This is a genomic window from Bradyrhizobium sp. USDA 4451, from assembly GCF_054822585.1.
On the sequence record NZ_JBTRCH010000001.1, the window covers coordinates 5279719 to 5336053 of the forward strand.

The 56335-nt window shown below is 65.3% G+C and carries 51 protein-coding genes and 4 pseudogenes (1 of these 55 cut by a window edge); 25 read left to right on the plus strand and 30 right to left on the minus strand.

All coding sequences use genetic code 11. The features are described from left to right. From ACVMB0_RS24205 to ACVMB0_RS24220, 4 genes are all read right to left on the minus strand, one after another. Window positions 1–209: the start of an exodeoxyribonuclease III gene (locus tag ACVMB0_RS24205; protein WP_461347922.1), read on the minus strand. It extends 562 nt beyond the left edge of the window; only the first 209 of its 771 coding nucleotides appear in the window; the start codon lies at window positions 207–209; its stop codon lies beyond the left edge, outside the window. Window positions 210–238: 29 nt separating this feature from the next. Then, complete coding sequence (gene alr / locus ACVMB0_RS24210; RefSeq protein ID WP_461347923.1) at window positions 239–1543, minus strand: alanine racemase; 1305 nt, start codon at window positions 1541–1543, stop codon at window positions 239–241. Between the two features lie 48 nt (window positions 1544–1591). After that, window positions 1592–3094: a replicative DNA helicase gene (locus ACVMB0_RS24215; RefSeq protein WP_456755202.1), complete on the minus strand. Its 1503-nt coding sequence runs from the start codon at window positions 3092–3094 to the stop codon at window positions 1592–1594. A gap of 292 nt (window positions 3095–3386) precedes the next feature. Further along, window positions 3387–3509 (minus strand): hypothetical protein, encoded by a 123-nt coding sequence (locus tag ACVMB0_RS24220; protein ID WP_283812622.1) that lies wholly within the window; start codon window positions 3507–3509, stop codon window positions 3387–3389. Window positions 3510–3694: 185 nt separating this feature from the next. Between ACVMB0_RS24220 and ACVMB0_RS24225 the strand changes: the two genes are divergently transcribed. Continuing rightward, window positions 3695–3865 carry a hypothetical protein gene (locus tag ACVMB0_RS24225; RefSeq protein ID WP_456755201.1) on the plus strand — a complete coding sequence of 57 codons (171 nt, stop codon included), beginning with the start codon at window positions 3695–3697 and terminating at the stop codon, window positions 3863–3865. A 20-nt stretch (window positions 3866–3885) separates the two neighbouring features. Here ACVMB0_RS24225 and ACVMB0_RS24230 read toward each other — a convergent pair whose 3' ends face one another. Further along, window positions 3886–5139 (minus strand): class I SAM-dependent methyltransferase, encoded by a 1254-nt coding sequence (locus tag ACVMB0_RS24230; protein WP_456755200.1) that lies wholly within the window; start codon window positions 5137–5139, stop codon window positions 3886–3888. A 258-nt stretch (window positions 5140–5397) separates the two neighbouring features. Here ACVMB0_RS24230 and ACVMB0_RS24235 point away from each other — a divergent pair, with 258 nt between their 5' ends. The 3 genes and pseudogenes from ACVMB0_RS24235 (at window position 5398) to ACVMB0_RS24245 (ending at window position 7480) form a co-directional block, all read left to right on the plus strand. Continuing rightward, complete coding sequence (locus ACVMB0_RS24235) at window positions 5398–6327, plus strand: hypothetical protein (protein ID WP_461347924.1); 930 nt, start codon at window positions 5398–5400, stop codon at window positions 6325–6327. Between the two features lie 90 nt (window positions 6328–6417). Next, a complete protein-coding gene (locus ACVMB0_RS24240) occupies window positions 6418–7023 on the plus strand; it encodes a TetR/AcrR family transcriptional regulator (RefSeq protein ID WP_461347925.1) in 606 nt (201 codons plus the stop codon). Beyond that, window positions 7020–7480: pseudogene (locus ACVMB0_RS24245) on the plus strand (PaaI family thioesterase). Before ACVMB0_RS24240 ends, ACVMB0_RS24245 begins: the two are co-directional and overlap by 4 nt. Window positions 7481–7520: 40 nt before the next feature. On the opposite strand, the gene rplI reads toward ACVMB0_RS24245, so the two are convergent. From rplI to rpsF, 4 genes are all read right to left on the minus strand, one after another. Continuing rightward, the gene (rplI, locus tag ACVMB0_RS24250; protein ID WP_456755196.1) at window positions 7521–8123 is read right to left on the minus strand and encodes a 50S ribosomal protein L9; all 603 of its coding nucleotides are present in this window, start codon (window positions 8121–8123) and stop codon (window positions 7521–7523) included. Between the two features lie 52 nt (window positions 8124–8175). Beyond that, on the minus strand, window positions 8176–9150 hold the full coding sequence (locus ACVMB0_RS24255; RefSeq protein ID WP_461347926.1) for a DUF2232 domain-containing protein: 975 nt from the start codon (window positions 9148–9150) through the stop codon (window positions 8176–8178). Between the two features lie 126 nt (window positions 9151–9276). Next, window positions 9277–9516, minus strand: coding sequence for a 30S ribosomal protein S18 (gene rpsR, locus ACVMB0_RS24260; protein WP_016844287.1), 240 nt, complete (start codon window positions 9514–9516; stop codon window positions 9277–9279). A 6-nt stretch (window positions 9517–9522) separates the two neighbouring features. Next, window positions 9523–9990 (minus strand): 30S ribosomal protein S6, encoded by a 468-nt coding sequence (gene rpsF / locus ACVMB0_RS24265; protein ID WP_461349704.1) that lies wholly within the window; start codon window positions 9988–9990, stop codon window positions 9523–9525. Between the two features lie 363 nt (window positions 9991–10353). Here rpsF and ACVMB0_RS24270 point away from each other — a divergent pair, with 363 nt between their 5' ends. From ACVMB0_RS24270 to gmk, 9 genes are all read left to right on the plus strand, one after another. Beyond that, the gene (locus tag ACVMB0_RS24270) at window positions 10354–11058 is read left to right on the plus strand and encodes a TetR/AcrR family transcriptional regulator C-terminal domain-containing protein (RefSeq protein ID WP_456755194.1); all 705 of its coding nucleotides are present in this window, start codon (window positions 10354–10356) and stop codon (window positions 11056–11058) included. Then, window positions 11055–12080 carry a fatty acid desaturase family protein gene (locus ACVMB0_RS24275; protein ID WP_456755193.1) on the plus strand — a complete coding sequence of 342 codons (1026 nt, stop codon included), beginning with the start codon at window positions 11055–11057 and terminating at the stop codon, window positions 12078–12080. Before ACVMB0_RS24270 ends, ACVMB0_RS24275 begins: the two co-directional genes overlap by 4 nt. 221 nt (window positions 12081–12301) lie before the next feature. Then, window positions 12302–13255 carry an ACP S-malonyltransferase gene (fabD, locus tag ACVMB0_RS24280; protein ID WP_456755192.1) on the plus strand — a complete coding sequence of 318 codons (954 nt, stop codon included), beginning with the start codon at window positions 12302–12304 and terminating at the stop codon, window positions 13253–13255. 20 nt (window positions 13256–13275) lie between these two features. Next, window positions 13276–14013, plus strand: coding sequence for a 3-oxoacyl-[acyl-carrier-protein] reductase (gene fabG / locus ACVMB0_RS24285; protein WP_018271293.1), 738 nt, complete (start codon window positions 13276–13278; stop codon window positions 14011–14013). A 289-nt stretch (window positions 14014–14302) separates the two neighbouring features. Then, entirely contained in the window at window positions 14303–14542 is a 240-nt protein-coding gene (locus ACVMB0_RS24290; RefSeq protein WP_002716125.1) for an acyl carrier protein, read from the plus strand. Window positions 14543–14638: 96 nt separating this feature from the next. Next, entirely contained in the window at window positions 14639–15904 is a 1266-nt protein-coding gene (gene fabF, locus ACVMB0_RS24295) for a beta-ketoacyl-ACP synthase II (RefSeq protein ID WP_456755191.1), read from the plus strand. Between the two features lie 127 nt (window positions 15905–16031). After that, entirely contained in the window at window positions 16032–17291 is a 1260-nt protein-coding gene (gene mltG, locus ACVMB0_RS24300; RefSeq protein ID WP_456755190.1) for an endolytic transglycosylase MltG, read from the plus strand. A 127-nt stretch (window positions 17292–17418) separates the two neighbouring features. Continuing rightward, window positions 17419–18306, plus strand: coding sequence for a YicC/YloC family endoribonuclease (locus ACVMB0_RS24305; RefSeq protein WP_456755189.1), 888 nt, complete (start codon window positions 17419–17421; stop codon window positions 18304–18306). Window positions 18307–18309: 3 nt separating this feature from the next. After that, on the plus strand, window positions 18310–18963 hold the full coding sequence (gene gmk / locus ACVMB0_RS24310; protein ID WP_456755188.1) for a guanylate kinase: 654 nt from the start codon (window positions 18310–18312) through the stop codon (window positions 18961–18963). 73 nt (window positions 18964–19036) lie between these two features. Here the strand turns inward: gmk and ACVMB0_RS24315 are convergent, their stop codons facing one another. From ACVMB0_RS24315 to lptF, 9 genes are all read right to left on the minus strand, one after another. Then, the gene (locus ACVMB0_RS24315; RefSeq protein ID WP_461347927.1) at window positions 19037–20089 is read right to left on the minus strand and encodes a hypothetical protein; all 1053 of its coding nucleotides are present in this window, start codon (window positions 20087–20089) and stop codon (window positions 19037–19039) included. A 164-nt stretch (window positions 20090–20253) separates the two neighbouring features. Then, window positions 20254–21462, minus strand: coding sequence for an ABC transporter substrate-binding protein (locus ACVMB0_RS24320; RefSeq protein ID WP_461347928.1), 1209 nt, complete (start codon window positions 21460–21462; stop codon window positions 20254–20256). Between the two features lie 149 nt (window positions 21463–21611). Continuing rightward, window positions 21612–22670 carry an alcohol dehydrogenase gene (locus ACVMB0_RS24325; protein WP_461347929.1) on the minus strand — a complete coding sequence of 353 codons (1059 nt, stop codon included), beginning with the start codon at window positions 22668–22670 and terminating at the stop codon, window positions 21612–21614. A 19-nt stretch (window positions 22671–22689) separates the two neighbouring features. Continuing rightward, window positions 22690–23544, minus strand: a complete 855-nt coding sequence (gene rsmA, locus ACVMB0_RS24330; RefSeq protein WP_461347930.1) for a 16S rRNA (adenine(1518)-N(6)/adenine(1519)-N(6))-dimethyltransferase RsmA — start codon at window positions 23542–23544, stop codon at window positions 22690–22692. Continuing rightward, the gene (gene pdxA, locus ACVMB0_RS24335) at window positions 23545–24546 is read right to left on the minus strand and encodes a 4-hydroxythreonine-4-phosphate dehydrogenase PdxA (RefSeq protein WP_461347931.1); all 1002 of its coding nucleotides are present in this window, start codon (window positions 24544–24546) and stop codon (window positions 23545–23547) included. It lies immediately after the preceding gene. Between the two features lie 17 nt (window positions 24547–24563). Beyond that, entirely contained in the window at window positions 24564–25520 is a 957-nt protein-coding gene (locus ACVMB0_RS24340) for a SurA N-terminal domain-containing protein (RefSeq protein ID WP_456755182.1), read from the minus strand. A 64-nt stretch (window positions 25521–25584) separates the two neighbouring features. Continuing rightward, window positions 25585–28002: an LPS-assembly protein LptD gene (locus ACVMB0_RS24345; RefSeq protein WP_461347932.1), complete on the minus strand. Its 2418-nt coding sequence runs from the start codon at window positions 28000–28002 to the stop codon at window positions 25585–25587. A 77-nt stretch (window positions 28003–28079) separates the two neighbouring features. Further along, window positions 28080–29177, minus strand: coding sequence for an LPS export ABC transporter permease LptG (lptG, locus tag ACVMB0_RS24350; protein WP_456755180.1), 1098 nt, complete (start codon window positions 29175–29177; stop codon window positions 28080–28082). Next, window positions 29174–30340, minus strand: a complete 1167-nt coding sequence (lptF, locus tag ACVMB0_RS24355) for an LPS export ABC transporter permease LptF (RefSeq protein WP_456755179.1) — start codon at window positions 30338–30340, stop codon at window positions 29174–29176. Before lptF ends, lptG begins: the two co-directional genes overlap by 4 nt. A gap of 370 nt (window positions 30341–30710) precedes the next feature. On the opposite strand from lptF, the gene ACVMB0_RS24360 reads away from it, so the two are divergent. The 3 genes from ACVMB0_RS24360 to ACVMB0_RS24370 all read left to right on the plus strand — a co-directional run bounded on the left by ACVMB0_RS24360 (window position 30711) and on the right by ACVMB0_RS24370 (window position 33339). Then, on the plus strand, window positions 30711–32213 hold the full coding sequence (locus ACVMB0_RS24360; protein ID WP_461347933.1) for a leucyl aminopeptidase: 1503 nt from the start codon (window positions 30711–30713) through the stop codon (window positions 32211–32213). An 18-nt stretch (window positions 32214–32231) separates the two neighbouring features. Further along, the gene (locus ACVMB0_RS24365) at window positions 32232–32684 is read left to right on the plus strand and encodes a DNA polymerase III subunit chi (protein ID WP_461347934.1); all 453 of its coding nucleotides are present in this window, start codon (window positions 32232–32234) and stop codon (window positions 32682–32684) included. Window positions 32685–32787: 103 nt separating this feature from the next. Continuing rightward, on the plus strand, window positions 32788–33339 hold the full coding sequence (locus ACVMB0_RS24370) for a hypothetical protein (RefSeq protein ID WP_456755176.1): 552 nt from the start codon (window positions 32788–32790) through the stop codon (window positions 33337–33339). A 237-nt stretch (window positions 33340–33576) separates the two neighbouring features. Here the strand turns inward: ACVMB0_RS24370 and ACVMB0_RS24375 are convergent, their stop codons facing one another. From ACVMB0_RS24375 to ACVMB0_RS24385, 3 genes are all read right to left on the minus strand, one after another. After that, entirely contained in the window at window positions 33577–35442 is a 1866-nt protein-coding gene (locus ACVMB0_RS24375; RefSeq protein ID WP_461347935.1) for an ABC-F family ATP-binding cassette domain-containing protein, read from the minus strand. Between the two features lie 108 nt (window positions 35443–35550). Then, on the minus strand, window positions 35551–35721 hold the full coding sequence (locus tag ACVMB0_RS24380) for a hypothetical protein (protein WP_456798194.1): 171 nt from the start codon (window positions 35719–35721) through the stop codon (window positions 35551–35553). Window positions 35722–35965: 244 nt separating this feature from the next. After that, a complete protein-coding gene (locus tag ACVMB0_RS24385) occupies window positions 35966–36232 on the minus strand; it encodes a hypothetical protein (protein WP_021079868.1) in 267 nt (88 codons plus the stop codon). Between the two features lie 347 nt (window positions 36233–36579). Between ACVMB0_RS24385 and ndk the strand changes: the two are divergent. Both ndk and ACVMB0_RS24395 read left to right on the plus strand, forming a co-directional pair. After that, window positions 36580–37003, plus strand: a pseudogene (gene ndk, locus ACVMB0_RS24390) (nucleoside-diphosphate kinase). 113 nt (window positions 37004–37116) lie between these two features. After that, entirely contained in the window at window positions 37117–37953 is an 837-nt protein-coding gene (locus ACVMB0_RS24395; protein ID WP_461347936.1) for a TerC family protein, read from the plus strand. 25 nt (window positions 37954–37978) lie between these two features. On the opposite strand, the gene ppx is transcribed toward ACVMB0_RS24395, so the two are convergent. The 4 genes and pseudogenes from ppx to ACVMB0_RS24415 form a co-directional block, all read right to left on the minus strand. Next, window positions 37979–39481, minus strand: a complete 1503-nt coding sequence (gene ppx, locus ACVMB0_RS24400) for an exopolyphosphatase (RefSeq protein ID WP_456755170.1) — start codon at window positions 39479–39481, stop codon at window positions 37979–37981. Between the two features lie 12 nt (window positions 39482–39493). Next, window positions 39494–41698 (minus strand): RNA degradosome polyphosphate kinase, encoded by a 2205-nt coding sequence (locus tag ACVMB0_RS24405; RefSeq protein WP_461347937.1) that lies wholly within the window; start codon window positions 41696–41698, stop codon window positions 39494–39496. Between the two features lie 131 nt (window positions 41699–41829). Then, a pseudogene (locus ACVMB0_RS24410) lies at window positions 41830–42508 on the minus strand (P-loop NTPase family protein). Between the two features lie 84 nt (window positions 42509–42592). Next, complete coding sequence (locus ACVMB0_RS24415; RefSeq protein ID WP_456755167.1) at window positions 42593–43135, minus strand: CDP-alcohol phosphatidyltransferase family protein; 543 nt, start codon at window positions 43133–43135, stop codon at window positions 42593–42595. Between the two features lie 160 nt (window positions 43136–43295). Here ACVMB0_RS24415 and purM point away from each other — a divergent pair, with 160 nt between their 5' ends. Continuing rightward, window positions 43296–44369, plus strand: a complete 1074-nt coding sequence (gene purM / locus ACVMB0_RS24420) for a phosphoribosylformylglycinamidine cyclo-ligase (protein WP_461347938.1) — start codon at window positions 43296–43298, stop codon at window positions 44367–44369. After that, complete coding sequence (gene purN / locus ACVMB0_RS24425; protein ID WP_461347939.1) at window positions 44366–45016, plus strand: phosphoribosylglycinamide formyltransferase; 651 nt, start codon at window positions 44366–44368, stop codon at window positions 45014–45016. Before purM ends, purN begins: the two co-directional genes overlap by 4 nt. An 89-nt stretch (window positions 45017–45105) precedes the next feature. On the opposite strand, the gene ACVMB0_RS24430 is transcribed toward purN, so the two are convergent. Both ACVMB0_RS24430 and rnd read right to left on the minus strand, forming a co-directional pair. After that, a complete protein-coding gene (locus ACVMB0_RS24430; RefSeq protein WP_021079877.1) occupies window positions 45106–45309 on the minus strand; it encodes a cold-shock protein in 204 nt (67 codons plus the stop codon). 355 nt (window positions 45310–45664) lie between these two features. Next, on the minus strand, window positions 45665–46813 hold the full coding sequence (gene rnd, locus ACVMB0_RS24435; protein WP_456755164.1) for a ribonuclease D: 1149 nt from the start codon (window positions 46811–46813) through the stop codon (window positions 45665–45667). 993 nt (window positions 46814–47806) lie between these two features. On the opposite strand from rnd, the gene ACVMB0_RS24440 reads away from it, so the two are divergent. After that, window positions 47807–49270 (plus strand): tetratricopeptide repeat protein, encoded by a 1464-nt coding sequence (locus ACVMB0_RS24440; protein ID WP_456798189.1) that lies wholly within the window; start codon window positions 47807–47809, stop codon window positions 49268–49270. Between the two features lie 91 nt (window positions 49271–49361). Here ACVMB0_RS24440 and ACVMB0_RS24445 read toward each other — a convergent pair whose 3' ends face one another. Then, window positions 49362–50114 (minus strand): helix-turn-helix domain-containing protein, encoded by a 753-nt coding sequence (locus ACVMB0_RS24445; protein ID WP_461347940.1) that lies wholly within the window; start codon window positions 50112–50114, stop codon window positions 49362–49364. Between the two features lie 91 nt (window positions 50115–50205). Between ACVMB0_RS24445 and mhpA the strand changes: the two genes are divergently transcribed. The 4 genes and pseudogenes from mhpA (at window position 50206) to ACVMB0_RS24465 (ending at window position 54816) form a co-directional block, all read left to right on the plus strand. Next, entirely contained in the window at window positions 50206–51723 is a 1518-nt protein-coding gene (mhpA, locus tag ACVMB0_RS24450; protein ID WP_461347941.1) for a bifunctional 3-(3-hydroxy-phenyl)propionate/3-hydroxycinnamic acid hydroxylase MhpA, read from the plus strand. Further along, entirely contained in the window at window positions 51695–52549 is an 855-nt protein-coding gene (locus tag ACVMB0_RS24455; RefSeq protein WP_456798187.1) for a fumarylacetoacetate hydrolase family protein, read from the plus strand. Before mhpA ends, ACVMB0_RS24455 begins: the two co-directional genes overlap by 29 nt. A gap of 18 nt (window positions 52550–52567) precedes the next feature. Beyond that, window positions 52568–53567: pseudogene (locus tag ACVMB0_RS24460) on the plus strand (VOC family protein). 16 nt (window positions 53568–53583) lie between these two features. Next, a complete protein-coding gene (locus ACVMB0_RS24465) occupies window positions 53584–54816 on the plus strand; it encodes an ABC transporter substrate-binding protein (protein WP_461347942.1) in 1233 nt (410 codons plus the stop codon). Between the two features lie 35 nt (window positions 54817–54851). Here ACVMB0_RS24465 and ACVMB0_RS24470 read toward each other — a convergent pair whose 3' ends face one another. Beyond that, the gene (locus tag ACVMB0_RS24470) at window positions 54852–55061 is read right to left on the minus strand and encodes a hypothetical protein (protein WP_456755157.1); all 210 of its coding nucleotides are present in this window, start codon (window positions 55059–55061) and stop codon (window positions 54852–54854) included. Window positions 55062–55164: 103 nt separating this feature from the next. Continuing rightward, window positions 55165–56280: an acyltransferase family protein gene (locus ACVMB0_RS24475; RefSeq protein WP_461347943.1), complete on the minus strand. Its 1116-nt coding sequence runs from the start codon at window positions 56278–56280 to the stop codon at window positions 55165–55167. Window positions 56281–56335 lie beyond the last annotated feature (55 nt).

Sequence of the window (56335 nt, forward strand, 5' to 3'; positions counted from 1 at the left end):
CGCGCGAGGATGGCGACGCCGTTCCAGGTCTTTTGTCCCTGCCACACCGCGCCGTAGCCGGCCTTCGCGAGCGCGGCCGCCGGAAACTCGGCGTCGCTGGCCTTCAACTCCTGCAAGCTGACGACGTCCGGTTTGGCCGCCTTCAGCCAGCGCAGCAAATTGGGCAGCCGGCGGTTGACGTTGTTGATGTTGAAGGTCGCGATCTTCATGCGGTCAGACGATCGCGACGATTCAGCCGTCAGGCGGAGGGCAGTGGCGGCGGTGCAGCGGGCGCTGCCTTCGGCAAGACTGGCGGCGCCGTCTGCGTGGCGGCCGGCTCGCTCGTCTCGGCGACCGCCTCGACTTTCTCGGCACTCGCGTCGCTTGTCGCCGCAACCGCATCGCCGCCCTTGTAGATGCGCACGAAGCGGCGGCCGAGGCTGGTCAGCACCTCATAGCCGATGGTGCCGAAATGATGCGCGACCTCGTCGACGGTGATGCCGTCGCCGATCAAGGTTACCATGTGGCCGCGGCGCACCACGTTCTTGTCGAGGTCGGTGACGTCGACCGCGATCAAATCCATCGAGACGCGGCCGGCGATCGGGCAGCGCTTGCCGGCGACCACGACCTCGGCGCCGCGGGTGCCGTCATTGGCGCTGGCGGCGCGGAAATAGCCGTCGGCATAGCCGGCGGCGATGATCGCGAGCCGGGTCGGCCGCCGCGCGGTCCAGGTGCCGCCATAGCCGACGGTCTCGCCGCGATCGATGTTGCGGATCTGCACGATGCGCGCCTTGAGGTCGACCACGGGCTGCATCGGGTTGTCGGCCTCCGGGGTCGGATTGACGCCGTAGAGCGCGCAGCCCGGCCGCACCATGTCGAACTGGAATTGGGCGCCGAGGAACACGCCGGAGGAGTTCGCCAGCGAGGCCGGCACGCCGGTGAACAGGCTTGCGATCTCGCGGAAGCTCGAAAGCTGCCTGGCGTTGACCGGACTGTTGAGCAACTCGGCGGAGACGAGGTGGCTCATGACCAGCGTGATGCCGTGATCGCCGGCATTGATCCGCGGGATGATGCCCTGCGCTTCGCTGACCGTCAGCCCGAGCCGGTTCATGCCGGTGTCGATATGGATGGCGGCGCCGCCGGACCAGCCGGAGCGGCGGCAGAACACATCCCATTCGGCGAGTTCGTTGAGATCGCCGATCACAGGCTTGCAGTCGATCCTGGCGTAGGCATCGCCGGTCTGCTGGAAGAAGCCGCCGAGCGAATACACGGTCGCCTGCGGAGCGGCGGCGCGCACCGCGGCGGCTTCCTCGACATTGGCGACGAAGAACGTCTTGCAGCCGGCCTTGGCGAGCGCCCGCGACACCTGCTCGGCGCCGCAGCCATAGGCATTGGCCTTGACCACGGCGGCGCATTCGGCGGGGACTGCGGTCTTCTCGAGCTTGCGCCAATTGGCGATGATGGCGTCGAGGTCGATGGTCAGGATACCGGTGGCGGCCGGGTGGGCCGCCAGCAGATTGGCTTCGGGCGTCAGCTGCGATTTCGCGTCGGTCACGATGTTCATGGCGCAGTTGTACGCGGCGGGCTTGCGCCGTTCAACCGCGCAGCGGAATCAGTGGGAGTGATCCGGAACCTGGCCGTCGGCCGCGAGATCGCCGAACCGGGTGACGCTGGCCTCGAAGTGCAGTTCGACGGTGCCGGTCGGGCCGTGACGCTGCTTGCCGATGATGACTTCGGCCTTGCCGTGGGCGAGGCCCATTTCCATCTGCCACTTCTCGTGCTCTGGGGTGCCGGGGCGCGGCTCCTTGTTCGCGAGGTAGTATTCCTCGCGGTAGACGAACATCACGACGTCGGCGTCCTGCTCGATCGACCCGGATTCACGCAGGTCGGACAATTGCGGCCGCTTGTCGTCGCGGTTTTCGACCTGACGCGACAGCTGCGACAGCGCGATCACCGGGACGTTCAGTTCCTTCGCCAGCGCCTTCAGGTTGGTGGTGATCTCGGTGATTTCCTGCACGCGGTTGTCGGTGCCCTTCTTGCCGGAGCCCTGCAGCAGCTGGATGTAGTCGATCACGATCAGGTCGAGACCCTTCTGCCGCTTGAGCCGGCGGGCGCGGGCCGTGAGCTGCGAGATCGAGAGGCCGCCGGTTTCGTCGACATAGAACGGCAGCGACTGCAACTCGATCGAGCAGTCGCGGATCTTCTCGAAATCGAGCTCGGAGATGCCGCCGCGACGGATGTGGCTCGACGGGATTCCGGTGCGTTCGGCGAGAATACGGGTGGCGAGCTGCTCGCCGCTCATTTCGCAGGAGAAGAAGCCGACGGAGCCGCCGTTGGCGGCTTTGACCGTGCCGTCGGCCTGGACCTCGGGCACATAGGCCTTGGCGATGTTGTAGGCGATGTTGGTGGCGAGCGAGGTCTTGCCCATACCGGGCCGGCCGGCAAGCACGATGAGGTCGGAGGGCTGCAAGCCGCCCATGCGGGCGTCGAGATCGCGCAGGCCCGTCGAGATGCCCGACAGCTTGCCGTCGCGCTGGAATGCCTTTGCCGCCATGTCGACGGCGACCGTGAGCGCATCGGCAAAGCGCTGGAAGCCGCCGTCATAGCGCCCGGTCTCGGCGAGTGCGTAAAGCTGCCGCTCGGCGTCCTCGATCTGCGCACGCGGCGCGAAATCGACCGGCGCGTCGTAGGCGACGTTGACGATCTCCTCACCGATCTGGATCAGGTTGCGGCGCAGGCTGAGGTCGTAAACGGTGCGCCCGTAATCCTGGGCGTTGATGATGGTGGTCGCCTCGGCCGCGAGGCGAGCGAGATATTGGCTGACGGTCATGCCGCCGAGATCGAGCTCGGCCGGCAGGAAGGTTTTCAAGGTGACGGGCGTTGCAACCTTGCCCATCCGGATCAGGCTACCGGCCGTCTCGTAGATCTGCTGATGGATGATTTCGAAGAAATGCTTCGGCTCGAGAAAGTCGGAGACGCGATAGAACGCGTCATTGTTGACCAGGATGGCGCCCAGCAGACCCTGTTCCGCTTCGATGTTGTGCGGCGCATTCCGATAGGTCGGCGATGCGGCGTCGGGCGCGAGCTTGTGGACGTTCGAATCAATCAAGGCCATGGACGAGCTTATTCTTCTGATTGCGTCGTTGCTGCGATTTTCGGATGTGGGGCGGCGATCAAGCGCCAGCCCGGCACGAAGCGAAAGGACGGATATTTTCTTATGCACGATTCACACATCGCGATGTGTGAATCGTGACGGCCGGATGCATTCCGCTTGACGGGGTTTCGCCCGGGATCGGGCGGAGGGCGGCCGATCAGGAATGTCGTTGGCGAAAACCGGACGCAGCCTGAACCTTTTTGGGCGCGAGCCGACCCATGCAGAGGCGAGACGGCGGCTGGCCCCGGTTCCTTCAGATCAGGATGAGGAAAGCCAGCGCAACCAAGGCGGCCACCACGCCGGTGGCGATCAGGGCGTAGTCGGTCGCGATATCGCGCTGCGGGTCCAACATCGTCTGGTGCGTTTCTCGGGTCATTCCGGACCACTACGACAGCCCGGGACAGACCTTTGTGAAGCAGATCACACCTGCTGCACTTTCTTTGCAGCAAGGATCGCGGGAACGACCCGGCGGATTTCGGGTTGTATCCGCTCAGGGAAGATACGGCGGCGATGGCTCAAGAGTTTCAGACAGCGCGATCGAGGGTTGGCCGGGCAGGCGGTGTGGACCGCCGCTGGCTGGCCGCGCTTGTCGATGCCATGGAGCAGGCGGCGCGTCCGGAGGTCCGGAAAGCTCCTTGCGACGCCAAGCTGATCTCGGCCGCCGCGGCCCATCTGGCGCGTCCGGCCTCGACCTTCGCCCATTGCGGGTCGGCCTACAGCCTCCGCAACTGACAGCACCCATCCTGTCGGGTTTACTCGCCGGCGAGTTGCAGCCGGGGCTTGGCGGCGTCGGCCTCCTTCAGCCGCAGCCGGGCTTCCTCGCGCCCGATATAGTCGCGGGTCATCGGGACGATGCCCTGGCGCTTGGTGAGCTGGAGCTGGAAGTTCATCATGTTCTGCACCCGGAACGACATCTCCGCGGCGGCGAGATAGAACTCCCACATCCGGGCGAAGGCTTCGTCGTAAAGCCGCACGGCCTCCTCGCGCCGCGCCATGAAGCGCTCGCGCCACGCCTTCAGCGTCTCGGCATAGTGCAGCCGCAGGATCTCCATGTCGCAGATCAGCAAGCCGGCCTTCTCGATCGCCGGCATCACCTCGGACAGGGCCGGGATGTAGCCGCCGGGGAAGATGTATTTGCGGATCCAGGGGCTGGTGACATCGGGGCCGGTCGAGCGGCCAATCGAATGCAGCAGCATCACACCATCGTCGCTCAGCAACTCGGCGCAGCGCTTGAAGAAGGTCTCGTAATAGGCGACCCCGACATGTTCGAACATGCCGACCGAGACGATGCGGTCGAAGGGCCCGGGGATGTCGCGGTAATCCTGCATCAGGAAACGAGCCGATTGCGACAGGTTCCGCTCCGCGGACCGGGCGTTGGAGATCTGCAGCTGCTCGGTCGACAGCGTGACGCCGGTGACATCAGCACCGCTCATCTCTGCAAGATAGAGCCCGAGCCCGCCCCAGCCGGAACCGATATCGAGCAGACGGTGGCCGGGCTTGATCAGCAGTTTTGCCGCAAGGTGGCGCTTCTTGGCGAGCTGGGCGTCGTCCAGCGTCGCCTCCGGGGTTTCGAAATAGGCGCAGCTATATTGCTTGTCGGCGTCGAGGAAGAGCGAATAGAGGCGGCCGTCGAGGTCGTAATGGCGGGCGACATTGCTTCTGGAGCGGCCGCGCACGTTGATCTGCTGGGCGCGCCGCCCGAGGAAGCGCAGCCAGGCCTGCAGCCTGGCAAAGTTCGGCAACATGGCCGCCTGGCCCATCAGGACGGCCAGCACATCGGCGATGCTGCCTTGTTCCACCACGAACGTGCCGTCCATGAAGGCTTCGCCGAGATAAAGTTCGGGATCGACCAGCACGCGGGCTTGGGCCGCCCTGGTCGTGAAGCGTGCGGCCGCCGGAATGCCGGTGCCGTCGCCGCATGTGAATTGAGCGCCGCTCGCGGTCGTGAACGTGATCGAACCGCGGCGGATAAAGCGCCCCAAGAAGTATCGCAACAATCGGTCCATCGAGACACCAACGGAACGGCAAGCTGCACACCGACACCACCGGAGCTGATCACTCCAATGTGTCCCCAAACTAAACATAGGCAGGGAATTGGATCGCGCTATTGCGTTGTGCTCAAAGCCGATATTCCAAAATGTGACAATTGCGTGGATGCGTCACGCGCGTGCTTCCATTCGCGCGATAATCGTCTAAAAGGTGACCGCCGCAGCCGATCCATCAGGTGCAGGCGGCGATTTTTCCGGAATCTGGAGACTTAAGGAATGTTGAGCCGAGCCCTCAGTCTGGCGACGGTGACGCTTCTGATTGGCCTGTCGGCCGGGTCGGTGCGCGCACAAAACCTCGAGGCCGGCAAAAGCCCCTCCCAGATCTTCGCGAACACCTGCACGGCCTGCCACAAGAGCCCGCGCGGCCTGCTGAAGACCGTTCCGGCCGGCTCGCTGCCGGGCTTCCTGCGCCAGCACTACACCACATCGAGCGACATGGCCGGTGTGCTGTCGTCCTATCTGATTTCGAACGGTGCCAACGACCCACGTTACCAGGCCAAGGATCAGCCCAAGGGAGCCAAGGGCAGGGAAGGCAGGCAGGAGGCAATCCAGTCTCCCGAGCAGGCCTCCGAACGTCCGTCGCGCCGGCAGCATCAGGGCGCGGCACAGGAAGGTGCAAAGCCGGACGCCGATGGTCTGACCCAGGCGCCGGGCGAGGGCCGTCAGGGCCACCGCGGCCGGCGCATGGCCCGCCCGACCGAAACGCCGGAGGGCGCCAAGCCGGAGGACGGCCAGCCGCCGCAGGCCGCAAGCGAGGGCAAGCCGTTGCGTCAGAAGCACGGCCGTCGCGGCAAGCCGCTCGACGAGCCGAAGTCGGAGGAGGCGCCGAAGGGCGAGACCTCCAGCGACGAGCCAAAGGCCCAGACGGCCGTGAAGCACGAAGACAAGGGCGAGGCCGAGAAGCCGGCGAGACCTGCCAGCCAGCCCGACGCGGCCAAGCTTGATGCGCCGAAGAGCAGCAGCGAGCCTTCTGCCCTGCGCTCCGACCCGGTTCCGCAGGTCACGCCGGCGCCGGCCGCCCCCGAGCCCGCCGCTGCCGCGTCTCCGGCACCCGCCGCGCCGCCGGTGACCGCGACCGCGCCGCCGCCACCGCCGCCCCCGACGACGCCAGGCTCCGGTCCGCCGGAGGCGCCAAGCTCGAAGTAATCGCCGACGCCGGACCCATGAGGCCCGGCGTTTTCCTTTGACCGCCGCTAGAGCAAAGCTCTAGAGTATTGATCTAGGTGGAGAGGCGAAGTGAGCACGGCACGCGAGGATCTGCTGGCGGCGGGATTGGCGGTGTTCGATCGCGATGGCTTCGAGGGCGCCACGGTCGCCGAGATCCGTTCCCGCGCCCGTGCCTCCAACGGCAGCTTCTTCCACTTCTTCACCTCGAAGAAGCAGCTCGCCGGAACCCTGTTCCTGGAAATCCTGCAGGCCTATCACGCCGCGATCATCACCTCCCTCAACGATACGCACGGCGCCAGCGAAGGCGTCGCGCGGCTGATCCACGCCCATCTCGACTGGGTCGTGACGTCCAGGCGCGAGGCGCGCTTCCTGTTCGAGATTTCGCGCAGCGAGTGGGGCGAGGAAGTGCGCGGCGCGCAGCGCAGCGAGAATTCGCGGCTCGCCGAGGCCATCGAGCGCTGGCGCGCGCCGCTGCTGGCGCGCGGCGAATTGCTGCCGATGACACCAATGCTGTTCTTCAGTCAGATCATCGGGCCGGCGCAGATCTTCTGCCGCGCCTATCTGTCGGGCCGCCACACCAGCGATCCGCGCGAGCAGGTCGAGACGCTGATCGCGTGTTCGATCCGCGCGGTGGTGGCGCCGGGTGCGCCGGGGCGAGCAGGAGGGACATCATGAGCGGGATCGATCCGGACTTCGCGCCGATCGCGACGCGGATTCGCGACAATGTCGGCCGTCAGGGTTTCATGGGTCTGGTCGGTGCTGAAGTGGCCGAACTGTCGCGCGGGTCATGCACGCTCGCGGTCGACCGCCGGCCGGAGCTGTTGCAGCAGCACGGCCTGTTCCACGGCGGCGTGACGGCGTTCCTGGTCGACAACGCACCACGATCGCGGCGGCGACGTCGCGCGGCCAGCCGGCGCTGACGGCGGAGTACAAATTGAACCTGCTGTCGCCGGCGTCGGGCGATCGGCTGATCTGCCGGGCGCGCGTGATCAAGCCGGGACGCCAGGTCGCGGTCGTCGCGGCCGACGTGTTCTGCATCATCGACGGCAAGGAGAAGCACACCGCGACCGCCCTGGCCTCGATCGCAATGCTCGACGATCAGGCGGCGGCACGAATCCAAAGCCCGGCCTGATGAGGGCCGGGCTTCAGTCTGTTGAGCGATGGAGAGAAGCTTACTTCTCTTCGGCAGCCGGAGCCGGTGCGGCTTCGTCGTCGTGCTGGGCTTCCGGATCGAAGAACTCGCCGGCGGCGGCAAGCGCCTCGGCGGCGGCGTCCTGGTCTTCCTGGCGGGTCGAGATATCCTCGCCGCGCTTGATGCGCTCGGCCTCGTCGGCGGAGCGGGCGACCGTCACGGTGACGCTGGCCTCGACCTCGGGGTGAACTGCGATCGTCACCTTCTGCTGGCCGATCACCTTGATCGGCGAGTCGAGCCAGACCTGCGGCCGGGACACCGTCACGCCATCGGTCGCCAGCGCGGCGACGATGTCGCGCACGGTGACCGAGCCGAACAGCTGGCCGGATTCGGACGCCTGGCGGATGATGACGATGTCGCGGCCGTCGATCTTCTCGGCGACCTTGGCGGCTTCGCCCTTGGCCTTGATGTTGTTGGCCTCGAGCTCGGCCTTCATGCCGTCATACTTGGCGCGGTTCGCCTCGGTGGCGCGCAGCGCCTTGCCGCGCTTCAGCAGGAAATTGCGGGCGAACCCGTCCTTGACGCGCACGACTTCGCCCATCTGGCCAAGCTTGGCCACGCGTTCGAGCAGAATGACTTCCATTTTCGTTCTCCTTTGAGATGCTAAGTATCGGTTTAAGTGGTTGGATCGAATCTCACTCCGCCGGCAAAGGCGGCGGTCTGGTTTGCAGATAGCGCTGGCGCAATCCGAGCACAGCGTCGGCGATGCCAACGGCGGCCATTACGAGGACCGGTATGCCTGACAGGACTGCACTGAGCGCGACCGTGACGACGTAGGCGCAGGTCAGCCTGAACGTGCGATTGCTGGCCGACAAGGTCAGAACGTGCAGGACGGCAAAGCCGACGACGGCGTAGGCGAATAGCAACGCACCTACGACGGTGCCTGCGAGCATCGCGAACCAGCCGCCGAAAAAGCAGAAAGCGATGGCGACCGCCAGGATTGCAAGCGTCACCGGCGGCAGCATGATGCTTCGCACATCGGGCCATGGGCGATGCAGACGCCCGGATGTCAGCGCGACTTTGGCGGCAAGCCAGAGGTTGAGTACCCACATCAACGCTGCGTTCGCCGAGAATACCAGCGGGCTGAGATAGCCAAACAACCTGGCGCGCGATGCGATTTGCTCCGGCGTCCAATCGACTTCAGCCTGCCGCGCGATCTCGCTGAGCAACTGCCGCATCGGCTCGGCAATCGTTTCGACGTCGACGCTGTAGATCCACAGGATGGCCACCGCCGTGAGAGTAGCTATGATCGCGATCCAAAGCAGGATACGGCCAACCGGATACCATTCCAGGTCAGCAGCGTTACCCGGCGTCGCCGCAGCGACTGGCCGTCCGAGCAGGGCAAGATAGCCGAGCCACCACGCCGGCAACGCGTCCGTGAGCGCGAAGCGGAAGCCGTGGAACATACCGGGAAGCGCGGTCAATGCGATGGTTGCGACGATGCCGCTCACGGCACCGGCCAGTGGCCCCCAGCCAAGCGCCGCCACGATCAGCGGCAACGGCGCAAAATAAGCCAGCAACAGCGAGACCAGCACGCCCGAACTGGTCGAGGCGAACATCAGCGCCGACGCAGCGCCGGCTGCAAGTGCAACGGTGAATATCCCGATCATCAGCTGTCCCGCCCCCTTTGAGCGGTTAGGGGTCCTCTCTCGAGAACCCCAACCATCGGCGACCGGACGACCCGGACGCCTTATGAGAATAAGCGGCCAGCGGCGCGTGCCGCCGGCCGGAAACGATTAGCGGATCACGTAAGGCAGCAGGCCGAGGAAGCGCGCGCGCTTGATGGCGCGGGCGAGCTCACGCTGCTTCTTGGCGGACACGGCCGTGATGCGGCTCGGCACGATCTTGCCGCGCTCGGAGACGTAACGCATCAGCAGCTTGGAATCCTTGTAGTCGATCTTCGGCGCATTCGCGCCCGTGAACGGGCAAGACTTGCGACGACGGAAAAACGGACGGCGGGCACCAGCATCAGCCATGATTCATTACTCCTCGGTCGCAGCTTCTTCGTCGCGCGGACGGCGCGGACCACGGTCGCCACGGAAGCCGCCACCCTCGCGGTCACCACGGAAACCGCCTTCGCGGTCGCCACGGAAGCCGCCGCCACGGTCGTCGCGCTCGCGATCACGGTCGGCCTTGCGCATCATCGCGGACGGGCCTTCCTCGTGCTCTTCGACGCGCACGGTGAGGTAACGGATGACGTCTTCGTTGATCCGCTCCTGGCGCTCGATCTCGGTGACGACAGCCGACGGAGCGTCGATGTTCAACAGCACGAAATGCGCCTTGCGGTTCTTGTTCATGCGGTAGGTGAGGGAGCGCACGCCCCAGCTCTCGGTCTTGGTGACCTTGCCGCCGCCCTGTTCGACAATGCCCGTCATCTGGGCCGTCAGTTCATCCACCTGCTGGGTGCTCGCATCCTGACGCGCGAGAAAAACATGCTCGTAAAGAGGCATGGTTGTCCTTTCCTGTGTTGGCGCGGTTTCCGGCGACAAGCCCTTCGAGACCTTCGGAAAGGACTCGAGCTGCTCAGAAGGCGGGAGCACGGGACGACGGGCCGACTGGCCCTGCCACATCAAAATCAGCGGGTGAGGAAATCATCGCGCGAGTTTGCTGAGACCGTCCGTTCAGCTCCCGGCCGGAGCCCACGAATGGCGCGCTTATACGGATTTTGGCCGCGAAAGCAAGCATGCGCAGCCGGTCTCGGCCGCTGGATTTGCAGGAGGGCGTAGCCCTCCGGGCAGGCTGACGCAACTTTCGGCCATTTCCCGTTGATTTCTTTGTTTGTATATCATACAAATATCTCGGGAGGACGATCAATGGGTTCGGAGACCGCCAGCGGCATGCCTGCGCCCGATCCGAAACACGCGGTGCGCGCGACACGGTCGGCGGGGCGCAAGATGCGCTCGCTGCTGCTCGATGCGGCCAGCCGCCTGTTCAAGGAGCGCGGGCTGTCGGGCACCTCGATCTCCGATATCGCCGCGGCCGCGGACGCCTTCCCGAGCCAGATTACCTATTACTTCCGCACCAAGGAGGCGCTGTTCGTCGAAGCCGCCAGCCGCGACATGCTCTATCTCGCGCGCGCGACCGAGCAGGCGGCCCTGAAGGCCCACACGCCGCGGGAGTACACGCACGCTTTGGCGGAAACCGTGACCGCGACCGACACGGTCGCCTTCTTCGCCGAGGCCCTGACGTTGACGCGGCGCCGACAGGATCTCGCGCCGCTGGTCGAGCGCACCATCGAGCGTCTGCACAGCGAAGGCGCGCGCGCCTATGCGGGCCAGGTCGAGCGTCACGGCTGGCGCTCGCTGCGCGCGCCCGAGGAGAGCTCGCGGCGCTTCTGGGCGATTGCGATCGGCGTGATCGTCGAGGGTTTTGCGATGGGGCGCGGCGCCGAGGAAATGTGTCGCGAATTGCTGCGCGCGCTCGGCGAGCAGGCAACATCGACACCGGCTGCTGACACGACGCGCCTGCGCCTGGTCGGCGATCCCAGCACTTCAACGGACGGGGAGACCAGTTCATGACCGCGCTGCGCATGCGTGCCCGCGATTTCCTGACCGAAGACGAGCTTGTGTCCGTGCGCGAGCGCACGACGTGGAAGGGCGTGGCCCTGATCGCGCATGCCTGGGTGCTGATCATCGGCGCAATCGCGATGGTCGCATGGTGGCCCAATCCGCTGACCTATCTGCTGGCGGTTGCGATCATCGGCTCGCGCCAGCTCGGCCTTGCCATCCTGATGCATGACGGCGCGCATGGCTGTCTCTCGGCCGACGAGAAGACCAATCTCACGCTGAGCCAGTGGTTCTGTGCGTATCCGATCTTCGCGGAAACCCGCGGCTATCGCCGCTATCATCTGCAGCATCACGCGCGGACGCAGCAGGAGGATGATCCGGATCTCGTGCTGTCGGCGCCGTTTCCGATCACGAAGATGAGCTACCGCCGGAAGTTCTTCCGCGACATCACCGGACAGACCGGCTACCAGCAGCGCAAGGCGCAATTGCTCAATGCGATCGGGCCGAAGGAGTGGCCGCTGTCGCGGCGCGCCGCCAACTTCTGGCAGAAGCTCGGGCCGCAATGCGTCACCAACGCGCTGCTGTTCGCGGGCCTTGCCGCCGCGGGCGTGTGGTGGGCTTACCCGCTGCTATGGCTGGTGCCGCTCTTGACCTGGATGATGGTGATCACGCGGATCCGCAACATCGCCGAACATGCCGTCGTGCCTGACAGCTCCGATCCCCTGCGCAACACCCGCACCACGCGGGCCAATATCCTCGAGCGGCTGTTCATCGCGCCGTATTACGTGAACTATCACCTCGAGCATCATCTGCTGTTCTACGTGCCTTGCTATAACCTGCCGCGCGTCCACCGCATCCTGAGCGGAAGCCGCTATGCCGGGCGGATGGAGGTGCAGCCGGGCTACGCGGCCGTGCTGCGGCTGGCGACCGCCAGGCCCGCCCATGAGGATCGTCCGGGCCAGCTGGTCAACAGCGCCCGCCGGGCGCGGGCCGGCGGCAAGGTTAATGCCGACCAGAATGCCGGCGGATTTTAGCGCCGAACCCGTCCGGCATCCCCAGGGTTCCTGCCGCGCGGCTTGACAGCGCGCCCCCCATCAGTGTCTTACGGCCCGGTCCGGAGCCGGTTGCAAGGATTGGTTGCAAGGGATCGGCTTGGACCCGCTGTGGCGCGCATCGCGCGAGGCGGATACCGTTTTCCCCTGCGGCAGGCGAGGCGCTTGCGCGGGGATCACGCTCAACAAGGTAGGGATCGCCGATGACGGCAGCATTTACGTTTCCCGGGCAGGGCTCGCAGGCGGTTGGCATGGGCAAGGCCCTGGCCGACGCCTTTCCGGTCGCCAAGGCGGTGTTCGACGAGGTCGATGCCGCGCTGGGCGAGAAGCTGACCGCGATCATCTGGGATGGTCCGGGCGACACGCTGCAACTCACCGAAAATGCCCAGCCGGCGCTGATGGCGGTCTCGATCGCCACCTTGCGGGTGCTGGAGAGCGAGGCCGGCTTCTCGGTCGGCCGTGACGCGGCCTTCGTCGCCGGACACTCGCTCGGCGAGTATTCGGCGCTGGCCGCCGCCGGCAGCCTGACCGTCAGCGATACCGCGCGGCTGCTGCGCACCCGCGGGCTTGCGATGCAGAAGGCGGTGCCGGTCGGCGCCGGTGCGATGGCCGCGCTGCTTGGCCTCGACTACGAGGCGGCGGTTGCGGTCGCCAATGAAGCGGCGCAGGGCCAGGTCTGCCAGGCCGCCAACGACAATGGCGGTGGCCAGGTGGTGGTCTCCGGCGACAAGGCGGCGGTCGATCGCGCGGTCGAGATCGCCAAGACCAAAGGGGCAAAACGCGCGATGCTGCTGCCAGTGTCGGCCCCGTTCCACTGCAAGCTGATGCAGCCGGCGGCCGATGCGATGGCGCAGGCGCTGTCCGCCGTCACCATCAAGGCGCCCGCGGCGCCGCTGGTCTGCAACGTGCTGGCCTCCGCGATCACCGACCCCGACGAGATCCGCCGCCGCCTGATCGAGCAGGTCACGGGCACGGTTCGCTGGCGCGAGTCGGTCGCCTATATGGCCGGGCAGGGCGTGACGCGGTTCTTCGAGATCGGCGCCGGCAAGGTGCTGAGCGGCCTCGTCAAGCGCATCGCCGACGGCGCGGTCGGCGTGTCCGTCGGCGGTCCGAACGATATTGCTGCGGCCAGGGATGCGCTGGCAGCGTCGGCGTAAAGAGCCGGAAGGAGAATTCGATGTTTGATCTGACTGGCAAGACCGCGCTCGTCACGGGCGCAACCGGCGGTATCGGCGGCGCGATCGCGCAGGCGCTGCATGCGCAGGGCGCGACGGTGGCGATTTCGGGGACGCGGCGCGAGGTGCTGGACGGCTTCGCGGCCAAGCTCGGCGAGCGCGTGCACGTGCTGCCGTGCAATCTCTCCAGCAAGGACGATGTCGAGGCGCTGGTGCCGGCGGCGGAAGCCGCGATGGGCCAGGTCGACATCCTGATCGCGAATGCCGGCATCACCCGCGACAATCTGTTCGTGCAGCTGCGCGACGAAGATTGGGACGACGTCATCGCGGTCAACCTGACCGCGACCTTCCGCCTCGCGCGCGCCGCGACCAAACTGATGATGCGCAAGCGCTTCGGCCGCATCATCGCGATCACCTCGATCGTCGGCGTCACCGGCAATCCGGGGCAGGGCAATTACACCGCGTCGAAGGCCGGCATCATCGGCCTGATCAAGACGCTGGGGGCCGAATACGCCAAGCGCGGCGTGACCGCGAACTGCATCGCGCCGGGTTTCATCAAGACGCCGATGACCGATGCGCTGAACGACAAGCAGCGCGAAGCCATCCTGGCCAAGGTTCCTGCGGCGCGGCTTGGAACGCCCGAGGATATCGCCGCAGCGGCGGTCTATCTGGCCTCCAACGAGGCCGCCTACGTCACCGGGCAGACGATTCACGTCAACGGTGGGATGGCCATGATTTGAGCTACTTACCGGTTCTCGCAATGCGGCGAAAAGCCGGTTTCGGGAGCCGGTTCAGGCGTGTAGTCAAGGCTTTGGAAGTATGGTAGCTGAACCCCCCGTGGATGGGCGAAGAACGCCATTGCAGGATTTTGAAACCCTGTATATTGGCGTGGCGACGCCTGCCGTTCGCCGGGGCTTTAGTCGGCTACGACCGGGCCGAATCAAGACTATGCGCGACTGAGTAATCGAGACGACCACGATGGCTCGTATCGTCTTGGGGTCGGGTCCAATGGAACAACGAGGTTGAACGATGAGTGAGATTGGCGAGCGGGTTAAGAAGATTGTGGTCGAGCACCTTGGTGTCGAGCCCGAGAAGGTGGTCGATAGCGCGAGCTTCATCGATGACCTCGGCGCCGACAGCCTCGACACGGTCGAGCTCGTGATGGCTTTCGAAGAAGAATTCGGTTGCGAGATTCCGGACGATGCGGCGGAGACGATCCTGACCGTCGGCGACGCGACCAAGTTTCTTGAGAAGAACGCGAAGAGCTGACGCCGATCGCGAAGTTGACGGGGCCGGACGGACCGCGGTCGAGCGGTCCCCCGGCTTCTTACTATTAGCCGCGCATTGCTGGCCGGAGACGTGGAAATGAGACGAGTTGTCGTCACGGGGCTGGGCATGCTTACACCGCTCGGCTGCGGCGTTGACGCAACTTGGGCGCGTATCCTCGCCGGAGACAGCGGCGGCAAGAAGATCGACACCTTCGAGGTGTCGGACCTGCCGAGCCAGATCGCCTGCTACATTCCGCGCGGCGACGGCTCCAATGGCACCTTCAATCCCGATCAGTGGATGGAGCCGAAGGACCAGCGCAAGGTCGACGATTTCATCCTCTATGCGATGTGCGCGGCCAAGCAGGCGCTTGATGATGCCAACTGGCATCCGACCTCCGACGAGGACCAGTTCGCCACCGGCACGATGATCGGCTCCGGCATCGGCGGCCTCACCGGCATCGCCGAGACCGCGGTGCTGCTGAAGGAGCGCGGGCCGCGCCGGGTCTCGCCGTTCTTCATTCCGGGCCGCCTGATCAATCTGGCGTCCGGTTATGTCTCGATCGAGCACGGCCTGAAGGGTCCCAATCACGCCGTCGTCACGGCGTGCTCGACCGGCGCGCATGCGGTCGGCGACGCGGCGCGGCTGATCGCGCTCGGCGACGCCGAGGTGATGGTTGCGGGCGGCGCCGAATCGCCGATCTCGCGCATCGGCATTGCCGGCTTCTGCGCGGCGCGGGCGCTGTCCACCGGCTTCAACGACAACCCGACCAAGGCATCGCGGCCCTACGACAAGGATCGCGACGGCTTCGTGATGGGCGAGGGCGCCGGCATCCTGGTGCTCGAGGAGTACGAGCACGCCAAGCGGCGCGGCGCCAAGATCTATGCCGAGGTCACCGGCTACGGCCTGTCGGGCGATGCCTTCCACATCACGTCGCCGCCGCCGGACGGCAATGGCGGCTTCCGCAGCATGAGCATGGCGCTGAAGCGCGCCGGCCTTGCCGCATCCGATCTCGACTACATCAATGCGCACGGCACCTCGACGCAGGTCGGCGACGAGATCGAGCTCGGCGCGGTCGAGCGTCTGCTCGGCAATGCGGCTTCCAAGGTTTCGATGTCGTCGACCAAGTCCGCGACCGGGCATCTGCTCGGTGCGGCCGGCGCGATCGAGGCGATCTTCGCGATCCTGGCGATTCGCGATAATGTGGTGCCGCCGACCATCAATCTCGACAATCCGTCGGTGCAAACCGCGATCGATCTCGTGCCACACACGTCGCGCAAGCGTGACGTCAATGTGGCGCTGTCCAATTCCTTCGGTTTCGGCGGCACCAACGCCTCCGTGATCGTGCAGCGCGTGACCAATTAGTAGGTCTTTACAACTAGTCCACCGTTTTGCCGTATTCCGCGGTGACTCCTAATAGCGGGCGTATGCTATTGGCGGGACAGGGGTTTGTCCGGCCACGATTCAACCGGCAGGATATTGGTTTGCATCGATGAGTGAGAGGCCGCCCATTTCACCGAGGAGTCCCCGCGCGGCGCTGGAGCCCGAACAGGTTCCGCCGCCGCCCAAGCGTTCGGATCGCGCCCGCAATCCCTTCGTGATCGTCGGCAATGCCATCTTCACGATCCTGATCATCCTGATGCTCGGCGCCGGCGCGACGTACTACTACGGCAAGCAGGCGTTGGAATCGCCGGGACCGCTGCAGGAAGACAAGATCGTCAACATCCCCGCGCGCGCCGGCAAGCGCGACATCGCCGACGTGCTGTCGCGCGAGGGCGTGATCAACGTCAATCCGTGGGTCTTCATCGGCGGCGTGTTTGCGCTGAAGGCGAGCTCCGATCTCAAGCCTGGCGAATATTCGTTCCAGAAGAACGCCAGCCTGCGCGACGTCATCGCCACCATCGTCGACGGCAAGGTGGTGCAGCACGCCATCACGATTCCCGAGGGCCTGACCTCCGAGCAGATCGTGTCGCGGCTCTCCGACAACGACATCTTCACCGGCTCGGTGCGCGAGATCCCGCGTGAGGGGACGCTCTTGCCGGAGACCTACAAATTCCCGCGCGGCACCACGCGCGATCAGGTGATCCAGCGCTTGCAGCAGGCGCAGAAGCGCGTGCTCGCGGAGATCTGGGAACGCCGCAATACCGATACCCCGCTGAAGTCGCCGGACCAGCTGGTGACGCTGGCCTCGATCGTCGAGAAGGAAACCGGCCGTGCCGACGAGCGCAGCCGCGTCGCCGCCGTGTTCGTCAATCGCCTGCGCCAGCGCATGAAGCTGCAATCCGACCCGACCATCATCTACGGGCTGGTCGGCGGCAAGGGCACGCTGGGACGGCCGATCAAGCGCAGCGAGATCACGCAGCCGTCGCCCTACAACACCTATGTGATCGACGGCCTGCCGCCCGGACCGATCGCCAATCCCGGCCGCGCCTCGCTGGAGGCGACCGCCAATCCGGCGCGCACCCGCGACCTGTTCTTCGTTGCCGACGGAACCGGCGGCCACGCCTTCACCGAGACCTACGACCAGCACGCCAAGAACGTTGCCAAGCTGCGCGCCTCGGAAAAGCAGATCCAGAACGACACCGTCGAGCCTGCGGATGATCCGGCGCCTGCCGCCGCGGCGCCGGGCGCAGCGGACACCAATCCCACGGCGACCACGCCGCCGAAGCCCACCAATCAGAAGAAGCCGCCGCGCAGCGGTCGCCAGGGCGCAGCCCAGCAGACCACCTCGCCGCCCGTCGTGCAGCGCTAACTTCTCGTTTCCCGGAAGTGGACGTAATTCCACTTTCACGGAATCCGTCTTAAGATCGCACCGGCCGCTCACGAGTCCCGCAGGCTCGGGGTGAGTCTCAAATCATTCTGTTGGAGAGTTTCACGCGATGGCGCTGTCGAGCATGACTGGCTTTGCCCGAAGCCATGGCGCGAGCGGTCCCTATACGTTCGAGTGGGAGCTGAAATCGGTCAACGCCAAGGGCTTTGACCTGCGGCTGCGGCTGCCGCCCGGCTGGGACGAGCTGGAGGCGCTGGCCAAGAAACGCGCCGGCGAGGTGCTGTCGCGCGGCACGGTCTACGCCAATCTGAGCGTCAAGCGCACCGACGCGGCGCAGACCATCCGCATCAACGAGGACGTGCTGGCCGCCGTAGTGAAGGTCGCGGGTGAGCTCGCGCAACGCATCGACGCGGTGGCGCCGAGCATCGACGGATTGCTCGGCATCAAGGGCGTCATCGAGGTGGTCGAGCCCGAGAGCAACGAGGACGAGGACAAGGCGGCGCGCGAGGCGGCTGCGATGGCCTTCGAGCAGGCGCTCGCGAGCCTCGTCGAAATGCGCCGCCGCGAGGGCGATGCGCTGGGCCAGATCCTGATGCAGCGGATGGACGAGATCGAGCGGCTCGCCAGGCGCGCAGAGGCTGCGCCCGGCCGCAAGCCCGACGCGATCAAGGCGCGGCTCGCCGAGCAGATCGCGGCCCTGCTCGAGACCTCCGATCGCTTCGACGCCGACCGGCTCAGCCAGGAGGCGATCTTGATCGCGACCAAGGCCGATATCCGCGAGGAGCTCGACCGCATCGCCTCGCACATCACCCAGGCGCGCGAGATGATCGGCAAGGGCGGCCCGGTCGGGCGGCGGCTCGACTTCCTCGCCCAGGAATTCAACCGCGAGGTCAACACCTGCTGCTCGAAGTCGAACGACGTCGAGCTGACCAATACCGGGCTTGAGATGAAGAACGTGGTCGAGCAGTTCCGCGAACAGGTCCAGAATCTGGAGTGAACGATGACGGCGCAGGGTTTTGACGGCGTAGAGCGGCGCGGACTGATGTTCGTCCTGTCGTCGCCTTCTGGCGCCGGCAAGACGACGCTGTCGCGCATGCTGCTCGAACGCGAGCCGGGCCTGAAAATGTCGGTGTCGGCGACGACGCGGGCGCGGCGTCCGGGGGAGGTCGACGGTCGCGACTATTTCTTCGTCGACCGGCAGACGTTCGAAGCGATGGTCAAGCAGGATGAATTGCTCGAATGGGCGACGGTATTCGACAATCTGTACGGCACGCCGCGCGCGCCGGTCGAGGCGGCACTGTCGGTAGGACAGGACGTTCTGTTCGACATCGACTGGCAGGGTACGCAACAGCTGCACCAGAAATCGGAGACCGACGTCGTGAGGGTCTTCATCCTCCCGCCGTCGGCGGCCGACCTTGAGAAGCGCTTGCATACGCGGGCACAGGACTCGGAGGAGGTCATCCGTGGGCGGATGAGCCGGGCTTCCGACGAACTGAGCCATTGGGCCGAATACGACTACATCGTGGTCAATCAGAACGTCGACGACGCCTTTGCTGAAGTGCAGTCGATTCTGAAGGCCGAACGGCTCAAGCGCCAGCGGAGAACGGGCTTGACCGAATTCGTACGCGACCTGCGACGCCAGCTCGAGAAGTAACGCTGCGGGATGGTGATGCGATCGCAGGGGATCGCATCACCCCCGTTCCGATTCCATCGGAACGGAAACGGCTCTAGTTCGCCGCGCTGCGCGCCAACCGCTGCAGCATCGCCGCGATCTGCCGGTTGTCCTGCTCGGTCTGGGCCGAATCACGTGCCGCCTCACGATGCGGCGCCGGCGTCTCGGCGCGGCGCGGAATCGGGGTCTCGGCACGGCGCGGGGTGGCCTCCGACAGGCGCAACGGACGGTCGCGGCTGACCACCGCCATCGGCGGCGCCGGCTCGGTGTGCAGCGAATCCCAGGGCGCCTGCCACTCGTCCTTGATCTGGTAGGGCGGCGTCCGCGTGCGCGTCAAGCGGAACACCAGCGCGCTGACCAGGCCGGCCAGCGCGAGCGCACCGATCATCACGATCAGCAGCATCTGCGTCGAGGACGATGACTTGTCCGCGGGCGCCTCGGCCGCAGCGGGGGCCGCTGGTGCCGGCGCGGCCGCTTGCTGCGGCGTCGTGTCGGCCTGCGCGACCACGGTCGGCTGGTCCGCGGCGTGCCGGGTGCCGTTGGTTCCGGCCATGCTCGATGCGTCCAGCCACCTGGCGTTGACGTCCGATGGCTGGGCGTTCGCGCCGGCGGGCGCGGCTGACGCCGCCGAATCGGTCGACGCCGGCGTGCCGCCAGCCTGACCTGCATCGGGGCTTGCGACGGGGGCGGCAGCCTGCTGCGAGGGCCATTCGGCATGGGCGTTGGCAACCGATTTGCGCATCGTCGGTTGCGGCGCCGGCTGCGCTGCCGGCGCCGGCTGGCTCGGTGGCGGGGCTGCGTCGGCTGTCGCGGTGTCGGGCGCGGCCGCGGGCTGCTGCTGCGCCGTGGCGGTCTTGGCGACAACCTTGTTCCTGGCATCACCGAGGTACCAGCATTTCTTCTGGGTGCTGCGGTCGAGGTGATAGAACCAGTGGCTCCCCGCCGGCGCCGTTCCCTTCGGCCCGGACTGACAGGTGTCGGCCGTCTTGGCATTCGCCGTATTGGTTACCGCCGGCGTGGCGGCGTTCTGGGCCACGGCGCCGAAGTTGGCCCCGGCCACAATGCTGGCGGCAAGCGCCGCAGCGAATTTCGCTGAACGATTTGACATACGCGTCCCCGGTATTCTTTTTTACGCAAACGCTGGTGACGCCAATCTCGGTAAAGAGTTGGGTCGCAATGCGCCGCAAATCCGGAACGGGTAGGGCTTAATTGAGGCTCGTAGCGCGTCGCAATTGCGGCGAGCCGGTGGCCGAGGACCGATTGCAAGCAGGTTCAGTTGCTTTCGAGCACATCGCTGAACAGCACGTAGCGCTCGCCGTTGAAGCGGACCAGGCGCATTTGCTTGATCGGCCGCAAATCGGTCGGCGAGGTGCGCAGGCGGATGGCTGGCAGCAGCAGCGGCAGCTCCATGTCGAGATGCGAAGCCTGTTTCATGACGTTCTCGCGCGTCAGTTCGTTGCCGCACTGCTTGAGGATCTGCACCACCGCGTAGCCGATGTTATAGCCGTAGGGTGCGTAATAGTCGCTCTTGTCGACATGCGGGTTGTACTTGTCCATCCAGACGTTCCAGGCCTGCATGGCCGGATCGTCCTTCCACTGCGGATCGGCGGGGTCCTTCTGATAGGCCGCCGAGATCACGCCCTTGGCGGCCTCGAAGCCCGCGGGACGGATCGCACCCGCGATCGAGGAGCCGACGCTGGAGAGGAATTCCTGCGGGTGCCAGTCGATATCGTAGGCCTTGCGGATCGCCTGCGCCGCGAATTTCGGCACCGCGGCGATGAACAGCACATTGGCGCCCGCGGCCTTCAGCGACACGATCTGCGAATCCACGGTGGGATCGCTGGTGTTGTAGGCCTGCTGCGACACGATCATCGACGCGGCCTTGTCGCCGAGCCCGCGCTTGAAGCCCATCATGTAGTCGCGGCCGAGATCGTCGTTCTGCGCGAGGATGCCGATCTTCGCGTCCGGCAGCGTCGACAGAATGTACTTGGCGTAGATCTCGCCCTCGGACGCGTAATGCGGCGTCCAGCTCATCGTCCACGGATAATGCGCGGGATCGTTGAAGATCGTGGCGCCGGATCCGACGAACAGATGCGGCACCTGCTTCTGGTTGATGTATTTCACCACGGCCATGTTGGGCGCGGTGCCGACCGGGTTGACCAGGAACAGCACCTCGTCGCTCTCGATCAGGCGGCGGATCTGCTCGACCGTCTTGGGCGGGCTGTAGGCATCGTCGAGGCTGATGAAGTTGATCTTGCGGCCGTTGACGCCACCCTGATCGTTGATCATCGCGAAAAAGGCGGTGATCGAGATCGCGCCGGCCGAATAGGCCGACGCCGGACCGCTATAGGGCGTCGTGGTGCCGATCTTGATGTCGCTGTCGGTGACACCGGGCCCATAACGCTTTTGCGCAAGGGCCGGCACGATGGCGAGGGCGAGTGCGAGCGCCGCCCATGCCCCGATCGAACGTGTCCTCCTCATTCGCGTCCTCCCCCTGTTGTCGGGCGAGGCCGGCGGGACGTCGGCTAAAGCGCGATGACGCGCTTTAGCGTCCTAAGAGCATGATTTCCGCGCAAACGCTCCGCGTTTGTCGCGAGGGAAAACCGCTACACGCTTTTCCGGACCATGCTTTAATTCTTCAGGACGATGCGTCCCACGACCTTGCCGGCGCGCAGCTCGTCGATCCATTTCTGGACGTCGGCCATCGGCTCTTCCTTCATCGGCGTCGGCTTGATCTTGCCGGCGCGCGCGAGCGCCATCAGCTCCTGGCCTTCGGCCAGCGTGCCCACCATGAAGCCTTCGATGGTCATGCGCTTGTAGACCCACTGCACCATCGGTAGCGTGAACTGGCCGCCCATCAGGCCGGACACCACGATCTTGCCGCCGCGTGCCACCGTCGACACCGCAAACGCCATCGACTTCTCGTTGCCGGCAAAGTCGACGACGCCGTCGAAGCCGCCGTCGCTTTCCTTCAGCATGCGCTTGACGACATCGGGCTCCGCCGGATCGTACGCCGCCGCTGCGCCATTCTTCAGCGCGGTCTCGCGCGCCGCGGGACTGAGATCGGCAACCGTGATCGGCTGCTTGAACATCGCCTGTGCGAACGACAGGCCCATCATGCCGACGCCGCCGAGACCGATCAGCAGCAGGTTGCGCTGGCGCGGCCGATCGACCAGGCGCTTCAGCGCGCCATAGGCGGTGACGCCGGAGCACATCAGCGTGGCGGCCTGGTTGACCGGCAGCGGATCGTAATCGAGCAGATACTTTGCGTCGGGCACCAGCACATGGGTGGCGAAGCCGCCGTCGATCGAGACGCCGAGGAAGCGCTGCTTGACGCAGAGGTTCTCGTCGCCGGCGAGGCAGTCGCGGCACTGGCCGCAGCCGATCCAGGGGAAGACGGCCTTCTTGGTGCCGACCAGATCCTTGGGCGCGTCGGGCCCGACCTCGTCGACGACACCCGCGATCTCATGGCCGAGCGTGAAGGGCAGGGTCATGCCGCGGGTGGTGTCGAGCTTCTTGCCGCCGCCGAGATCGGCGTAGCCGTCCTGGATGTGGAGATCGGAATGGCACAAACCGCAGCGCTCGATGCGCACAAGCACTTCGCGTCCCTGCGGCTTCGGGGTGTCGACGATGGTTTCGCACAGCGGCGCATCGAATTTGACGAGGGATTGGCGAACCATACGCGCCATTACGTTTTCTCCTGTTGTTCTATTTTGTGGACCGTATATCGGCCAATTCCCTCGCCATGGCAACAAAGCCCGAGACCGGGATGGTCTCGGCGCGCCGCGTTGCGTCGATACCGGCTGCGGCCGCCAGCCGGGCCGGATCGGCCGAGAGCGATTTCAGGCTTTGGCGCAGCATCTTGCGGCGTTGGCCGAAGGCGGCGGCGGCGACCTGCTCGAGCAGGCGGCGGTCGCACGGCGCGGGCGCGGCTCGCGGGATCAATCGGACCACCGAGGACGTCACCTTCGGCTGCGGCACGAAGGCTGCGGGCGAGATGTCGAACAGGATCTTGGTCTCGGCGCGCCAGTTGGCGAGCACCGCGAGCCGGCCATACGCCTCCTCGTCCTCATGGGCGACGATCCGTTCCGCGACCTCGCGCTGGAACATCAAGACCATGGTGTCGTACCAGGGCGGCCACGGCTCGATCGACAGCCAGTCGACCAAGAGTTGGGTTGCGATGTTGTAGGGCAGGTTGGCGACGATCTTGGCCCTGGCCCCGTCAAGCACCGGACGCGGATCGAAATGCTGCGCGTCGCCATGCACGATCTCGATGCGGCCGGGGTAGCGCTTGACGATATAGCTGAGTGCGTCGATCGCACGCTCGTCGCGTTCGACCGCGATCACGCGCTTGGCACCCATCGCCAGCAGCGCGCGCGTCAGTCCGCCGGGGCCGGGCCCGACCTCGATCACGGTGCAATCTTCCAGCGGGCCCGCGGCGCGGGCAATGCGCGCGGTGAGGTTGAGATCGAGCAGGAAATTCTGGCCGAGCGATTTGCGCGCCGACAACGAATGCTCGCGAATGATGTCGCGCAGCGGCGGCAGATCGTCGATCGCGCTCACTTAGCTCGACGCCGCGGCCATGCGCGCGGCGAGCCGCAGCGCGGCGATCAGGCTCGACGGATTGGCCTTGCCGGTGCCGGCGATATCGAACGCGGTGCCGTGATCCGGCGAGGTCCGGATGAACGGCAGCCCCAGCGTAACGTTGACCGCATCCTCGAACGCGACGGTCTTGATCGGGATCAGCGCCTGGTCGTGATACATGCAGAGCGCGCAGTCATAGGTTTTTCGCGCGGCGGCGTGGAACATGGTGTCGGCGGGCAGCGGGCCGCGGGCGGCAATGCCGTCGCGGCGCAGGATCTCGACCGCGGGCGCGACGATCTCGACGTCCTCCATGCCGAGCGTGCCGTCTTCACCGGCATGCGGGTTGAGGCCGGCAATGGCGAGCCGCGGCGCCGCGAGGCCGAACCGCGTCTTCATGTCGGCGACCACGATCCGCGCGGTCGACACGATCAGGTCGGTGGTCAATTGCGCCAGTGCCTCGCGCACCGATACATGGATCGTCACCGGCACGACCGCCAGCGCCGGCGACCACAACATCATCACCGGCTGCGGCGCAGCCCCGCCGCGCGCGGCCAACTCGGCGAGAAATTCAGTGTGGCCGGGATGGCGGAAGCCGGCACGGTACAGCACGTTCTTGGCGATCGGATTGGTGACGACGGCGCTGGCCTTGCCCGACGCGACATCGGCGACGGCCTGACGGATCGACGCCAGCGCGGCGTCGGCGCTGGTCCCGTCGGGCTTGCCCGGTCGCGCCGTCGCCGCCTTGCCGGTCGCGACGACGGGCAGGGCACGTGCAAAGGCCGCGGACGCTTCCTCGGCACTGACCTCGGCGAACGCGACGGCAAGCCCGAGCGTCTTGGCGCGCTCGGCCAGCGCGACGCGGTCGCCGAGCAAATAGAACGGCGGAAGATCGAGCTCGCGGCGCCGCAGCCATGCTGCGAGCGTGATGTCGGGGCCGATGCCTGCGGGCTCGCCCGATGTCAGTGCGAGAGGTTGGACCATGCGTCAACGATAGTCGATCATCGCCCGCCTGGATATTCGATCATCGCGGCCTTGCGGACTTCCTGCAGGTAGGCCTTCGACTTCGCCTCATACTTCTGCACGTACATCTTGTCCCGCATCTCACGCTTCTTCGGCGTGTCCACGGTGGTGGCCTTCCGGCCGCAAAGGGCAACCATTTCGATGCCCTGCTTGGTGACCTCGGGAGGGGTGAGGTGACCGACCGGGGTCTTGTCCAGGATGTCGCGCAGCGACTGCGGCAGATCGGCCGATGTCTTCACCACGATCTCGCGGATCGCGGCATTGCGCATCGACTTGAAGAAGGTGTTGGCCTCCTCGCAACTGGTCACGCGCTCGCGCAAGCTGTCCGCTTCCTTGCGGCGGCCCTCGAATTCCGACTGCGGCGCGCCGCGCGGCACGATCAGGACGACCGGCTGCATCCTGTATTCGAAGGCCTCGGCGTCGGGGGCATCGCCGGTCTCCTTGACCGCGGTCGCGACGTCCTTTTCGCCGACCTGGAGGCTCTCCTTGAAGCGGCCACGGACCAGGCTGGTCCAGACCATGTCGGCCCTGATGCGCTGCTTCAGCGTATCGGGCCGGATGCCCTTGCTTTCGAGTACCTTGGTCAACTGGTCGTTGGACAGCCGCATCCGTTGCGCCATGCCGCCGTAGGACTGCTCGATGTCGTTGGCGGTGGGATCGACGCCGTACTTCTTGGCTTCCTTGATCTTCAGCTTCTCGTCGATCAAATCGTCGAGGACGGCCTTTCGATCGGGGACCTTGCCGCCGGTCAGCGCGTTCAGCTTGGAGCGCTGCTCGATGTCGAAATTGGTGATGGGCTCGCCGTTGACCATGACCGCGATGGTCTGGGCATGCAGCCGGCTACCCCCCAGCAGGAGGAAGAGCGCCAGCAGGGAGCTCAGCACGAGCGAATGGCGGCGCGTTGGCGGGCGAGCGGCGATGGTTATTCTCGTCATGTCAGCCGTTTAAACCAATTCAAGCCGGGGCCACAGGCCCGCGGGCAAAACAAGCCCCCGCTTGTTACTGCATGCCAGCCGCACTGCTGGTCGTGGAGGTCTGGGCGATCGTGCGCAGCCCGATCTGGAACATGATCGCGTGGCTGAGGACGGGAGGCGTCGAGCCGGCCTGATAGGTATAGGACGTGACATAATTGGCAGCCAGCACGAAGCAGTCGTCCACATAGCCCGCGCCAATCGCATACTGGTTGATCTTGTTCGCTTCAAGGTCCCAGCGCGCTGCACCCTGAACCACCCAGTTCGCCGCCACCTTGACCGATCCGCTGGCGAGGATGCCTTCGCGGCGCGTCAGATAGCCGAGTTCCGGCTGAGCCGCGTAGTCGCCATAGAGCAGGCTGACCGACCAGCGGTCGAAGTTCGCGGTGGCCTGGGCCTCGAACCGGTTGATGTTCCAGGTGGCCTCATCCATCCGCGTGCGGACGCTGAACGTGTAGGTGCGGTTCGGCGAATAGGCGAGGCTTGCGACATAATCCGAACGCGCGTTCTGCAGGCCGGAGTCGACGCCGGTATTGGTGACGTCGGCGACCGCGAACGAGTTCAGCCCGAACAGCTGGTAGGACTGTCCGAACACCGCCTTGACGCTGCCGCCGTGATCGAACTGCGTGGTGGCCTGCACGCCGACATTGGCGCGGCTGCCGCCCTCGACGCGGTCGTAGCCGGAGAACTTGTCGACCGAGAACAGGTTCGAGGTGTCGAACACCAGGCTCTGCGCATCCTCGTTCGGAAGCTTGCCGGCGTTCGGCTCGTTGGGCCGGATGATGACCTGCGCGATCGGCTCGACGGTCGTCGTGCCCCACGGCTGCACGTTGATGAAGGGATAGCGGTATTCGAAGCCGACGGTCGGCATCAGACGAACCGTCTGGGTGTCGCCCACCGGCAGGTAGTTGGACACGCCGGGCTGATTCGAGATGTCGGCGTTGATGGCGTCGGCGCGCATGCTGACGAACGGCGTCCAGATCTGGCCGAGCGGGTCGGTGTAGGACTTGCGCCACTGCGCCTCGGCCGTCAGCCGGGTGTAGGTGCCCGGCATGCCGCGCAGCAGGCACTGCGACGGGGTCCTCGCCATCGGATCGGCCGACGTGGTCAGGCACAGGCTATTGGTATTGGCGGTCGTCGTGATCGGGTCGAACACCGCGGTTTCGCGGGTCAGGTTGACGAAGTTCATCTTGTAGCTGAACTCGCCGCCCAGGATCGGACTGTTGATCACGTTGTTGTAGTCGATCACAGGCGCGACCACCGGAACCTGGTTCTGGTTGCCCGAGTAGCTGAGATAGTAGATCGCGCGCGCGTCGAAGAAGCTGCGGTCGCCGACGCCGGTCAGATAGAGCTGCGAGATGGCCTCGGTCGGCAGCGACAGGAACGATCCGAACGGGTCCTTGTACTGGGCGAGCCGGTAGTCGGACATGAAGAAGTAGTCGGACAGCACCACGCCGTCCCAACCCCAGACCCATTTGTCGTTCAGCGCGAACTGACCCTTGGTGTCGACGCCCCAGCGGAACTGGCGATCACCGGGTTGACCGGCGAACGCGCCGGGATCGGTCTGGTCGATGCCGTAGAGCCGGATCTGATAGGAGCCGTCCGCAAAGCGCTGGCGGAATTCGGTCTGCAGCAGCACGCCCTGCTTGGACGTGATGCGCGGATTGAAGGTCGCGTCCATGTCAGGCGCGATCGCCCAGTAATAGGGGATTTCGACGCCGTAGCCGAACGCCGTGTACGAGGTGAAGCCCGGCATCAGGAAGCCGCTCTTGCGCTTCACCGTCGGATCGGGCGTCGAGAAATAGGGCAGATAGGCCATCGGAACGCCGAAGAATTCGAGCTGGGCGTTCTCGAAATAGAGCATCTTCTCGGTTTGGTTATGGATGATGCGCGCGCCCTTGACCTGCCAGAGCGGCGGCTTCTTCGGATCATCCTTACAGGGTGCGCAGGCGGTATAGACGCCGTTGTCGAACACCGTGTAATTGCCGCTGGACCGATCGGCGCGGGTCGCCGCCATCCGGGTCTGGTCTTCGGTATCGACGCGCAGCGAATCGACGAAGCCGTCGCGGTAGTCGTCGCTGAGATCCATGATGTTGGCGTAGGTGATCTTGCCTTCCGCATCGGTCATGCGGATGTTGCCTTCGGCATGAAGACGCTTGGTCTTCTGGTCGTAGATGACCTTGTCGGCCTCGACGCTGGTGCCGTTGTAGAACATCTGGACGTTGCCGACGGCCGAGATCCGCGAGTTGTTGTAGTCGTAGTCGACCTCGGTCGCCTGGACGAGCATCTGCCCGTCGTTCTTGGCCGGCGGGCGGGGCGGCTTCGGCGGACGCGGATTGTAGGTGAACGCCTGCGCGGCAGCCGGCGTCGACGCGACGACGTCGAGCGCGCTGACCGCGATCAATGCGGCGAGAAGAGTTGAGATCGAAACGCCAAACGCGGCCATACGGCTCCGTTGACGGCGCAGAGCACTGCGCCGCCCGCAAGCAGGCGACCTCAACTGGCGGGAAGCGACACTGGCCACTACCCGTCCTCCTGGTACAGCAAGGCTAAGAAGCCGGTGAGGCTACCCACGACGACGGGCAACCACGCCGCAGCGATGGGATGCATCAACTCAGCCTTGCTCAAATCTTCAGTTACTTTCGACAGCACGTAGAGCAGAAAGCCTGCGCCCACGCCACTCAAAACCATCTTCTGCACGCCGCCCATCCGAAAGAAGCGGAGGCTCACAGAAGCCGCCAACATCACCATCGCAGCCAGCAAAAACGGCTGTGCGATGAGCTTGTGATACTGCAAGCGATAGCCGGCCGTCGCGAACCCTGAGCTCTCCGACGAACGGATGTAGTTCGGCAGTTGCCAAAAGGACACAGTTTCGGGAGTGGAGAAGCTGTTGCGCACCTGTGCCGGGGTGAGGGTGGTGGTCAGATAGAAGGTGTCCTGATCCACCGGAGGCTTGTCGAGGGTGTATCGGCGCACGCCGGTGAACACCCAGCGGCCTTCTTCGAGCGTCGCTTCGCGCGCTTCGATTCGCTCCTTGAACTGCAGCGCCGTATCGAATCGAAACACCGTCAGTCCCGTCAGCCGGACGCCCTGCTGCTCGCTGCGCGCGGCATTGATGATCGCCTGACCCTCGTCGTTGATCTGGTTGAGCCAGAAGCCCGACGCGTCCTGGATGCCGCCGCCCGGCGCCGAGCCGAACAGCTCGGCTTCCATCCGTTTGGAGAGCTCGCGCAGATTGGCCGAGACCGGATTGTAGGCGGTGGTCGCGAAGATGCCGAGCACGATCGCGCTGGCCAATGCCGGCGAGATGAATTGCCAGGCCGAGACGCCGGCGGCGCGGGCCACCACGAGCTCGAGCCGGCGCGACAGAGCGAGGTAGCAGGTCATCGCGCCGATCAGCACGCAGAACGGCATCAGCTTCTCGAGCAATTGCGGCACGCGGAACAGCGAGGTCTCGGCGACGGTGATGGCGGAGGCGTCGACCAGCCCGGACGTCTTGCGCACCATCTCGATGTAATCGACCAGCACGAGCAGCACGAAGATGCCCGCGAACACGCCCACCGCCGCGACCACGAAGCGGCCGGCGAAATAGCGCCCGAGCGTGTTTGTGACCATGCTCATGCGGTAGCCGGCCTCCGGAACAGGCGTGCGATCCGCTCGTTGTTCCTGTTGATCGCTTCCAGCAGCCGTGGCGGCGGTTCGACCACCACGCCGCCGACGATCATCCAGATCCCGACGCCGATGCCGGCGAACAGCATCAGATATTGCAGCAACGCGGCGATCGGCGTCTTCACCGCGACGACCGAGCAGGCGAAGCCGACCATGCGCAGGCCGAACACCGCGAACACCGAGCCGCCGATCGAAAAATTGCGGCTTTGCCGCGTGGTGCGCGGCGCCCCGAGGAAGGCGAAGGTCAGCGCCGCGAATGCGAACGGATAGACCGGCGCCATGAAGCGATCATGCAGCTCCGCGAAGAACTGGCCCGACAGCTGCTGATAGGTCTGGTCGTTCTGGTCAGGCCACATCAGCTCCCAGAGATAGCGCTCGCGAATCCCGAGCGTGACGTCGCGGCCCTGCGAGAATTTCGACATGTCGAAGGCGTAGCGCTGAAACACCACCAGCGTCGGATCGCGCTTGCCGACTTCGAATCGCTCGAGATTGCCGTCCTCCAGCACGAGATATGAGCCGTTCTCGTTCTTCAGCACGGTGCCGTGGTCGGCGACGATGGTGACGCGCTGCTGCGGGTCGCGGCGATCGTCGACGAAAACGCCGCCGAGCACGCCGCCGGGCAGCCGCTCGCGGATCCGAATCGTCAGGTTCTGATCGAGCTGGGCGAAGCGGCCGGGCTGCAGGATGTTGGTCAGGACGTCGGCCGTGATCTCGGCGTCCCACTGCTTGATTCGGCGCATCCCGTCGGGGGCGAGATAGGCGCCGATGAAGGCGACCAGCGCCGCCACCACGCAAGTGGCGAAGAAGAACGGCCGGAACAGCCGAAACGGCGAGAAGCCGGCCGCGTTCATCACGATGATCTCGGAATCGGTCGCGAGCTTGTTGAGCGTATGGGAGATCGCGATCATCAGCGCGATCGGGGCGATGATCAGGACGAGCGCGGGAATCACGAGGCCGGTGATGCCGAGGAAGGTCAGGATGGTCTGACCCTGGCTGGTCATCAGGTCGATGCCGCGCAACGCCTGGGTAATCCAGATCACGCCGGTGAGGCTGACCAGGACAAGCGCAAACGACGCCAGCGTCGTTTTGAAGATGTACCTGTCGATCGACCCCATCGCTACCGCACGACCCCCGAGACCCCCTGTACGCAGCCAAACGCGCGGCTTTCGACCAATCCCGTCAAGGCGGGTTCCCCTATGGTCGAGCCGCGGACCCGTCCGGCTCACTCTGTGTCCACTCTCTCACTACCATCCCTTTGATCCGTCAACAAAATGGCCGAGCCAAGGCGCGCTTAATTTATGGTTAATTAATCGCTTTTGTGGCCTTCGGGCCACTCCGGTGCTTGGCAGCGGCGCAGCCGACAGGTCATAGTGTGTGCCAAGCCCGGCCCGGGCCGCTCCCGGACCGCCATCGCAACGCTCACCCCGCGTGCCGGAAGGACCGCCTCAGGTCCGAGCAACACCCTGAGTTCTGGAGGATTTTCCTATGTCCGACGCCGTCAAGGTCGGCTTTGTCCCATTCTCTGCGTCCGCCCGCGGCATCCTGGTCGCCTTTTGCGACGAACAATTGAAGCTCGGCGCCACCACAAGGAAGGCGCTGGGGGCTGCCGCCGAGACGGTCAAGCGGGCGGCCGCCGCCAACCAGTTCAAGGGCAAGAGCGGGGCAACCCTGGACATCCTGGCGCCGGAGGGACTCAAGGTCGATCGCCTGATCGTGATCGGCACCGGCAAGGCGGCCGACCTCAAGGAGAAGGATTTTCTCAAATTCGGCGGTGTGCTGGCCGGCAAGCTCAACGCCGGCAGCGGCGCGATGACCGTCATCGCCGAATTGCCCGAGGCTGCGATGGCAGCCGGCCAGGCGGCTTCGATCGCCACCGGTATCCGCCTGCGCGCCTACAAGTTCGACCGCTACAAGACCAGGAAGAAGGACGGCGAGAACGGCGCGGTGCGGGCCGAGGTCTCGATCGCGGTCGACGACGTCGCTGCCGCCAAGAAGGCGTTCGCGCCTGAATCGTCGGTCGTCGACGGCGTCAACCTGGCGCGCGAGCTCGTCAACGAGCCGCCGAACGTGCTGTACCCCGAGGAGTTCGCCCGCCGCGCCAGCCAGCTGCGCAAGCTCGGCGTCGCCGTCGAGGTGCTCGACGTCAAGGCGATGACCAAGCTCGGCATGGGCGCGCTGCTCGGCGTCGGGCAGGGCTCGGCGCGGCCAAGCCGGATGGTGATCATGCGCTGGAACGGCGGCAAGAAGAGCGAGGCGCCGGTCGCATTCGTCGGCAAGGGCGTCTGCTTCGACACCGGCGGTATCTCGATCAAGTCGGCCGGCGGCATGGAGGATATGAAGGGTGACATGGGCGGTGCGGCCTGCGTGGTCGGGCTGATGCACGCGCTCGCCGCGCGCAAGGCCCGCGTCAACGCGGTCGGCGCCATCGGCCTCGTCGAGAACATGCCCGACGGCAATGCGCAGCGTCCGGGCGACATCGTCACCTCGATGTCCGGCCAGACCATCGAGATCATCAACACCGACGCCGAGGGGCGCCTCGTGCTCGCCGACGTGCTCTGGTACGTCGCCAAGAAGGTCAAGCCGAAATTCATGGTCGATCTGGCCACGCTGACCGGTGCGATCATGGTCGCGCTCGGCACCGATCACGCCGGCATGTTCTCCAACAATGACGAGCTCGCCGAGCGCCTCGCCAAGGTCGGCCTCGAGACCGGCGAGAAGGTCTGGCGCATGCCGCTCGGTCCGGAATACGACAAACAGATCGACTCGCAATTCGCCGACATGAAGAACACCGGCGGCCGCAATGGCGGCTCGATCACGGCGGCGCAATTCCTGCAACGCTTCGTCGACGGCACGCCGTGGGCGCATCTCGACATCGCCGGCACCGCGATGGGCGCGCCGAAGACCGAGATCAACCAGAGCTGGGGTTCGGGGTACGGCGTCCGGCTGCTCGAGCGGCTGGTCTCCGACTATTATGAAGCCAAGAAGTAAGAGAGTGTCAGCCGGCGCATGACCGAGGTTCTGTTCTACCATCTACAGAACATGACGCTGGAGAGCGTGCTGCCGCCGCTGCTCGAGAAGTCGCTCGAGCGCGGCTGGCGCGTCGTGGTGCAATCGACGTCGCAGGAGCGCGCCGAGACGCTCGACGCGCATCTGTGGACCTACAGCGACGATTCGTTTCTGCCGCACGCGACGGCGCGTGTTGCCGACGCGCAGGACCAGCCGATCATCCTGTCGATCGAGGAGGGCAATCCGAACCGGGCCAATGTCCGCTTCCTGGTCGACAATGCGGCGCTGCCGGCCGACTGCGACAGCTATGAGCGGGTGGTGCTGGTGTTCAACGGCGACGATCCCGACGCGGTGGCTTCGGCACGGGAGAGCTGGACCGCCTGCAAGGCGCGCGGCTTCGAGGTCACCTATTGGCAGACCGACGAGCGGGGACGCTGGCAGCGGCGCCAATAGCGATATCGACTAATTAATGATAATTCGACCTTTCTCGGGGCGGGTCACGGTCATGCCGCAAAGTGATGTTCGGACAAGCCCTTACCTTATGGGGTTAGGAGCCTTGTCGATCGTGCGAGACGGAACATTCAGTCGGAAGTCGCTGCTGGCGTTGCTGGTGCTTGCGCCAGGCCTTGCCGGCTGTTCGGGCGCGTCCGACATCTTTTCGCGCGACGCGGATTGGTTCTCGCGCCCTGGACGGGTGTTCATCCGCAACATCTCGATCGAATCGCCGCCGCTGACGCCGGACAAGCCGGTGACCAACGACGATCTGGTCAGTGCCGACGGCAGCTGTCCGGGCATGGCGCCGCCGGCGGGCGCCACCGACGCGAATGCGCAGGCTCCCGGTGCTCCGCCGCCGCAGCCGACCGGCGGCAGCGTCGCGCTCGGCCACACCGAATGCGATGTGGTGCGCGGCATCGGCGCCCCCGACAGCGTCAATCTGTCCAGCGGTCCGGGCGGCGAACGCGTCGCGGTCGTGACCTGGTCGCGCGGCGCGCGTGCCGGCATCTACACCTTCACCTCGGGGCGCCTGTCGTCCGTCGAGCGTGGCCCGGATGCGGCGCCGGAGCCGAAGGCCGCGAAGCCGAAGAAGAAAAAGACTGCGCACGGTTAGGGCATATACGCCGCAGCGGCAGTGCCGATGCCTGCATACGCGGGCATGACACCCGAAAGAATGAAATCCCACGGCTGCCTCCACACGTCGTCCCTGCGAAAGCAGGGACCCAACCACTGATGGCCATTGTCGCGCAGTCACGGAACGACGAGTCCCTTTCACCACATCCGCCGCGAAGTATGGGTCCCTGCTTTCGCAGGGACGACTCCGAATATGTGGCTCCGTAAGGTGGCCAATCTAGTTCGCGGCTTCGTCGAGTTCGCCGCTGGCTTCCAGCCATTCTTCCTCGGCGCGTTGCAGCGCGCTCTCGGCGCCGGCGCGCGCCTTGGTCAGTTGTGCGGCCTGCTTCGGATCGCGGGTAAAGATATCGGGCAGCGCGAGCGCGGTATCGATCTTGGCGATGATGCCGTTGACGCGCTCGATCTCGGCCTCGGCCTGCGCGATCCGCTGCCGCGGTGAAGCGCGCTTCTCATTCCTGATCCGTTCGGGCTTTGCCGGCTGCTCCCTGACGCGCTCGCGCGACGCCGTCCGTCCGTCATTGGCCGACAGGATCATGCGGCGGTATTCGTCGAGATCGCCGTCATAGGCCGTCACGGTCTGGTTGGCCACGACCCACAAGCGGTCGGCGCAGGCCTCGATCAGATAACGATCGTGCGACACCATGATGATGGCGCCGGGGAATTCGTTGATCGCCTCCGCCAGCGCCGCGCGGCTGTCGATATCGAGATGGTTGGTCGGCTCGTCGAGGATGATCATGTTCGGACCATAGAACGTCGCGAGCCCGAGCAGCAGCCGCGCCTTCTCGCCGCCCGACAGGGTCCGCACCAGCGTGTCGCCGGCCTTGCCGGAGAAACCGATCGCGCCGACGCGGCCGCGCACCTTGCTCTCGGGCGCCTCCGGCATCAGCTTGCGGATGTGATCGTAGGGCGAGCCGTCGAGATTGAGCTCGTCGACCTGGTGCTGGGCGAAATAGCCGACCGACAATTTGTCGGCTTTCGTGATCCTTCCCGAGAACGGCGCGAGCTTGCCGGCCAACAGCTTAACCAGCGTCGACTTGCCGTTGCCGTTGGAGCCGAGCAGCGCGATGCGGTCGTCGGTATCGACGCGCAAGGTGACGCGATTGAGCACCGGCTTGCCCGGCTCGTAGCCGACCGAGACGTCGTCGACCGCGATGATCGGAGGCGACAGCAGCTTCTCCGGCGCCGGGAACGAGATCTCGTGCACATCCTGCGTCACCAGCGCGGTGATCGGCTTCATCCGCTCCAGCATCTTGACGCGCGACTGCGCCTGCCGCGCCTTGGAGGCTTTGGCCTTGAAGCGGTCGACGAAATCCTGCAGCCGCTTGCGCTCATCGGCCTGCCGCTTGGCGTGCTTGGCGTCGAGCAATTCGCGCGCGGCGCGCTGCTCCTCGAATGAGGAGTAGGTGCCCTTGTAGAGCGTCAGCCTGCCGCGATCGAGATGCAGGATCTGATCGACCGAGGTATCCAGCAGATCGCGGTCATGGCTGATCACGATCACGGTGCGCGGATAATTGGCGAGATGGTTCTCCAGCCACAGCGTGCCTTCGAGATCGAGATAGTTGGTCGGCTCGTCCAGCAGCAGCAGATCGGGCGCCGAGAACAGCGTCGCCGCCAGCGCCACGCGCATGCGCCAGCCGCCGGAAAATTCCGCGCATGGCCGCGCCTGGTCTGCGGTCGAGAAGCCGAGGCCGGAGAGGATCGCCGCGGCGCGCGCGGGCGCGGAGTGGGCGTCGATGTCGACCAGCCGGGTCTGGATCTCGGCGATCCGGTGCGGGTCGTGCGCCGTCTCCGCCTCGCGCAGCAGCGCGTCGCGTTCGAGGTCGGCCTTCAGCACGACGTTGATCAGGCTTTCCGGTCCGTCGGGTGCTTCCTGCGCGAGACTGCCGATCCGCCAGCGCGGCGGCAGCGTGATGCTGCCGCTCTCGGTCGGGAGGTCGCCCCGGATGGCATGAAACAGCGTCGACTTGCCGACGCCGTTGCGGCCGACAAATCCGACGCGCGCGCCGGGCACGATTTGCACAGAACTGTGATCGATCAACAGCCGCCCGGCGATCCGGACCGAAATGTCAGTGATGGAGAGCATGCCGCGTTGTCACCGGACCCGGTGATAAACGCAACCCCGTCTATTCGTAAAATCTCTCCAGAAGGCTGTTGCAAAAACGCAATTGGGCTGCTCACGCGCCCGTAACATCTAATGGCGGTCGTTTTCCCGTCGGTGCATTTCATCGAGGAGCTGCTGCAGGCGGGACGACAGCGCGGGCTCCGGCCGCATGCTCTGCTGGAGTCGTTCACCCACGGCATCGCAGATGTAACGGCAGGTCTTGTGATCGATCTGATCTGGATCGTTTTCGATCTGGGTCATTGTCATCGTCATGGCGGGTCTCTTGGCAGGTCTCCGAATATCTGTCTTGGCAAGTTCCACCTCGCGTGTTCGGCATTTTCGCCAAGACAAGTCGCGACCCCGAAATTGGTTTCCGCTCCCGCCTTACTCTCGCCTTGAGGTCGTGGAGCGGGTCGCGCGGTTGAGTTCCCCGCAGGCATGAAAAAAGCCCCGGCGCGAGGCCGGGGCTGAGCAAGTCAGGGGAGCAGTCGACGGAACGGATGGATCAGTAGCAGCGGTTGACCAGGCGCCAGCGGGGACCCCACGGGGTCGGCACGACGCGGCGGACATAGCAGCCGCCGTAGCCATATCCGTAACCGCCGTAGTAGGCGGGACCTCCGACGATGACGCGCGGGCCGCCCCACCAGCCATGATGCCATCCACCGTGCCAGCCGCCATGCCAACCACCCCAGGCCGACGCGGAGGTCGGGGCGAGCGCGGCAGCACCGAGCGAAATCGCGGCAACGGCGGCGAGCGAAATCTTGCGTAACATGATCGTCTCCTCGAGCTATGGGCGCGCGTGACGCGCCCGCGGTGACATCGTTTCCCGAGACGTCCTGTGAGGCTTGCGGATGGGGCCAGCAAGGCGTCCGATCGATGCAGAGCCTAGCTGGCGGCAGCTGAACGGCAGCGGCACGGCGCTGACAGAATGGGTTCACCTAGGTGAAATCGCGGTAAGCCGGCCGAGCCGATCGCGGACCGGAGGCCGCCCGAATGACGGTTTTCGTCGTGAAAATGCATCAAAACTAAAGGCTAACGCGTCACAGGGTCGCTTGCCGTCACCCCATCGCGCCGATATAAGCCCCGGCAACTCCCAGCCACGTTTACAAGGACGAAATCATGGCGATTGAACGCACCTTTTCGATCATCAAGCCCGATGCCACCGAGCGCAACCTGACCGGCGCGGTCAATGCGGTGATCGAGAAGGCGGGCCTGCGCATCGTGGCGCAGAAGCGCATCCAGATGACCCGCGGCCAGGCCGAGACCTTCTACGCGGTCCACAAGGCGCGCCCGTTCTTCGGCGAGCTGGTCGACTTCATGACCTCGGGGCCCGGTCGTGGTCCAGGTGCTGGAAGGCGAGGGCGCCATCGCCAGGTATCGCGACGTGATGGGCGCGACCGATCCGTCGAAGGCCGCCGAAGGCACCATCCGCAAGCTCTATGCGAAGTCGATCGGCGAGAACTCGGTGCACGGTTCGGATGCCCCGGAGACCGCGGCGATCGAGATCGCGCAGTTCTTCGCCGGCAACGAGATCGTCGGCTAACGCCGCACAACTGGAAGTGACGCGGTCTCCTCGAGGAGGCCGCGTCGAAACAGAACTGGGGAGCGGCGGACGACCGCCGCCAGGGGCGGCCGCAAGGCCGAATAGGACTCGCTGTGGACTGGCTGTGGCAGATCTTTGATCCGGCGTACATCGGCGCGTTCTTCACCGAGTTCAAGAACGAGATGGCGACGCCGACCTTCTGGGTCGCCGTCGGCAAGATCATCTGGATCAACGTCCTGCTGTCGGGCGACAACGCGCTGGTGATCGCGCTCGCCTGCCGCGGGCTCGCGCCGCGCCAGCGCCTGTGGGGCATGATTCTCGGCGCCGCCGCCGCGGTGTTGCTGCGCGTCATCTTCACCGGCATCGTCGCCAGCCTGATGGAGCTTCCCTACCTGAAGCTGGTCGGCGGCCTGGCGCTGATCGTGATCGCCGCCAAGCTCTTGGTGCCGGAGCAGGAGGACGAGGACGGCGTGCAGGCGGCCTCGCACCTGTGGGCCGCAGTTCAGATCGTCGTCGTCGCCGACATCGTGATGAGCCTCGACAATGTGATCGCGGTGGCGGCTGCCGCCAATGGCAGCGTGCCGCTGCTGGTGCTTGGGCTGGCCATCAGCGTCCCCCTGATCGTTGCCGGCGCGGCGCTGATCATGGCGCTGCTGACCAAGCTGCCGGTCCTGGTCTGGGCCGGTGCCGCGCTGCTCGGCTGGATCGCCGGCGACGTCATCGCGACCGATCCGGCGGTGCATCCGAAGCTCGATGCGCTGTTTGCCGGACCGCTCGGCGCCAAGCTCGATTCCTGGCTGACCTCGATCGGGATGACGCCGCAATTCGCCCATGGCAATGGCGGCGAGATCTCGCTCGCCGTGCTCGGCATCGTGGTGGTGCTGGTGATCGGATCGCTGTGGCGCCGCCACGCGCTGCGCAAGGCCAAGCATGCCGCCAAGGCGGCGTGAGACTTAAAGGCGGCGTGAGATCTTGTTAGCGCCGCACGATCGAGCCGGCGCGCCCGACCAGCCGCGCCAGTTGCCGGAAGCGGCTGCCGACGCGATCGGCGACCAGATCCACCATCCGGTGCTCGAACACCAGCATCAGCTTGCGGCCCTGGGTGCGGAAATGCGTCAGCGGCAGCACGCCGGTGCGCGCGGCCGTGATCAGATGCGCGACGCGAAAGGCGGCGCCGAGCACGCGCGCGCGCTCGTCCATCGCCGGTGTCACCAGCGCGCGGATCTGCGGCGGCGGTTCGTTCTCCTCGCTGAGCCCGGCGTAGCGATAGAACACCGACAGCGCGACGAAGGCACGGCCCTGATGCGTGATCGAGCCGAAATTGCCGTTCATGATCAAGCTGAGGGTTTCCTCGCCGCGATGATCCGGATGCACGCGCCAGCCGATGTCGGAGAGCAGGCAGGCGACGTGACGCAGCCTGCGGTCCTCCTCGGTCTCGCGCAGCCGGACCACGCGCACCAGCCGGTCGGTCCACGCCGTCAGCTCCTGGGCGTGGCGCGCCGAGCGCGACAGCAATTCGTTGAGGTTCTGCGCGGCGCAGACCAGCCCATCCTTGGCGCGCTCGGCCGGCGGCAGCATCTCGTAGAGCAGGCCTTCGCGCACGCCGAAGGTCGAGAACACGATCGTCTTCGGCTGCGCCACGCGGATGATGTATTCGAGCACGAGCGCGGCATAGGCCAATAGCGGCCGCCGCGCATCGGCGATCGATTCGATATTGGCCAGCATGTTGGTGGCCGCAAGCCGCCGCAGCCGCTGCGCGAAATCGAGCGCGTCGGCGGCCGGGATCGAATAGCCGTGCATCACCTTGAGCGGGTAGCCGCTCTGGATGATGTGGATGCGGGCCAGCGCGCGCCAGGTGCCGCCGACCGCGTAGAAGGTGCGGCCGCGGCCGGTCTTGAGCTGGGCGACGCCGAGCAGCTCGTTCTTGACGATGCGTTCGGCGCGCTTGAGCGACTTGTTCGAGAGATCCTGCAGCGCGAGGCTGCCGAGCGGCAGCGTGACGCCGCTGCGCACGCGGCTGCCCTTGACGTCGATCAGTTCGAGCGAGCCGCCGCCGAGATCGCCGACGATGCCGTTCGGATTGTGGATGCCCGAGACGACGCCGAGCGCGGACAGCTTCGCTTCACGCGGGCCGGTGAGGATCTCGATCTTGGCGCCGCAGATCCGCTCGGCCTGGGCGATGAAGTCCGGACCATTCTTGGCGTCGCGGCAGGCCGCAGTCGCGATCGCGTAGACGCGGCCGACCTGCTGGATCCTGCACAACGCGCGGAAGCGCCGCAGCGCGGTCAGCGCCTTGTTGACGGCATCGGTCGCGAGCAGGCCGGTGCTCTGCACCTCGCGTCCGAGGCCGCACAGCGCCTTCTCGTTGAAGATGGTGATAAGGCTGCGCGCCATCGCCTCGTAAACCACGAGACGAACCGAGTTCGAGCCGATATCGATCACAGCGACGCTGGAAGCGCGCTTCCGCGGCCGCTTCACCGGTAGGCCCCCTTAGGACGATGGCTGCTGACGTTCGTTGCGACGCGTGAGACGGCGCGGTGAAGATTCCTTGAGAGACTTACCACGGCCGGACAGACTCGGATTTGTCATGAAGTAGTCATGCAGATTGAAAGGCTCTTCGCCTTTCGCGGCCTTCATACGCGTAGACGAACCATCCGGCAACAATTGCCAGCTCTGCTCGGTGTCCTTCAGGTTCGCGACCATGATCTGTTCGAGAACCTGCTGATGCACCGTGGGATTTTGCAGCGGACAGAGAACCTCGACGCGGCGGTCGAGGTTCCGCGGCATCATGTCGGCGGACGAGATATACACAGCAGCTTTTGTGCTCGGCAGGCCTTGCCCCATGCCGAAGCAATAGATTCGGCCGTGTTCCAGGAACCGGCCGATCACCGATTTGACGCGGATGTTCTCCGACAAGCCGGGCAGGCCGGGGCGCAGGCAGCAGATGCCGCGCACCACGAGCTCGACCGATACGCCGGCCTTGGAGGCCTCGTACAGCGCGTCGATGATGTCGGGGTCGACCAGCGCATTCATCTTCATCCACACCGCGCCCGCACGGCCGTGCTTGACGTGGGAGATCTCGCCATGGATGTGCTCGATGATCCGCTTGCGCAGCGTCAGCGGCGACACCGCCATCTTCTCGATGTCGCTCGGCTCGGCATAGCCGGTGATGTAGTTGAACACCCGCGCGACGTCGCGGCCGATGATCGGATCCGAGGTGAAGTAGGAGAGGTCGGTGTAGATGCGCGCGGTGACCGGATGATAGTTGCCGGTGCCGGTGTGCACATAGGTGGTGAGATTGCCGCCCTCGCGGCGCACCACCATCGACAGCTTGGCGTGCGTTTTCAGCTCGATGAAGCCGTACACCACCTGCACGCCGGCGCGTTCGAGGTCGCGCGCCCAGCGGATATTGGCTTCCTCGTCGAACCGCGCCTTGAGCTCGATCAAGGCGGTCACCGACTTGCCGGCCTCGGCGGCCTCCGCCAGCGCGCGCACGATCGGCGAGTTGTTCGAGGTGCGATACAGCGTCTGCTTGATCGCGACGACGTCGGGATCGCGCGCCGCCTGTTGCAGGAACTGGACGACGACGTCGAAGGATTCGTAGGGATGGTGGACCACGAGGTCCTTCTGCCGGATCGCGGCGAAAATATCGCCGCCATGGTCGCGCACCCGCTCGGGATGACGCGGCACATAGGGCGGGAATTCGAGGTCGGGGCGATTGAGGCGGGTGAGCTGCGACAGCTCGTTCATCGCCAGCACGCCGTCGACCAGGATCACTTCATCGTCCGCGGCCGACAAGGCGTGCTGCACGAAGATGCGCAGCTCTTCCGGCATCGTGGCCTCGATCTCGAGCCGGATCACCGATCCGCGGCGGCGGCGCTTGAGCGCGGTCTCGAACAGGCGAACGAGGTCTTCGGCCTCTTCCTCGATTTCGAGTTCGGAGTCCCTGATGATGCGGAATGCGCCCTGGCCCTTGACGGTGTAGCCGGGGAACAGGCGGCCGATGAACAGACCGGTGGCCTGCTCGAGCGTGATCAGCCGCGCCGGCGCGCCTTCCTTGGTGGAGGGGATGCGGATGAAGCGGTCGATCTTGCCGGGCATGCGGATCAGCGCGTTCATCGCCTTGCCGTCGGAGATCCGCGACAATTGCAGCGCCACCGTGAAGCCGAGATTCGGGATGAACGGGAACGGGTGCGCCGGGTCGATCGCGAGCGGGGTCAGCAGCGGGAAGATGCTGTGGAGGAAGTGATCCTCGATCCAGCTGCGCTCGGACTTGGTGACGTCGCGCCCGTCGACCAGCTGGATGCCGACCTTGGCCAGGATGTCGCGCAGGTCGCTCCAGATCGCCTGCTGGTCTGAGGCGAGCTGCGACACCGTCTTGTTGATCATCACAAGCTGCTCGGCCGGCAGCAGGCCGTCCGGGCTGCGCTCGGTGATGCCTTCGCGAACCTGCGCCTTGATGCCGGCGACACGGACCATGAAGAACTCGTCGAGGTTATTCGCCGAAATCGACAGGAAGCGGACCCGTTCCAGCACGGGATGGCCGAGATTGACCGATTCCTCGAGCACCCGGCGGTTGAAATGCAGCCAGGAGAGCTCCCGATTGATGAATCGCTCGGGGCTGGTCGCGATCGCCGGGGCGGGCGGGAGTTCCGCCTCTTTCTCTTTGATTTCAGTTGCTTGTGCCGAGTCCATCAAGTGCTGGTCCAGTTCGGGGCAGGGGCCGGAGCGGTCTAGCCGAGGGCCGCAGAGACCATGTGATATTGCGATGACGTTTCGATGACATTGATGTTCCGCTGCCCCGCGCCGTCAAGCCACAGCGCCGCTCAGGCGTCGCGCAACAGCTCCGCCGCCAGCGCCCGCGTGACCGGTCGGCCGAGCCGCAGCGCCTCGGTGTCGAGCAGTTCGACCGCCTGGCGGACGGCAACGTAGGAGCGCTCGATCCGGTTGCAGAGATAGCTGACCAGCGGCTCGTCCACGCTCATCTGGCGGTCGGCGCAGAACTTGACGATCAGGCCGCGGAACAGCTGGTCGTCGGGCGGCAGCAGCGTCACCGTCGGCACCGCGCGAAGCCGCGACCGCAGATCGCGCAGCTCGATCTCGAATGCCGATGGCGGGATGCGGGCCGTGATCAGCAGGTAGGCATCGTCCTGCCGCGCGAGATTGAGCAGGTGAAACATCGCGCGCTCGTCGAAATCCGACGGCCTCAAATCCTCGACCACCAGCGCGCCGGTCGCAAGCGCCGTCGGCACCGTGTCGGCGGTCAGCGCATGAGCCGCGGTCGCCGCGGGCGCCGGCGCTCTCGGCCCAGATCGCGGCGAGGTGGCTTTTGCCGGAGCCGTCGGGGCCGACCAGCAGCATGATCCGGTTCGGCCAGTCGGGCCAGCCGTCGATCAGCGCCAGCGCCGCCTCATTGGCGGGGCCCTCCAGGAAATCGTCGCGGGTCAGTTTCTCCTCGTGCGGCAGGGCCAAGGCCAATTGACGAGGTTGAACGCTACCGGCCACGCAAGTCTCCAAACCACTTCATTCTAGCAAGATCTCTGCGCCAGCGCTTTGCGCCTGTCGCGGGAAAACCGGCTTCCGCTTGTCCTACCGGGCCTCGATCGTGCTCATGTGCCGGACCCACTCCACGAGATAGAGGGACACCGAACCCAAAGTAAAGATCGTGACCAGGCCCATCAGGATCAGGTCGTAGGGATGCGGCTCGAAGCGAAAGCCGAGCGAGGCCAGCACCAGGGCTGCAAACGCGACCTGCGCCGCCGTGTTCAGCTTCGACACCATCAGCGGCTTCATCTCGACGGGCTTGTCGAACAACCATGACACAATCACGGCGGAGACGATCATGATGTCGCGCGACACCACCAGAATCACGATCCAGCGCGGCACCGCGCCCCAGATTCCGAGCGCGACATAGATCGACACCAACAGCGCCTTGTCGGCGAGCGGGTCGAGCAGGGCGCCGAGCTCGCTCGTCATGTTGAAGCGCTTGGCGAGGAAACCGTCGACCGCGTCCGACACGCCGGCGATCACGAAGATCGCGAATGCGATCTCCATCTGGCTCGACACGATGGCCCAGACGATCACCGGCACCAGGATGATGCGGCCGAGGGTAATGATGTTCGGAATGCTCAACTTGGATCGCTTCCCGGCTAGAAGCCTGATTTTACTCGATATCCGGCTCTTTTGTGCGGCGGCCGGGTGTTATCTACATAGTATCGCGGCGGCAATGCCGCGAGCCATTGCGCGGGGGCGGAATTCCTCGTAACCAGCCCCTGATCATCTGGAATTGGGCATGACCGAGCGCAAAAACGGGCTCACTTACGCGGATTCGGGTGTCGATATCGACGCCGGCAATCGTCTGGTCGATCTGATCAAGCCGATGGTGCGGGCCACCGCACGGCCCGGCGCGGACGCCGAGATCGGCGGATTCGGCGGGCTGTTCGACCTCAAGGCGGCGGGCTTCAAGGATCCGGTCCTGGTGGCCGCGACCGATGGCGTCGGCACCAAGCTGAAGATCGCGATCGAGACTGGTATCCATAGCGGCATCGGCATCGACCTGGTCGCGATGTCGGTCAACGACCTCGTCGTGCAGGGCGCGGAACCGCTGTTCTTCCTCGACTATTTCGCCTGCGGCAAGCTGCATCCGGAGGCCACCGCGCAGATCGTCGCCGGCATCGCCGAGGGCTGCCGCGAATCCGGCTGCGCGCTGATCGGCGGCGAGACCGCCGAGATGCCCGGCCTCTACAAGGATGGCGATTACGACCTCGGCGGCTTTGCGGTCGGCGCGGCCGAGCGCAACACCTTGCTGCCGACCGGGGATATCGCCGCCGGCGACGCCGTGATCGGGCTGGCGTCCTCGGGCGTGCACTCCAACGGCTATTCGCTGGTGCGCAAGCTCGTCGAGCTGTCCGGCGTGGCCTATGACGCGCCGGCGCCGTTCGCGCCGGTCATGACGCTCGGCGCGGCACTGCTGACGCCGACCAGGCTCTATGTGAAGTCCTGCCTGCGCGCGATCCGCGAAACCGGTGCGGTGAAGGGGCTCGCCCACATCACCGGCGGCGGCTTCACCGACAACATCCCGCGCGTGCTGCCGAAACATCTCGGCGTCGGCATCGATCTGGCGCGGCTGCCGGTGCTGCCGGTGTTCAAATGGCTGGCCGAGCAGGGCGGCATCGCCGAGCTCGAGCTGCTGCGCACCTTCAACTGTGGCATCGGCATGATCGCGATCGTCAGGCGGGATGCAGTCGATGCGGTGACCGAAGCCTTCACCGCCGGCGGCGAGACCGTGACGCTGCTGGGCGAAGTGATCGAGGCGAAGGACGAGCATCGCGTGGTCTATAACGGTCATCTCGATCTCTCCAGATGAAGCGCCGCACAGCCATCCTGATCTCCGGCCGCGGCTCCAACATGGCCGCGCTGATCGAGGCCGCCAAGGCCGCGGATTTTCCGGCCGAGATCGTGGCCGTGATCTCCAACCGCGCCGATGCGCCCGGGCTTGAAAAGGCGGCCGCCAGCGGCATTCCGACCGTCGTCATCGAGAGCAAGCCGTTCGGCAAGGACCGCGCCGGCTTCGAGGCGGTGCTGCAAAAAGCGCTCGACGACAGCCAGGTCGAGCTGATCTGCCTCGGCGGTTTCATGCGGCTGTTCACCGCCGATTTCGTGCGGCACTGGTATGGCCGGATGCTCAACATCCATCCGTCGCTGCTGCCGTGTTTTCCCGGCCTCGATCCGCACGGCCAGGCGCTGCGCGCAGGGGTCAAGCTGTCGGGTGCGACGGTGCATTTCGTGATCCCGGAGACCGACGCCGGGCCGATCGTGATGCAGGGCGCGGTCACCGTGGCCGACGACGACACGCCGGAGACGCTCGCCGCGCGCGTGATCACCATCGAGCATCGCATCTATCCGGCGGCGCTGCGGCTGCTGGCTTCGGGCCGGCTCAGGCTCGAAGGCGACGTCTGCAAGACCCAGGGCAGCGCCGCAACGGACAGCACGCTGATTGCGCCGGCGCCTTAGCGCGCGGTGGCACGAGAAATCCTCGGGACGAATCCCCCGGGTGATGCGGCCGGGGGAAGCATCAGGATGAATTCCGCCAGCAGCGGGTGTCAGTGAACCTTGAGGTTCTCTGCCGACGCCTTGCCGCGGTTCTCCACCAGTTCGTACTCGACGGTCTGGTTCTCGTTGAGTGTGCTCAGCCCTGCGCGTTCGACCGCCGAGATGTGGACGAACACGTCCTTGTCGCCGACGGCCGGCTTGATGAACCCGTAGCCTTTGGTCGGGTTGAACCATTTGACGGTACCCTTCGGCATCGTCTCTCTCCCAGTTTAGACATAAAAAAGACGCGGCCACGTTTTCCACGTGCCACGCCACAAGCGGGCTTGCCGCCGTCTGCTCAGTTCCCGGGTCTTCAGATCCAAAGTCTTCAAGTCCGAAGTTTCGCCTCTCGAAGCCTTGTACGTCGAAGCTTTGGACAGCAACGTCGTGAAACGCACAGTCGAACGGCCGCGATCCGATTGTGAAGGGATTGCAACACGAAATTTGCGGCTTAGCAAGCGCGGTGGTTTCGTGTGACGCAACCTCCGCCTGTGCCGGTCGAAAGCCGCCGCGGAGCGTTCGGTCGCCGGCCGCGTGCCGATGGAACCTGGCGCGCATCGCGCGTTTGCGCTAGCCCCGATCGACCCGCACCACGCGGCCCTTGTCGATCGCCAGCGCGAGCTGGCCGTGCTTGAGCTTGAGCGCCGCCTCGCCGAACAATTCGCGCCGCCAGCCGTGCAGGGCGGCGACCTCAGCCTGGTCGCTGGCGGCGATCTGTTCGAGATCGTCGACGGTGGCGATCACCTTGCTGGCGACGCCGTGGCGCTCCGAGGTCATGCGCAGCAGCACCTTCAGCAGCTCGACGGTCGCGGCACCATTGGAATTGTTGCGCGGCTTTTCCAGCTTGGGCAGCGTCGCGTGATCACGCGCCAGCCCGCGCTGCACCGCGGCGATGATGTCCGCGCCCCATTTCGAGCGCTCGAAGCCTTTCGGCAGCGAACGCAGATTGCCGAGCTTGTCCAGCGAGGTCGGCGCATGGGTGGCGATATCGCCGACCGCGTCGTCCTTGAGCACGCGCGAGCGCGGCACGTCGCGGCTCTGCGCCTCCTGCTCGCGCCAGGCCGCGACCTCGATCAGAACCGCAAGTTCGCGCGGCTTGCGCACGCGGGTCTTGAGCCGTTCCCAGGCCCGTTCGGGATGGAAGTCGTAGGTCTTCGGCGAGGTCAGGATCTCCATCTCCTCGCTGACCCAGTCGCTGCGATCGCGCTTCCGCAAATCGGCATCGAGCGCGGCGAACACCTCGCGCAGATGGGTGACGTCGGAGATCGCGTAATGCAGTTGCTCCTCGCTCAGCGGACGGCGCGACCAGTCGGTGAAGCGATGGGTCTTGTCGGGGCGGTGGCCGGTGACGCGATCGACCAGCTGGTCGTAGGCGATGCTGTCGCCATAGCCGAGCACCATCGCGGCGACCTGAGTGTCGAAGATCGGATGCGGAATCGTGCCGGAGAGGTGCCAGACGATTTCGATATCCTGCCGCGCGGCGTGGAAGACCTTGAGCACGGCTTCATTCGACATCAGCTCGAAGAACGGCTTGAGGTCGATGCCGGGCGCCAGCGCGTCGACCACGACGGCTTCGTCCGCGCTTGCCATCTGCACGACGCAGAGCAGGGGATAATAGGTCGTCTCCCGCAGGAACTCGGTGTCGACGGTGATGACCTTGTGTTTGGCGAGCCGGTCGCAGGCGGCGGCGAGGTCGGAGGTCGTGCTAATCAGATCCATGAACAGTCCATGACGGCTTGACCCCACGCGTTCTGCCGAAAGGGCAGCTATGTCAAGGGTCTTGCAGGGATTTTGGCCCTGCATAAAGGGCAGAACGGGGCTTTCTGCATGGCTCGGCATGTTCTCGCGGTCTCGCAGTGCGGAATGCACCCGAGGTTTGCCAGTTTTCAGGCCCTCTTCTTGAAGAGGGCGCAGGGAAAGCCGGGTGCCGATCGCACCCATGGGCCCCGAGCAATGGGTAGAAAGCTCGGGGGTAGGACCACAGGTGTAACCGGAGCAGCCCGGCTTTCCCTGCGCGATGGCTTACGGCTTATACGTGCTCTCCCCGGCGAGACTTGGCTTTGTTGTCACCGTCTTCACAACGCGCATTGCGCAATCGGAAGAGACACCTACCGCTAGGGCGTCAGGCCTGCACGATTTCGCCGTCCGCTTCATGCGCACTCGTCAGTTGCGCAATCCGCGTCCACCGCATCTCGACCCACGTTCGTGACGACCGCGAAGCGCCCCTCGTGTCGGGTGAGACGGGGAATTCATACACTGAGTTGCCCTTCGGATAAAGCGAAATATTTTCGTGCTAGGTGGTTGACGGATTTTACTGAGTTGCCCGTCGGGTTGTTTTGTCGCACCGACCGTCGTCATTCCGGGGCGTGCGAAGCACGAGCCCGGGATCCATTGAACCGCAAAACAAGTGGAGGAATGGAGTCCGGGTTCTGGCTTCGCGAGTCCCGGAATGAATGGGGACGCTTGACCAATCCGGTCTGCACCGAGGGCGAGGCAACGGACGGCGGCGACACGCAGCAGGGTGAAAGGCGCATTACGTCAATTCGCGCCACGAATGGTGTCGAGGGCTATCTTCCACTTCTGAACTGACAGCAGGAGCTTTCCCGCAATTCCACGGTGTCATGCTGCGCTGCGGGGAAATGCTCGACCAGATTCACCTGACTGGACAGTCAAATCCACCATCGGTACCCTCGTCAGATTTCGGGGGAGACGATGGACAGTGCAGATCAGCCTGCAAATGCCCCGAAATTGAGCGCGCGTGTATCCATCTCAGTCGCGGCTCGTGCTCGACATTATTTTAAGAGATTCGGAACGGTCATTGCGTCAATAGCTGCGGTCGGTGCCGTTGCCGGAGGGCTCGCCGGCTATTGGCGGGCATGGGACGTCCTGTACAGTCATACACGCAGCGACGCCTCGGCGCCTGTGCAGTCATCGTCGTTGATTGTCACCAAAGGACCGGCAGTTGCGGTGCTGCCCTTTGCAAATCCAGTCAAGGCGACGATCCTCGATCCCTTCGCTGACGTCATGACGCAACAGCTTGCGTCCTCTCTCGGTAAGTTCAGCACGCTGCGTGTCGTCCCGCGCGCGTTGTCCACAACCCTCTCGAGGGACGGAAACACAATCGAGGCAGCACGGAAAGCTGGGATCGACTATCTTGTCACTGGAGAGGTTCGTCCGCTAGGTGACGGCGCTCGCGCCAGCATTCAGGTTGCCGATTTGCGCACTGGCTCTGAGCTATGGTCGAGGTCTTTCGATGGGACCGTCGAGGGCGTGCAGACCGGGACCGACGCGTATGAAATCGGTGATATCGCCGCCGCTCAAATCGGAGGCTATCCCGGCCCAATCGTGGGCGCGGATTTCGCGAAACTTCACAACAAGACCGTTGCCGAATTCAGTCCGTATGAATGCCTTGTCTACGGCATTACGGCTGGCGCGACGGGCTCGTCCTCGGTAGTTCTCAAAGGCCTGGAATGCTCTAAGCAACTGACACAACAGCAACCCAACAACGCCCTTGGATGGGCCGCACGTTCTGTCGTTCTCTTTGTGCAAAGATTTCTTGCGGCCGGCTTGCCGGCCGAGCAAGTCAGTCACTCGGAGAAGCGTCTTTATCTAAATGAGGAGATTGTACGCACTGCTGCGCGGGCCGTGGAACTCGCGCCCGACGATGCGTACGTGCGGAGAAATTACGCCCTCGCCATAAGCACCAAATGTCAGATCGATCTATTTAGGCAAGAAGCTCGAAAGGCCATCGCGCTCAATTCGAACGATGCCCGCTCGCTCGGGGTCCTGGGTAACCAACTTGCCTTTATGGGAGACTGGGACGAAGGTGCGGCCATGTCTGAAAAGGGCATCCGGCTGGCAGGCCCCAACGCTTCGTTTGCTTGGTGGTATGCTCCGGCCAAACGTCATTGGTGGCGGGGCGAATATCAACAAGCCCTAGAGGATTTTCGGCATGCCTACCTCGAGGGATTTTGGCTGAGCCATCTAGATCAGGCGTATGCCCTGCCATTTCTTGATCGGATCGATGAAGCCAAAGCCGAAGTAGCAAAGTTACTAAAGCTTCGGCCGGACTTTACCATTCGCGAGGCGGATAGCTTCTACCGCATGTATTGCTTCTCGCCTGAATACATCGAGAAGATGAACGGTGCCCTGCGGCAGGCCGGATTGCCGGAGTGAGGACGCTGAAAAGACATGAAAGAGGTCGGTGCTTGTCTGCATCCGCACTCGCCAATCACAGTGGCCTCGGCCTCGCGCGGAAGGTTGGCGTCTACAATGCGCGCAGCCGGGCCTCGATGGCGCGGATGGCGTCGCGCAGCGGGGCCTGGCAGCGCGCGATTCCTTCCGTCGCGGTCAGCGCCTTGGTCATCCAGATGATCGAGGCGCAGCCGATCACGTGCCGGTCGCGGCGGATCGGCATCGCGATGGTGCCGGTGTGCGGCCAGATGCGGCCGCCCTGGCGCACGGCGTAGCCGCGGCGGCGCACGCTCTGCAACTGCTTCTCCGTTGCGGCGCGCTCGGTCAGTTCGCCTGATGTCTCGAGCAGATCGAGCAGCAGTGCACGCTCGCGCGCGGTGGTGAATGCAAGGTAGGCGAGACCGGCGGAGCTGGCGAGCAATGGAATGCGCACGCCGACCATGCGCCGGTCGATCGACATCGGTGCGAAGCGATGCGTGGACTCGCGGACCACCATTGTTGCACCCTCGAGCGTCGTGACGTCGCACGGCCAGAGGATCTTGCGGGTGAGATCGAAGATCACGGGTGCCGCCGCTGCCCCCAGCCATTGCTCGTCCTCGAACCCGTCGGAGAGCTCGCGCACCTTCAGAAGCAGGGTGAACCGGTCGTCGGAACGGCTCTGCATGACATAGCCGGTGTCGATCAGGGTTTTCAGCGAGCGATAGACCGTGGCCCGCGGCAGGCCGGTCTCCCGCGCCAGCGTCAGCGCGCTGGCGGAGGCGTGGCGGTTCAGCGCGGCGAGGACGGCAAGGCCCCGGCCAAGCGCGCGGATCGGTTTGACGTCCATGGTGTGTTCACCTGGTGAACAGAACTGCCGTCGTCGTTGCACGGTCCGTGACCGGGTGGCAAGCCTTATCGCAACGGAAAGGGGAAAACGCATGGACGGGCCGCAACGCGTCAGCGGGCTTTATGACGTCGCAATCGTCGGGTTCGGCCCGGTGGGCGCGACCCTGGCCAACCTGCTGGCGTTGGAGGGGCTCAGCGTGATCGCGCTGGATCGCGAGGCCGCGCCCTACGCCCTGCCCCGGGCCGTGCATTTCGACGACGAGGTCATGCGGGTCTTCCAGGCCATCGGTCTGGCAGACCAGATCCTGCCGTTCACCCACGTCTCGCCCGGCATGCACTTCATCGACGGCGACGGCAAGCTGTTCCTCGACTGGTCGCGGCCGCTGCAAATCGGCCCAACCGGATGGCACACGAGCTATCGCTTCCATCAGCCCGACCTCGAACGGGTGCTGCGCGCCGGTGCGCGCGCCCACACATCGGTCGACATCCGCTTGCGCGCCGACGCCTTCGCAATCGATCAACGCAGCGATCACGTCGCGATCCGCTTTGAAAGTCTTGTCAACGGCAAGCTCGAGGAAGCGAAAGCGCGCTATGTCGTCGGTTGCGACGGCGCTCGCTCGCTGGTCCGGCGGCTGATCGGTTCGGAGATGGACGATCTTGGCTTTCACGAGCGCTGGCTGGTGGTCGACGCGATCCTGAAGCGGCCGAAACCTGAGCTCGGCGACTACAGCGTGCAGTTTTGCGACGCCCGCCGTCCGGCGACCTATGTCCGCAGCATCGGCGATCGGCGGCGCTGGGAAATTGCGATCATGCCGGATGACGATGTGCAGCGGATCACCGATCCGGAGAATGTCTGGAAGCTGCTGGCGCGCTGGATCACCCCCGACGACGCCGATCTGGAGCGTGCGGCGTCCTACAGCTTTCATTCGGTCATCGCATCGAGCTGGCGCCGCAAGCGTCTCCTGATCGCCGGCGATGCCGCGCACCAGACCCCGCCGTTTCTGGGGCAGGGGATGTGTGCGGGCATTCGCGATGTGGCCAATCTCGCCTGGAAGCTCGGACGCGTGATCCGCGGCGAGGCGAGCGACGTCCTGCTGAACAGCTACCAGAGCGAACGGTATCCCCACGTCCGCGAATATATCGAGCTCGCGGTCCGGCTCGGAAGCCTGATCAACGCGACGCGCATCGAGGGCCGGGAGGCGGGCGCAGGACCGCGACGGATGGCGACCATCAAGCCGCGGCTTGGGCCGGGCCTGTTCAGGCATGGCTGCACAGTGGCGGGCACGCCGGTCCCGCAGCCGAGGCTGTCGAGCGGGCGGCGGCTTGACGATCACGTCGGCTATCGGTTTGCCGCGCTGGCGCGGCCGGAGTTTCTGGACGGACTGGATATCCCGACGCATGAGCGCTGCTGCCAACACGGCATCGTCCTGGTCAGCGACGGCCAAGGTCCACTGAACGACTGGCTCGACAGCGTCGACGCGAACGCCGCGCTGGTCCGGCCCGATCGATACATCGTCGGACTGGCGAAGACCCCAGAGCAATTGTCGGCGCTGGTCGACAGCATGAACCAGGAGGATTTGGATGAAGCTCGCATCGTTCTCGACTGCTGACGGACCCGGATACGGATGTGTCGTCGATGACGGCGTTGTGGTGTTGTCGACCGCCTTTGGCGATCGTGCGCCAACCTTGCGGGATCTGCTGGCGGAAGGATTGCTTGGCGAGGCTGCGGAGCTTGCGAAGGCATCGATGCCCGACCTCGCCTTGAGTGCAGTCGCCTTCGATCCGGTGATCCCAAACCCCGACAAGATCATCTGCGTCGGCCTCAACTACCGCGACCACGTCGCCGAGACCGGCCGCACGGTCACCGAGAAGCCTGCGCTGTTCGCGCGCTACGCCGGCAGCCAGATCGGTCATCTTGCACCCCTGGTGAAACCCACCGTGTCTGATGAGTTCGACTACGAGGGCGAGCTGGCCGTCATCATCGGCAAGGGGGGACGGCACATCGCGCGGCACGCGGCGTTGACGCATGTCGCGGGCTACGCCTGCTACAATGAGGGCAGCATCCGCGACTGGCAGCGACACACCAGCCAGTTCCTCTCGGGCAAGACCTTCGCCGGCACGGGCGCATTCGGGCCGTGGATGGTGACGAGCGACGAGATTGCCGATCCGTCGAAGCTCACGCTCACGACGCGGATCAACGGACAGGTGGTTCAACACACCACGACGGACCTCCTGATCACCGATATCCCGGGCCTGATCGCCTACATCTCCACCATTCTGCCGCTGCTGCCCGGCGACGTCATCGTGTCGGGCACGCCGGGCGGCGTCGGCGCGAAGCGCAACCCGCCGCTCTGGATGAAGCCCGGCGACGTCGCCGAGGTCGAGATTTCGGGGATCGGCGTGTTGCGCAATCCGGTGGTGGCGGAAGCCGCCTGACAAGGACGGAGGAAGCCAATGGAAAGCAATGCCGAAATCAACGCGCTCGGCTACATCGGCATCCAGTCGCAACGGCTCGAGGACTGGACCGGCTTTGCAACCAGGCTGCTCGGCATGCAGCCGATCGATCGTGGTGGCGGCACGCGCGCATTCCGGATGGACGACCGCACGCAGCGCCTCGTGGTGAGCGATCGCAAAGGCGACGCTGCCGGCTTCTTTGGATGGGAGGTCGGCGATGCGGGCCGCGCTCGAGCGGCTTGCGGCGCGGCTGGAGCGGCACGGTACCGCGGTCCGTCGCGGCACCCGTCAGCTCGCGGACGAGCGGCACGTTGCCGATCTGATCACCTTCCGCGACCCCGCCGGCAATCCGCTGGAGGTCTTCCACGGGCCCGCGATCGCGGACACGCCGTTTGTGCCGGCGCGGCCGATTTCGGGATTCAAGACCGGGCCGCTCGGCATGGGCCATGTCGTTCTGAATGTCGAGGATGTCGAACCGCTGTTGCCGTTCTATCGCGATCTGCTCGGCTTCGGGGTCAGCGACTTCGGGTTGACGCCGTACAAGCTGTACTTCTTCCACGTCAACGGCCGTCATCACAGCTTTGCGATGGTCGGCTCGGGCCGGCGCGGGCTGCATCATTTCATGGTCGAACTCTACAGCCTCGACGACGTCGGGCAGGGCTACGATCTGGCGCAACTCGAGGAGGGACGGATCGCCTTCACGCTCGGGCGTCACACCAATGATTTCGTGACCTCGTTCTACGCCACGACGCCGTCCGGCTTCTTCGTCGAATACGGCTGGGGCGGCCGCGTCATCGATCCTGCCGCCTGGCAACCGCATGAAACCTTCGACGGCCCGAGTTTCTGGGGCCACGATCGGCTCTATATGGAGCCTGAAGGCCGCGGACGCCTGCGCGAGATGCGGCTCTCGGCAGCCGCACGCGGGGTGCGGGCGCCGATGCCGGACTGTCCCTGGCTCGATGCCATGACGGGGCGCGGCGCGTCCATCCAGCGAACATGAAGCAGGGGAGGCATTGATGGCCAGAAGGCGAAGCCTGATCGTGCGATGGTTGCTTGACGCGACGCTGCCGCTGGTCGCTGCCGTGACCCTGTCGGGCAGCGCGTCCGCCGAGATCAAGGGCGACGCGATCCGCATCGGCGTGCTGACCGACATGAGCGGCATCTTCGCCACCGCGATGGGGCCGGGCTCGGTGGAGGCGGCGCGGATGGCGGCGGAAGATTTCGGCGGCAAGATCAACGGCAAGCCGATCGAGATCCTGCAGGCCGACCACCAGAACAAGGCCGACGTGGCGTCGGCGATCGCGCGGCGCTGGTTCGACCGCGAGGGCTTGCAGGCCATTGCCGATGGCGGCAGCTCCGGCGCGGCGCTCGCCGTGCAGGAACTGGTGCGCGAGAACAAGCGGGTGTTCCTGATCTCGGGCGCCGGCGCCGTCGAACTCACGGACAAGGCCTGCGCCCCGACCAGCGTGCAGTGGACTCACGATGCGGCCTCGACTGCCAATGCGGTCGTCGCCGGCGTGTCGAAGACCGTGCAGGGCTCCTGGTTCTTCATCACCGCTGACTATGCATTCGGGCACGCGGTGGAGGCGATCGCGCGGACCAAGCTCGACAAGCTCGGGGTGAAGGTCGCCGGCAGCGTCAAGACCGCGCTCAACACTGCTGATTTCGCCTCCTTCCTGCTGCAGGCGCAGGCCAGCGGCGCCAAGGTGCTGGCGCTCAACGCCGCCGGCGACAATGTGACGATCATGAAGCAGGCGCAGGAATTCGGCTTTGCGCAGCAGGGCATCGCGGTGGTGCCGATGACGTTCCAGAACGTCGACATCGTCGCTGCCGGGCTTTCGGTCACGCAGCGCGACCTGATCGCGACCAGTTTCTTCGAGGACGTTTCGCCGGCAGCGCGCAAATGGGCCGATGCGTTCTTCGCTCGCCGCAAGGCGATGCCCTCGCAGATCCAGGCCGGGGTCTATTCGGCCGTCCGGCACTATCTGCAGGCGGTGAAGGATACGGATTCCGACGACGGGGACGTCGTGATGGCGAAGATGAAGGCGACGCCGGTGTCGGATGCCTATACGCCACAGGGGGCGATCCGCGCCGACCAGCGCATGGTGCACGACCTCTATCTCGTGCAGGTCAAGACACCAGCGGAGTCAAAGGGGCCGTGGGACCTGGTCAAGCTCGTCACCACGATCAAGCCGGACGAGGCATTTCGCTCGCTCGAGGAGTGCAAGTGTCCGTTGGCCGGGCGTTGATGACGGCGATCGGCGCGTTCTTGCTGCCGAACCCGTCAACGCCAGGCTTTCTCGTTCTTCTGCTCGTAGTCCTTGAATGCCTTCTCGAGGCCGCCGAGCACCTCGGCCGATGTTTCGAACATCGCCTTCAACTGCGGCTCATCCACCTTCTCGATGTCTTCGCGGAGGTGGGTGCGGATGTCCTTGAGCGCTTTCTGCATCTTCTGCGTATGATGACGCGGATCACGATCTGTCGCACTTGCCATGTCGAGTCTCCCTGCTGATCGAGCTTCGCCGGCTCGAGACGGAGTCCGGTGAGATGGCGATCAACGGTCAGGGCATAGCGACGTTCCAACCAATCGGGCGGGATCAACCGTCCGTGAGCAAGGCATTGCCGGGGCGGCCAAGACGCGACGGCCATCCGAGGCGCGAGGCCAGCACCGTCAGCTTGTCCCTGACGTGATAATGCGCGGGAGATTCGAGGAAGCGCCAGACCAGCCATGCCAGCACGACCATGCCCGCCACCACGAACGCGGTCGAGAGCGCGTCCGGTGTCGGGGTGATCAGCAGCAGGATCACATAGCCGAGCTGCAGATGCAGCAGGTAGAGCGGATAGGTGATGCCGCCCACCGCCCTGACGATGTTGTCCGGCAGCGGCACCGACTTGATGCGGGTGGCGGCGAACACGATGCCGAGCGAGACGATGCAGATCACCGTGACGACGGCCGGATCGAAGCTGCCATGGGTATGGACGCCGAGCCGCTCCAGCTTGTGCACGGCCTGGAATGTCGCCGTGCCCATCGCCAGCGTCAGCAGGCTGGTGAGCCTGGTATCGCGCCGTCCGCGGTAATGCTCATAGATCAGCAGCCCGACGGCGAAGAAGCCGCTGTCGTCGGCCATGAACAGTTTCTCGAACAGCGGGATGTCGAGCGTCAGCTCGTTGGCGAAGGTGATGGCGATCCACGCCACGATGATGGTGTCGATCCGCCGCGGGAAGATGCCCCAGGCCAGGAACAGCGCGACCCAGACGTAGAACACCACCTCGATCACCAGCGACCAGTAGGCGTCGTCCATGTAGGGCTGGCCGAGCATCGGCGCGGCGATGAACAGGTTGGCCAGCCATTGCTGCCAGGTCACGTGGAAATAGGCCTGGCCGAGCAGCAGCGTCGCCAGGAAGGTCAGCGTCATGCAGATGACGAAGGTCGGATAGATCCGGCTGAAGCGGGCGATCGCGAAGCCGATCGGCGTGCGGCCCTCGGCCGAGTACGCGATGACGAAGCCGGAGATCGCGAAGAACACGGGGACGCCGAGGAAGCCGTATTGCGCGACCGGGGCGAGATACGGCATCGCCACCATTTGTGCGCCGTGCGACGCGGTGCCCCAGAAGCCGTAATGATAAAGGATCACGGCCCCGACCGCGGCGAGCCGCAGCAGGTCGAGCACGGGAACACGGGCCGGGTCCGCATGTTTGGAAACATTTGGCATAGGCCGGTATTTTGGCCGCCAGCCGTGAAGGCGATCTTAATCCGGCGCGCGAAAC

What these genes read in the sequence shown, in the direction of transcription:
- fabD (WP_456755192.1), top strand. Translation starts at nt 12,302, where the DNA reads ATGACGGCAGCATTTACGTTTCCCGGGCAGGGCTCGCAGGCGGTTGGC.
- ACVMB0_RS24405 (WP_461347937.1), bottom strand. Translation starts at nt 41,698, where the DNA reads ATGGACTCGGCACAAGCAACTGAAATCAAAGAGAAAGAGGCGGAACTC.
- gmk (WP_456755188.1), top strand. Translation starts at nt 18,310, where the DNA reads ATGACGGCGCAGGGTTTTGACGGCGTAGAGCGGCGCGGACTGATGTTC.
- rpsR (WP_016844287.1), bottom strand. Translation starts at nt 9,516, where the DNA reads ATGGCTGATGCTGGTGCCCGCCGTCCGTTTTTCCGTCGTCGCAAGTCT.
- pdxA (WP_461347931.1), bottom strand. Translation starts at nt 24,546, where the DNA reads ATGGTCCAACCTCTCGCACTGACATCGGGCGAGCCCGCAGGCATCGGC.
- ACVMB0_RS24365 (WP_461347934.1), top strand. Translation starts at nt 32,232, where the DNA reads ATGACCGAGGTTCTGTTCTACCATCTACAGAACATGACGCTGGAGAGC.
- lptG (WP_456755180.1), bottom strand. Translation starts at nt 29,177, where the DNA reads ATGAGCATGGTCACAAACACGCTCGGGCGCTATTTCGCCGGCCGCTTC.
- purM (WP_461347938.1), top strand. Translation starts at nt 43,296, where the DNA reads ATGACCGAGCGCAAAAACGGGCTCACTTACGCGGATTCGGGTGTCGAT.
- ACVMB0_RS24255 (WP_461347926.1), bottom strand. Translation starts at nt 9,150, where the DNA reads ATGATCGGGATATTCACCGTTGCACTTGCAGCCGGCGCTGCGTCGGCG.
- ACVMB0_RS24360 (WP_461347933.1), top strand. Translation starts at nt 30,711, where the DNA reads ATGTCCGACGCCGTCAAGGTCGGCTTTGTCCCATTCTCTGCGTCCGCC.
- ACVMB0_RS24270 (WP_456755194.1), top strand. Translation starts at nt 10,354, where the DNA reads ATGGGTTCGGAGACCGCCAGCGGCATGCCTGCGCCCGATCCGAAACAC.
- mltG (WP_456755190.1), top strand. Translation starts at nt 16,032, where the DNA reads ATGAGTGAGAGGCCGCCCATTTCACCGAGGAGTCCCCGCGCGGCGCTG.
- purN (WP_461347939.1), top strand. Translation starts at nt 44,366, where the DNA reads ATGAAGCGCCGCACAGCCATCCTGATCTCCGGCCGCGGCTCCAACATG.
- ACVMB0_RS24230 (WP_456755200.1), bottom strand. Translation starts at nt 5,139, where the DNA reads ATGGACCGATTGTTGCGATACTTCTTGGGGCGCTTTATCCGCCGCGGT.
- fabF (WP_456755191.1), top strand. Translation starts at nt 14,639, where the DNA reads ATGAGACGAGTTGTCGTCACGGGGCTGGGCATGCTTACACCGCTCGGC.
- ACVMB0_RS24275 (WP_456755193.1), top strand. Translation starts at nt 11,055, where the DNA reads ATGACCGCGCTGCGCATGCGTGCCCGCGATTTCCTGACCGAAGACGAG.
- mhpA (WP_461347941.1), top strand. Translation starts at nt 50,206, where the DNA reads ATGGACGGGCCGCAACGCGTCAGCGGGCTTTATGACGTCGCAATCGTC.
- ACVMB0_RS24445 (WP_461347940.1), bottom strand. Translation starts at nt 50,114, where the DNA reads ATGGACGTCAAACCGATCCGCGCGCTTGGCCGGGGCCTTGCCGTCCTC.
- rpsF (WP_461349704.1), bottom strand. Translation starts at nt 9,990, where the DNA reads ATGCCTCTTTACGAGCATGTTTTTCTCGCGCGTCAGGATGCGAGCACC.
- ACVMB0_RS24465 (WP_461347942.1), top strand. Translation starts at nt 53,584, where the DNA reads ATGGCCAGAAGGCGAAGCCTGATCGTGCGATGGTTGCTTGACGCGACG.
- ACVMB0_RS24385 (WP_021079868.1), bottom strand. Translation starts at nt 36,232, where the DNA reads ATGTTACGCAAGATTTCGCTCGCCGCCGTTGCCGCGATTTCGCTCGGT.
- ACVMB0_RS24235 (WP_461347924.1), top strand. Translation starts at nt 5,398, where the DNA reads ATGTTGAGCCGAGCCCTCAGTCTGGCGACGGTGACGCTTCTGATTGGC.
- ACVMB0_RS24340 (WP_456755182.1), bottom strand. Translation starts at nt 25,520, where the DNA reads ATGACGAGAATAACCATCGCCGCTCGCCCGCCAACGCGCCGCCATTCG.
- ACVMB0_RS24475 (WP_461347943.1), bottom strand. Translation starts at nt 56,280, where the DNA reads ATGCCAAATGTTTCCAAACATGCGGACCCGGCCCGTGTTCCCGTGCTC.
- ACVMB0_RS24440 (WP_456798189.1), top strand. Translation starts at nt 47,807, where the DNA reads ATGGACAGTGCAGATCAGCCTGCAAATGCCCCGAAATTGAGCGCGCGT.
- ACVMB0_RS24345 (WP_461347932.1), bottom strand. Translation starts at nt 28,002, where the DNA reads ATGGCCGCGTTTGGCGTTTCGATCTCAACTCTTCTCGCCGCATTGATC.
- ACVMB0_RS24290 (WP_002716125.1), top strand. Translation starts at nt 14,303, where the DNA reads ATGAGTGAGATTGGCGAGCGGGTTAAGAAGATTGTGGTCGAGCACCTT.
- ACVMB0_RS24325 (WP_461347929.1), bottom strand. Translation starts at nt 22,670, where the DNA reads ATGGCGCGTATGGTTCGCCAATCCCTCGTCAAATTCGATGCGCCGCTG.
- ACVMB0_RS24220 (WP_283812622.1), bottom strand. Translation starts at nt 3,509, where the DNA reads ATGACCCGAGAAACGCACCAGACGATGTTGGACCCGCAGCGCGATATC.
- alr (WP_461347923.1), bottom strand. Translation starts at nt 1,543, where the DNA reads ATGAACATCGTGACCGACGCGAAATCGCAGCTGACGCCCGAAGCCAAT.
- ACVMB0_RS24380 (WP_456798194.1), bottom strand. Translation starts at nt 35,721, where the DNA reads ATGACCCAGATCGAAAACGATCCAGATCAGATCGATCACAAGACCTGC.
- ACVMB0_RS24315 (WP_461347927.1), bottom strand. Translation starts at nt 20,089, where the DNA reads ATGTCAAATCGTTCAGCGAAATTCGCTGCGGCGCTTGCCGCCAGCATT.
- ACVMB0_RS24305 (WP_456755189.1), top strand. Translation starts at nt 17,419, where the DNA reads ATGGCGCTGTCGAGCATGACTGGCTTTGCCCGAAGCCATGGCGCGAGC.
- rplI (WP_456755196.1), bottom strand. Translation starts at nt 8,123, where the DNA reads ATGGAAGTCATTCTGCTCGAACGCGTGGCCAAGCTTGGCCAGATGGGC.
- ACVMB0_RS24470 (WP_456755157.1), bottom strand. Translation starts at nt 55,061, where the DNA reads ATGGCAAGTGCGACAGATCGTGATCCGCGTCATCATACGCAGAAGATG.
- rnd (WP_456755164.1), bottom strand. Translation starts at nt 46,813, where the DNA reads ATGGATCTGATTAGCACGACCTCCGACCTCGCCGCCGCCTGCGACCGG.
- ACVMB0_RS24320 (WP_461347928.1), bottom strand. Translation starts at nt 21,462, where the DNA reads ATGAGGAGGACACGTTCGATCGGGGCATGGGCGGCGCTCGCACTCGCC.
- fabG (WP_018271293.1), top strand. Translation starts at nt 13,276, where the DNA reads ATGTTTGATCTGACTGGCAAGACCGCGCTCGTCACGGGCGCAACCGGC.
- ACVMB0_RS24430 (WP_021079877.1), bottom strand. Translation starts at nt 45,309, where the DNA reads ATGCCGAAGGGTACCGTCAAATGGTTCAACCCGACCAAAGGCTACGGG.
- ACVMB0_RS24455 (WP_456798187.1), top strand. Translation starts at nt 51,695, where the DNA reads ATGAAGCTCGCATCGTTCTCGACTGCTGACGGACCCGGATACGGATGT.
- ACVMB0_RS24375 (WP_461347935.1), bottom strand. Translation starts at nt 35,442, where the DNA reads ATGCTCTCCATCACTGACATTTCGGTCCGGATCGCCGGGCGGCTGTTG.
- ACVMB0_RS24215 (WP_456755202.1), bottom strand. Translation starts at nt 3,094, where the DNA reads ATGGCCTTGATTGATTCGAACGTCCACAAGCTCGCGCCCGACGCCGCA.
- lptF (WP_456755179.1), bottom strand. Translation starts at nt 30,340, where the DNA reads ATGGGGTCGATCGACAGGTACATCTTCAAAACGACGCTGGCGTCGTTT.